41 protein-coding genes and 1 pseudogene are annotated in these 54372 nt (G+C 72.7%); 17 read left to right on the top strand and 25 right to left on the bottom strand.

Going from position 1 to position 54372, the window contains the following annotated elements:
• The 3 genes from P3G67_RS33170 to ptsP form a co-directional block, all read left to right on the top strand.
• A partial coding sequence (locus P3G67_RS33170) for a hypothetical protein (protein WP_276096812.1) occupies positions 1-295 on the top strand: 295 nt, incomplete at its 5' end.
• Positions 296-515: 220 nt separating this feature from the next.
• Complete coding sequence (locus tag P3G67_RS33175; RefSeq protein WP_276096813.1) at positions 516-965, top strand: PTS sugar transporter subunit IIA; 450 nt, start codon at positions 516-518, stop codon at positions 963-965.
• 97 nt (positions 966-1062) lie between these two features.
• Positions 1063-2733 (top strand): phosphoenolpyruvate--protein phosphotransferase, encoded by a 1671-nt coding sequence (gene ptsP / locus P3G67_RS33180; RefSeq protein ID WP_276096814.1) that lies wholly within the window; start codon positions 1063-1065, stop codon positions 2731-2733.
• A 94-nt stretch (positions 2734-2827) separates the two neighbouring features.
• Here ptsP and P3G67_RS33185 read toward each other — a convergent pair whose 3' ends face one another.
• Together P3G67_RS33185 and P3G67_RS33190 are read right to left on the bottom strand one after the other, a co-directional pair.
• Entirely contained in the window at positions 2828-3766 is a 939-nt protein-coding gene (locus P3G67_RS33185; RefSeq protein WP_276096815.1) for a hypothetical protein, read from the bottom strand.
• Between the two features lie 143 nt (positions 3767-3909).
• On the bottom strand, positions 3910-5925 hold the full coding sequence (locus P3G67_RS33190) for an acetoacetate--CoA ligase (RefSeq protein ID WP_276096816.1): 2016 nt from the start codon (positions 5923-5925) through the stop codon (positions 3910-3912).
• A 226-nt stretch (positions 5926-6151) separates the two neighbouring features.
• Between P3G67_RS33190 and P3G67_RS33195 the strand changes: the two genes are divergently transcribed.
• From P3G67_RS33195 to P3G67_RS33210, 4 genes are all read left to right on the top strand, one after another.
• Positions 6152-8506: a glycoside hydrolase family 31 protein gene (locus P3G67_RS33195; RefSeq protein WP_276096817.1), complete on the top strand. Its 2355-nt coding sequence runs from the start codon at positions 6152-6154 to the stop codon at positions 8504-8506.
• A 15-nt stretch (positions 8507-8521) separates the two neighbouring features.
• Complete coding sequence (locus P3G67_RS33200) at positions 8522-8968, top strand: Zn-ribbon domain-containing OB-fold protein (protein ID WP_276096818.1); 447 nt, start codon at positions 8522-8524, stop codon at positions 8966-8968.
• Complete coding sequence (locus P3G67_RS33205) at positions 8965-10152, top strand: lipid-transfer protein (RefSeq protein WP_276096819.1); 1188 nt, start codon at positions 8965-8967, stop codon at positions 10150-10152. The genes P3G67_RS33200 and P3G67_RS33205 overlap by 4 nt, the downstream gene beginning before the upstream one ends.
• 75 nt (positions 10153-10227) lie before the next feature.
• Positions 10228-11901: a GGDEF domain-containing protein gene (locus P3G67_RS33210; RefSeq protein WP_276096820.1), complete on the top strand. Its 1674-nt coding sequence runs from the start codon at positions 10228-10230 to the stop codon at positions 11899-11901.
• Positions 11902-11990: 89 nt separating this feature from the next.
• On the opposite strand, the gene P3G67_RS33215 is transcribed toward P3G67_RS33210, so the two are convergent.
• The 5 genes from P3G67_RS33215 to P3G67_RS33235 all read right to left on the bottom strand — a co-directional run bounded on the left by P3G67_RS33215 (position 11991) and on the right by P3G67_RS33235 (position 17350).
• On the bottom strand, positions 11991-12599 hold the full coding sequence (locus P3G67_RS33215; RefSeq protein WP_269856386.1) for a GTP-binding protein: 609 nt from the start codon (positions 12597-12599) through the stop codon (positions 11991-11993).
• A 96-nt stretch (positions 12600-12695) separates the two neighbouring features.
• Complete coding sequence (locus P3G67_RS33220; RefSeq protein ID WP_276096821.1) at positions 12696-13526, bottom strand: hypothetical protein; 831 nt, start codon at positions 13524-13526, stop codon at positions 12696-12698.
• A 429-nt stretch (positions 13527-13955) separates the two neighbouring features.
• On the bottom strand, positions 13956-14354 hold the full coding sequence (locus tag P3G67_RS33225) for a DUF742 domain-containing protein (protein WP_276096822.1): 399 nt from the start codon (positions 14352-14354) through the stop codon (positions 13956-13958).
• 9 nt (positions 14355-14363) lie between these two features.
• On the bottom strand, positions 14364-14768 hold the full coding sequence (locus P3G67_RS33230) for a roadblock/LC7 domain-containing protein (RefSeq protein WP_269856382.1): 405 nt from the start codon (positions 14766-14768) through the stop codon (positions 14364-14366).
• Positions 14765-17350: a nitrate- and nitrite sensing domain-containing protein gene (locus tag P3G67_RS33235; RefSeq protein WP_276096823.1), complete on the bottom strand. Its 2586-nt coding sequence runs from the start codon at positions 17348-17350 to the stop codon at positions 14765-14767. Before P3G67_RS33235 ends, P3G67_RS33230 begins: the two co-directional genes overlap by 4 nt.
• 328 nt (positions 17351-17678) lie before the next feature.
• Here P3G67_RS33235 and P3G67_RS33240 point away from each other — a divergent pair, with 328 nt between their 5' ends.
• Positions 17679-18116 carry a hypothetical protein gene (locus P3G67_RS33240; protein ID WP_313881796.1) on the top strand — a complete coding sequence of 146 codons (438 nt, stop codon included), beginning with the start codon at positions 17679-17681 and terminating at the stop codon, positions 18114-18116.
• 82 nt (positions 18117-18198) lie between these two features.
• On the opposite strand, the gene P3G67_RS33245 is transcribed toward P3G67_RS33240, so the two are convergent.
• The 6 genes from P3G67_RS33245 to P3G67_RS33270 all read right to left on the bottom strand — a co-directional run bounded on the left by P3G67_RS33245 (position 18199) and on the right by P3G67_RS33270 (position 27807).
• Positions 18199-22839: a hypothetical protein gene (locus P3G67_RS33245; RefSeq protein ID WP_276096824.1), complete on the bottom strand. Its 4641-nt coding sequence runs from the start codon at positions 22837-22839 to the stop codon at positions 18199-18201.
• A gap of 90 nt (positions 22840-22929) precedes the next feature.
• Entirely contained in the window at positions 22930-23811 is an 882-nt protein-coding gene (locus P3G67_RS33250; protein WP_276096825.1) for a hypothetical protein, read from the bottom strand.
• Positions 23811-25367: a hypothetical protein gene (locus tag P3G67_RS33255; RefSeq protein WP_276096826.1), complete on the bottom strand. Its 1557-nt coding sequence runs from the start codon at positions 25365-25367 to the stop codon at positions 23811-23813. Before P3G67_RS33255 ends, P3G67_RS33250 begins: the two co-directional genes overlap by 1 nt.
• A gap of 79 nt (positions 25368-25446) precedes the next feature.
• Positions 25447-26091 (bottom strand): pyroglutamyl-peptidase I, encoded by a 645-nt coding sequence (gene pcp / locus P3G67_RS33260; RefSeq protein WP_276096827.1) that lies wholly within the window; start codon positions 26089-26091, stop codon positions 25447-25449.
• A 34-nt stretch (positions 26092-26125) separates the two neighbouring features.
• Positions 26126-27094 (bottom strand): DUF979 domain-containing protein, encoded by a 969-nt coding sequence (locus P3G67_RS33265; protein ID WP_276096828.1) that lies wholly within the window; start codon positions 27092-27094, stop codon positions 26126-26128.
• The gene (locus P3G67_RS33270; protein ID WP_276096829.1) at positions 27091-27807 is read right to left on the bottom strand and encodes a DUF969 domain-containing protein; all 717 of its coding nucleotides are present in this window, start codon (positions 27805-27807) and stop codon (positions 27091-27093) included. Before P3G67_RS33270 ends, P3G67_RS33265 begins: the two co-directional genes overlap by 4 nt.
• 125 nt (positions 27808-27932) lie before the next feature.
• On the opposite strand from P3G67_RS33270, the gene P3G67_RS33275 reads away from it, so the two are divergent.
• Genes P3G67_RS33275 through P3G67_RS33290 form a run of 4 tightly spaced genes read left to right on the top strand, consistent with a single transcriptional unit; the run spans position 27933 to position 30962 of the window.
• The gene (locus P3G67_RS33275; RefSeq protein WP_276096830.1) at positions 27933-28628 is read left to right on the top strand and encodes a GntR family transcriptional regulator; all 696 of its coding nucleotides are present in this window, start codon (positions 27933-27935) and stop codon (positions 28626-28628) included.
• Positions 28625-29386: a LamB/YcsF family protein gene (locus tag P3G67_RS33280; protein ID WP_276096831.1), complete on the top strand. Its 762-nt coding sequence runs from the start codon at positions 28625-28627 to the stop codon at positions 29384-29386. Before P3G67_RS33275 ends, P3G67_RS33280 begins: the two co-directional genes overlap by 4 nt.
• The gene (locus P3G67_RS33285; RefSeq protein ID WP_276096832.1) at positions 29383-30009 is read left to right on the top strand and encodes a 5-oxoprolinase subunit B family protein; all 627 of its coding nucleotides are present in this window, start codon (positions 29383-29385) and stop codon (positions 30007-30009) included. The genes P3G67_RS33280 and P3G67_RS33285 overlap by 4 nt, the downstream gene beginning before the upstream one ends.
• Positions 30006-30962 (top strand): 5-oxoprolinase subunit C family protein, encoded by a 957-nt coding sequence (locus P3G67_RS33290; protein WP_276096833.1) that lies wholly within the window; start codon positions 30006-30008, stop codon positions 30960-30962. Before P3G67_RS33285 ends, P3G67_RS33290 begins: the two co-directional genes overlap by 4 nt.
• On the opposite strand, the pseudogene P3G67_RS33295 reads toward P3G67_RS33290, so the two are convergent.
• The 4 genes and pseudogenes from P3G67_RS33295 to P3G67_RS33310 all read right to left on the bottom strand — a co-directional run.
• Positions 30884-31720 (bottom strand): annotated as a pseudogene (locus P3G67_RS33295) (SGNH/GDSL hydrolase family protein); the annotation flags it as partial. The gene P3G67_RS33290 and the pseudogene P3G67_RS33295 sit on opposite strands and share 79 nt — an antisense overlap.
• Positions 31717-32907: a glycosyltransferase gene (locus P3G67_RS33300; RefSeq protein ID WP_276096834.1), complete on the bottom strand. Its 1191-nt coding sequence runs from the start codon at positions 32905-32907 to the stop codon at positions 31717-31719. The pseudogene P3G67_RS33295 and the gene P3G67_RS33300, both read right to left, overlap by 4 nt.
• Entirely contained in the window at positions 32904-34046 is a 1143-nt protein-coding gene (locus tag P3G67_RS33305) for a glycosyltransferase family 4 protein (protein ID WP_276096835.1), read from the bottom strand. The genes P3G67_RS33300 and P3G67_RS33305 overlap by 4 nt, the downstream gene beginning before the upstream one ends.
• Positions 34047-34209: 163 nt before the next feature.
• Positions 34210-35643 carry a HEAT repeat domain-containing protein gene (locus P3G67_RS33310; RefSeq protein WP_276096836.1) on the bottom strand — a complete coding sequence of 478 codons (1434 nt, stop codon included), beginning with the start codon at positions 35641-35643 and terminating at the stop codon, positions 34210-34212.
• Positions 35644-36006: 363 nt separating this feature from the next.
• Here P3G67_RS33310 and P3G67_RS33315 point away from each other — a divergent pair, with 363 nt between their 5' ends.
• On the top strand, positions 36007-37464 hold the full coding sequence (locus P3G67_RS33315; protein WP_276096837.1) for a PP2C family protein-serine/threonine phosphatase: 1458 nt from the start codon (positions 36007-36009) through the stop codon (positions 37462-37464).
• A 133-nt stretch (positions 37465-37597) separates the two neighbouring features.
• Here P3G67_RS33315 and P3G67_RS33320 read toward each other — a convergent pair whose 3' ends face one another.
• Entirely contained in the window at positions 37598-39082 is a 1485-nt protein-coding gene (locus P3G67_RS33320; protein WP_276096838.1) for a DNA-binding protein NsdB, read from the bottom strand.
• Positions 39083-39509: 427 nt separating this feature from the next.
• Between P3G67_RS33320 and P3G67_RS33325 the strand changes: the two genes are divergently transcribed.
• Both P3G67_RS33325 and P3G67_RS33330 read left to right on the top strand, forming a co-directional pair.
• On the top strand, positions 39510-40661 hold the full coding sequence (locus P3G67_RS33325) for an aminoglycoside phosphotransferase family protein (RefSeq protein WP_276096839.1): 1152 nt from the start codon (positions 39510-39512) through the stop codon (positions 40659-40661).
• A gap of 331 nt (positions 40662-40992) precedes the next feature.
• Positions 40993-42933, top strand: coding sequence for an N-acetylmuramoyl-L-alanine amidase (locus tag P3G67_RS33330; RefSeq protein WP_276096840.1), 1941 nt, complete (start codon positions 40993-40995; stop codon positions 42931-42933).
• Positions 42934-42989: 56 nt separating this feature from the next.
• Here P3G67_RS33330 and P3G67_RS33335 read toward each other — a convergent pair whose 3' ends face one another.
• Together P3G67_RS33335 and P3G67_RS33340 are read right to left on the bottom strand one after the other, a co-directional pair.
• On the bottom strand, positions 42990-43490 hold the full coding sequence (locus tag P3G67_RS33335) for a hypothetical protein (protein ID WP_269856363.1): 501 nt from the start codon (positions 43488-43490) through the stop codon (positions 42990-42992).
• A gap of 49 nt (positions 43491-43539) precedes the next feature.
• Positions 43540-45495, bottom strand: a complete 1956-nt coding sequence (locus P3G67_RS33340) for a phosphocholine-specific phospholipase C (RefSeq protein ID WP_276096841.1) — start codon at positions 45493-45495, stop codon at positions 43540-43542.
• 243 nt (positions 45496-45738) lie between these two features.
• Here P3G67_RS33340 and P3G67_RS33345 point away from each other — a divergent pair, with 243 nt between their 5' ends.
• Complete coding sequence (locus P3G67_RS33345; protein ID WP_276096842.1) at positions 45739-48006, top strand: HelD family protein; 2268 nt, start codon at positions 45739-45741, stop codon at positions 48004-48006.
• Here P3G67_RS33345 and P3G67_RS33350 read toward each other — a convergent pair.
• The 5 genes from P3G67_RS33350 to P3G67_RS33370 all read right to left on the bottom strand — a co-directional run bounded on the left by P3G67_RS33350 (position 47999) and on the right by P3G67_RS33370 (position 52293).
• Complete coding sequence (locus tag P3G67_RS33350) at positions 47999-48238, bottom strand: DUF397 domain-containing protein (protein WP_276096843.1); 240 nt, start codon at positions 48236-48238, stop codon at positions 47999-48001. The two genes, P3G67_RS33345 and P3G67_RS33350, sit on opposite strands and share 8 nt — an antisense overlap.
• Positions 48239-48331: 93 nt before the next feature.
• Positions 48332-49498 carry a thiolase domain-containing protein gene (locus P3G67_RS33355; protein WP_269856359.1) on the bottom strand — a complete coding sequence of 389 codons (1167 nt, stop codon included), beginning with the start codon at positions 49496-49498 and terminating at the stop codon, positions 48332-48334.
• A complete protein-coding gene (locus P3G67_RS33360) occupies positions 49495-50502 on the bottom strand; it encodes a thiolase domain-containing protein (RefSeq protein ID WP_276096844.1) in 1008 nt (335 codons plus the stop codon). Before P3G67_RS33360 ends, P3G67_RS33355 begins: the two co-directional genes overlap by 4 nt.
• Positions 50499-51461 (bottom strand): Zn-ribbon domain-containing OB-fold protein, encoded by a 963-nt coding sequence (locus P3G67_RS33365; protein ID WP_276096845.1) that lies wholly within the window; start codon positions 51459-51461, stop codon positions 50499-50501. The genes P3G67_RS33360 and P3G67_RS33365 overlap by 4 nt, the downstream gene beginning before the upstream one ends.
• A 28-nt stretch (positions 51462-51489) precedes the next feature.
• Entirely contained in the window at positions 51490-52293 is an 804-nt protein-coding gene (locus P3G67_RS33370; RefSeq protein WP_276096846.1) for a crotonase/enoyl-CoA hydratase family protein, read from the bottom strand.
• 161 nt (positions 52294-52454) lie between these two features.
• On the opposite strand from P3G67_RS33370, the gene P3G67_RS33375 reads away from it, so the two are divergent.
• Positions 52455-54068 (top strand): acyl-CoA synthetase, encoded by a 1614-nt coding sequence (locus P3G67_RS33375; RefSeq protein ID WP_276096847.1) that lies wholly within the window; start codon positions 52455-52457, stop codon positions 54066-54068.
• The last annotated feature ends 304 nt before the right edge of the window (positions 54069-54372 follow it).

Raw genomic sequence — 54372 nt, forward strand, 5'->3', positions numbered from 1 at the left:
ATCAACATATCTGGCGTTGACTTTTGGCACGCTGTTGAGTTCTCAAGGAACGGAAGCTTCCTTCGAGACCGTCTCACCGGTCCCTCCGGGCTTTCCCTTCGGTTTCTCCAGCTTATCAGATCTTTTCAGACCCGATTCCCGCTGGCGGGATTTCCTGCTTTTGCTTTGCGTTCCGGCCTTTCGGCTTTCGCGCTCTCCGACTTTAGCAGAAGCTTTCCGTCGGATTTTCCGCCCCCAGCAGGTGAGCCATCTGAACACACATGTGTCCGCGGCACTCGTGGAAGCGGAGGTGTAAACGTACTGGAGCCCCGCACCGGAAGCAAATCCCCTCCCGGGCCACCAATCCGCGCCCACCGCCGCGGACCTCGCGGCGGTGGGCCCCACCGCGAGGCCAACCCCCAGCTCACCGCCAATGGTCTAAACCGGTCGGGCATGACGTTAGGCTGCTCTAGCGGTACCGCCGTCCGGTACAGGATGGGACGGCGCCTATGAACTCCGCACATAGGAGGCTTCCCATGACGACTGTGACGTCCCCCCTCCCCGGAAGGGCCATCGGGCTCGCCGCGGTGCCGGATCCGGTGTTCTCCGGCGCGATGGTGGGTCCTGGGACCGCGATCGACCCGGTGCGCGAGCCGTCCGAGGCGCTGGCGCCGGTTGACGGTGTTGTCGTCTCCCTTCACCCGCACGCGTTCGTGGTCGTGGACGCGAACGGCCATGGCGTGCTGACCCACCTGGGCATCGACACTGTTCAGCTGAACGGTGAGGGCTTCGAGCTGCTCGTCAACAAGGGCGACACCGTTACCCGCGGGCAGGCCGTGGTGCGGTGGAACCCGGCGGCGGTCGAGGAGGCCGGTAAGTCGCCGGTCTGCCCGGTCGTGGCGCTGGAGGCCACCGCCGATTCGCTGGGCGACGTGCGGGAAGACGGCGATGTGAAGGCTGGCGACCAGCTCTTTTCCTGGAGCTGACCGACGCCCCGGGCGCGGCGCCGTCATATTCGACGCCGGGCGAACGCGGTAATCACGAGCGCGGCGGCCACCGCCGCATCAACCGGAGACGGGTGAGATGGAGACAACGCTGCGAGGCGTCGGTGTGAGCCACGGTGTGGCGATCGGCGAGGTACGCCACATGGGTACCGCGGTGCTCGAACCACCGGCGAAGCAGATCCCCACGAATGAGGCCCCCCGTGAGCAGGGCCGGGCGCGGCAGGCCGTGGAGGCCGTGGCCGCCGATCTGGTCGCACGCGGCAATCTGGCGGGCGGTGAGGCCCAGGCGGTGCTTGAGGCCCAGGCGCTGATGGCCCAGGACCCCGAGCTGATGTCCGACGTGGAGCGCCGGATCGCCGTGGGTAGCACCGCGGAGCGTGCCGTCTATGACGCCTTCGCCGCGTACCGGGCGCTGCTGGCCGGAGCCGGGGAGTACCTTGCGGGCCGGGTGGCCGACCTGGACGACGTCCGCAACCGCATCGTGGCCCGGCTGCTGGGCGTGCCGATGCCGGGCGTGCCGGACAGCGACGAGCCGTACGTACTGATCGCACGGGACCTCGCACCGGCGGACACCGCTCTGCTCGACCCGTCTCTGGTGCTCGGTTTCGTCACCGAGGAGGGCGGCCCGACCAGCCACAGCGCGATCCTGGCCCGCGCGATGGGCGTGCCGGCCGTGGTGGCGCTGCCGGGCGCGAGCGAGCTTGCCGAGGGCAGCGTGGTGGCCGTGGACGGCAGCACGGGTGAGGTCTTCGTCAGCCCGAGCGCCGAGAAGCGTGCCGCTCTGGAGGCGGCTGCCGCCGAGCGCAAGGCGGCGCTGGCCGCGGCGGTCGGTCCCGGTGCCACGTCGGACGGGCACAAGGTCCCGCTGCTGGCCAATGTCGGCGGTCCGGGCGATGTTCCGGCGGCGGTCGAGGCCGGTGCCGAGGGCGTGGGCCTGTTCCGTACCGAGTTCCTCTTCCTGGACGACAGCAAGAAGGCGCCCTCGGAGGAGAAGCAGGTCGAGGCGTACCGCAAGGTGCTGGAGGCCTTCCCGCAGGGCCGTGTGGTGGTGCGGGTGCTGGACGCGGGCGCGGACAAGCCGCTGGAGTTCCTGACCCCGTCGGACGAGCCCAACCCGGCGCTGGGGGTGCGGGGTCTTCGGACGCTGCTCGACCACCCCGAGGTGCTGCGCACCCAGCTGAGGGCGCTGGCCGAGGCCGCGGCGGGGCTGCCGGTCTACCTTGAGGTCATGGCCCCCATGGTGGCCGACCGTGCCGACGCCAAGGCGTTCGCCGACGCGTGCCGCGAGGCCGGGTTGCAGGCGAAGTTCGGCGCGATGGTCGAGATTCCCTCGGCGGCGCTGCGGGCCCGGTCCATTCTTCAGGAGGTGGAGTTCCTGTCGCTGGGTACCAATGACCTGGCGCAGTACACCTTCGCCGCGGACCGTCAGGTCGGTGCGGTGTCACGGTTGCAGGATCCGTGGCAGCCCGCGCTGCTCGACCTGGTGGCGCTGGCCGCTGAGTCGGCCAAGGCCGAGGGCAAGAGCTGTGGTGTGTGTGGTGAGGCGGCCTCCGATCCGCTGCTGGCTTGCGTGTTGACCGGTCTGGGTGTGACCAGCCTGTCCATGGGTGCCGCCGCCATCCCGTATGTGCGGGCGACGCTGGCCAAGTACACGCTGGCGCAGTGTGAGCGTGCGGCGGCCGCCGCGCGGGCGACGGACTCGGCCGAGGAGGCGCGTGTCGCCGCCCGGGCGGTGCTGTCCGGCGAGTGACCGCGGTCCCGGGCGCTCAACACGCCCGGGAGCCAGAGGAGTTGGGGGGCGTCCTGCCGTCACGGCGGGGCGCCCCCTTCGTGTTCCCGCCCCGTCACGCGTCGGACGGCGGCGGCAGCGGCGTTCCCGCGCAGTACGTCACTCCGGGTTCCGGCGGTACGGGTTCGCCGGTCTCGGCGTCCGTGCAGTAGGCGTTGAAGACCTCGGCCTCGGTGAGCGGATGCAGCCAGCCGTCGCGCAGGCTCCAGCCGCGTACCCGGTCCGGCTCGCCGGGCGTGCCGCGCCCGGTGCGCAGCACGACGCCGCCGGGGCTGCCGGTGGCGAGTCCGACGGCGAGCACGGTGCAGAAGACCAGCGCGTCGGTCTCACCGAGTTGGACCGTGCCGTCGTCCGCGCACCGCGCGTGCAACACCCCGGCCAGCGGCGGGCTTTCCTCGGTGACCATCGCGTCCGGTCCCGCATCGATCCGCACCACGGGCACGCTGCACACCAGGTGGTGCCGGCCGGGGCCGGCGGCTCGCAGTAGCCGGGACAGTGCCTCGGAGGCCCGGTCGAAGGCGGCGTTGTGCCCGCCGCCCGCGCAGGCGTCGCAACCGCTGGCCCTGGCGAGGAGTTCGGTGGCGTGCTCCCAGGTGGCGCGCCGGTCGGCGGCGCCGATGAGTTGGCTGACGAGATGGTCGACGGGTTGTCCCTGGTACGGGACCGTGGCGCCGCCCGCCGCCACCTCCGCGATGTACCGGGAGCGGGTGGCGGCGGTGTCCGGGTCCTGGCCGGTGTCGGCGCAGTAGGCCGCGAACTCGGCGGGGTCGAACAGGGCGACGCTGATGTGGATGCCCTGGGCGGCGAGTGAGCGCAGCAGGCCCTGCATCTGGCGCAGGTACTGGGCGTGGTCGTGGAAGGCGAAGGTGGAGTAGGACCGCATCGCTGTGAAGTCCTCGCGGTCCGCCAGCAACGCGACGGTGCTGGGCACTTCGCGGCGCAGGGTGCGGCGTGACACCCGCCGCGAGGTGCTGAGGTTCTCGGTGTGTGACATGGTTCCCCCTCCGTGCGGCTACCCCCGTAGCCACAGCAGCACGGCTGTGTAGGCCCGCTGACCTGTCACGGTCTTCGGACTCTTGCTCACTCACCGTAACCTGGAGCACTGACAGCGCGCGGAGAGAATGACCGGAGTTTTGTTCAACTCCTGATTCGCCGCTGCCGCGCCAACTCCTCGTAGAAGCTCAGTAGTTCGACGTTGTCGACGGAGCCGGGGTTGACCGCCTTCTCCAGCGGGGTGCCCTGCAACAGCCGTTTCACCGGTACCTCGATCCGCTTGCCGGTGAGGGTGTGCGGGATGCCGGGGACGGTGATGACCTCGTCGGGGACGTGCCGGGGGGAGAGTTCGGCGCGGATGGCCCGCTTGATGCGGTCGCGCAGGGCGTCGTCGAGCTCCGCGCCCTCGGCGAGCACGACGAACAGCGGCATCCAGTAGCCGCCGTCGGCCTGTTCGACGCCGATGACGAGGGATTCGCGGATCTCGGGGAGGCGTTCGACCACTTCGTAGATGTCGGCCGAACCCATGCGCACACCCTGGCGGTTGAGGGTGGAGTCGGAGCGGCCGTGGATGATGACGGTGCCGCGGGAGGTGATGGTGATCCAGTCGCCGTGCCGCCAGACGCCCGGGTACATCTCGAAGTAGCTCTCGCGGTACCGGATGTCGTCCGGGTCGTTCCAGAAGCGGACCGGCATGGATGGCAGCGGTGCGGTGACCACGAGTTCGCCGACCTCGTCGATGACCGGCTTGCCGTTCGGGTCCCAGGCCTGGAGGTCGGTGCCGAGGCAGGCGCCCTGCAACTCGCCGATGTAGACCGGCAGGGTGGGGATGCCGCCCGCGAAGCAGCTGCAGACATCGGTGCCGCCGCTGACCGAGGCGAGCCAGACGTCCTCCTTGACCTCGTCGTACACCCAGCGGAAGCCGTCCGGCGGCAGGGGCGAGCCGGTGGTGGCGATGCACTTGACGGCGGACAGGTCGTGGTCCCGGCCGGGCTGGACCCCCGCCTTGCGGCAGGCCATGACGTAGGCGGCCGAGGTGCCGAAGACGGTGGCTCCGGTGCGCTCGGCGACCCGCCACTGCGCGCCGGTGTCGGGGTGGCCCGGGCTGCCGTCGTAGAGGATGATCGCGGCGCCCGCGAGCAGTCCGCCGACCAGGAAGTTCCACATCATCCAGCCGGTGGAGGTGTACCAGAAGAAGCGGTCGTCGGGGCCGAGGTCCATGTGCAGCCCGGTCTGCTTGAGGTGCTCGACGAGGATGCCGCCCTGCGACTGGACGATGGCCTTGGGCAGTCCGGTGGTGCCGGAGGAGTACAGCACCCACAGCGGGTGGTCGAACGGCACCTGCTCGTACACTGGTTCCGCGTATCCGGAGACCAACGCGTCCCACTCCAGGGCGCCTTCGGGTGCCGGGGTGCCGAGCAGCGGGATGTGCACGACCGCGCGCAGCCCGGGCAGTTCGCGGCGCAGCTCGGCGACGGTGTCGGTGCGGTCGTGTTCCTTGCCGCCGTAGCGGTATCCGTCGACGGCGAACAGCACGACCGGCTCGACCTGTTGGAACCGGTCGAGGACTCCTCGGGCGCCGAAGTCGGGGGCGCAGGAGGTCCACACCGCGCCGACGGCGGCGGTGGCGAGTAGGGCGATGACGGCGTGCGGGGTGTTGGGCACGTAGCCGCTGACCCGGTCTCCGGGGCGCACTCCGAGGCGGCGCAGGTGGTCGGCGAGGGAGGCGACCTGGCGGCGCAGTTCGCTCCAGCTGGTCTCGCGGATCTCGTGCCGCTCGTCCAGGTACAGCAGCGCGGGTCCCTGGGCGCGGTCCTGGTCGTCGGCGGTGCGCAGTGCGTGTTCCGCGTAGTTGAGGGTGGCGCCGGGGAACCATCGGGCGCCGGGCATCCCGGCGTCGCCGAGCACGGTCTCGTAGGGGGTGGCGAAGCGCACCTGGAACCATTCCACCACGGCCTGCCAGAACCGTTCCGGCTCGCGTACCGACCAGGAGTGCAGGGCCTGGTAGGCGGCGAGCGGGTCGGCCGGGTCACCGGTGGGCGCGCCGTGCGTCTCGGCCGCCCATGCCTGGAAACGGGTCAGCCGGGTCGCGGCGATGCGTTCCGGGCCCGGCCGCCAGAGGGGACGCGGAGCAGGGGTGGGCTGCGGTGCGCTGGTCATGGTGACGACTCCCTGGGTGGCGCAGCTTTACGCCTGTGTGCGTTGTACCTCGCTCGAGCGGAATGTCCCCGGGCGGGGCTGGGCAGGACGATGCCATGTGATCGTCCGCCGCGCCAGGGGCTTCTCCCCGCTCGGCGCCGGAACGTGCCGATCCGGGTTCGCTGGCCAGGGTGAACAGTGGCTTAACGCGGGTGGGAACGCCGGGTGGGACTGGAAGGCTAGCGGCATGGACAGGCGTGATCTTGTGCGTTCGCTGCGGCTGGTGGGGTCGCGCAACGGCTGGCCGGCGGTGCGGGCCGCCTGGCGCAGACGCCGGATCGACGCGCGTGACCTGCCCGCGCGCGGTGCGGAGCGGGCCCGGGTGCCGGGGGCGGCGTACAGCGCGGAGCCGCTGCCGGGTGGTGGCGTGGTGCGGTTCGCCCAGTCCTCGCTGCGGGTGCGGGTGGCGGTGGGCGGTGCGGTGTTCTGCGGGTGGGACGGCGCGGCACCGGAGCCGTCGTACGCGCTGGCGGGTGAGTGTCCGGAGGCGGACACGCGTGCGGTGCTCGAACCGGACAAGGACGGCTGGCGGGTGGTCTCGGAGCGGATCACGGTGGTCGTCTTCCGGCACGGGGCGGTGGAGTTCCGTACCCCCGGCGGTGTCCCGCTGCGCCGGGAGCTGCCGCCGCGCTGGTGGGACGGGTCGGGCCGGGTGTCGCGGTGGGTGCAGCGGGCGCGGACTCCGGCGGACGCGGTGGTGTTCGGGCTGGGCGGGCGCGCCTCGGGGCCGCGCCTCGCGACGGGTGCCTACCGGTTGTGGAACACCGATCCGTGCGCTCCGTTCGGTCCCGGGGACGATCCGCTGTACATCACGATGCCGGTGCAGTTCGTGGTCGCGGACGGCGGCTGCCATCTGGTGTTCCACGACAACACCTGGGACGGGTGGGTGTGTCTGCGCGACGGTGAGGAGGGCGCGGGTTCCGGGCACGACCAGCCGGGCGGCTGCGAGGTGCGGTTCGAGGGCGGTCCGCTGCGGTACTGGGTGATGGCGGGCAGCCCGGGTCGGGTGCTGGGCACGTGGACGGCGCTGACCGGCCGGCCCGCGCTGCCGCCGCGTTGGGCGCTGGGCTACCAGCACGCCCGCTGGGGGTTCGGCAGCGCGCAGGAGGTGCGGCGGGTGGCGGCCGGGTACCGCGAGCGCGGGATGCCGGTCTCGGCGCTGCATCTGGACATCGACCACTTCGACGGGCACCGGGTCTTCACCGTCGATCGCGAGGCGTTTCCCGAACTGCCGTTGCTGGCCGAGGAGTTGCGCGAGGACGGCATCCAGCTGGTGTCCATCGTCGATCCCGCGGTGAAGGCCGAGCCGGGCTCGGCCGTGTACGACAGCGGGACGGCCGCGGACGCCTTCGTCCGGGACGCCCTGGGCCAGGTGGTGCGCGGGCTGGTGTGGCCGGGCGAGACGGTGTTCCCGGACTTCACCGAGCCGCGGGTGCGCCGTTGGTGGGGCGGGCTGTACGCGGAGCGCCTTGAGCAGGGCTTCGCGGGCTTCTGGCACGACATGAACGAGCCCACGTCGTTCACCGTGTTCGCCCGGTACGGCGAGTCGACGCTGCCGGATTCGGCCCGGCACGGCATGGAGGGGCGCGGCGGCGACCACCGCGAGGCGCACAACGTCTACGGTCTGGCCATGGCCCGCGCCGGATACGAGGCGCTGCGGGAACTGCGGCCGGACCGGCGGCCGTTCCTCTTCTCGCGCTCCGGGTGGGCCGGGATGCAGCGCTACGGCGGCACCTGGTCGGGGGACGTGGCGACCGGCTGGCCGGGGCTGCGGGCCTCGCTGGCACTGGTGTTGGGACTCGGGCTGTGCGGGGTGCCGTACTCCGGTCCGGACGTGGGCGGCTTCCACGCGATGCCGTCGCCGGAACTGTACGTGCGGTGGTGGCAGTTGTCGGCGTACCTGCCGTTCTTCCGCACCCACTCGGCGATCGAGGGCGGGCGGCGCGAGCCGTGGGAGTTCGGGCCGCAGGCCGAGGAGTGCGTACGGGTCGCGCTGGCGGAGCGGGTTCGGCTGCTGCCGTATCTGTACACGCTGGCCCATCTGGCGCAGCGCACGGGCGCGCCGTACGTACGGCCGCTGTGGTGGCACGACCCCGAGGACCGAAGACTGCGCGCCTGTGGTGACGCGTTCCTGCTGGGGGACGCGCTGCTGGTGGCGCCGGTGGTGGAGCAGGGCGCGACCACGCGGACGGTTCGGCTGCCGCCCGGCCGGTGGTACGACGCGGCCACCGGCGCCGTCCACCGCGGCCCCGGCCAGGTTCTGTTGGCCGCTCCGCTGGACCGCACGCCGGTGCTGGTGCGGGCCGGGGCGGTGCTGCCGGTCGCGGTGGAGGACGGGATCGGGTTGGAGGTGTGGGCTCCGGCGGCCGGGCAGAGCGGCGAGGGGGTGTTGATCAGCGACGAGGGGGACGGCTGGGATCAGCCCCGGGTGGAGCGGTTCGCCTCCCGGTGGCGGGACGGTGCGGTGGTGGTGGAGCGCGAGGGTGCGGACGAGGTCGGCCACCCGGTCAGGGTCCGGGGGTTGGCGCACAACCCGAGCTGACATACCGTCAGCTTTATGAAGCGTATCCCGGTCGTACCCGGCTGGTTCGGCGCGGACGGCGATCCGGACCGGTTCCGGCTGCTCGGCACCCGGTGCCGGAGCTGCGGGGCGGTGTTCTTCCCCAGGGCGGACGCCTTCTGCCGCAACCCGGCCTGCGACGGTACGGAGTTGGACGAGACGCCGCTGTCGCGCACCGGCACCGTGTGGTCCTACACCGACAGCCGCTACCGGCCGCCCGCACCGTACCTGTCCGATCCGGACCTGCCCTGGGAGCCGTTCACCGTGGTCGCCGTGAAGCTGGCGAAGGAACGCATGGTCGTGCTGGGTCAGGCCGCGCCGGGCGTCACGGCCGCCGGCCTCGCGGTCGGCATGGCGGTGGAGCTGGTTCCGGGCGTACTGCACCAGGACGCCGAGCAGGTCTGGACGACCTGGCACTGGCGGCCGTTGGGAGGCCCGGCATGACCGAGGACATAGCGGTGCTCGGCGCCGGGATGCACCCCTGGGGCAAGTGGGGACGCGACTTCGCGGAGTACGGGACCGTGGCCGCCCGAGCCGCGCTCGCCGACGCCCAACTCGACTGGTGCGACGTTCGGTTGGTGGTCGGCGCGGACACGGTGCGCTGCGGCTACCCCGGGCACGTGGCGGGCGCGACCTTCGCGCGGGCGCTCGGCTGGCAGGGCGCCCGGGTCAGCAGCGTCTACGCGGCCTGTGCCTCGGGCGCCCAGGCGATCAACACCGCACGCGCCCAGATCCTGGCGGGCATGGCCGATGTCGCGCTGGTGGTCGGCGCGGACGCGGCGCCCAAGGGCTTCTTCGCACCGGCGGGCGGGGACCGGCCGGACGATCCCGACTGGCTGCGGTTCCGGGTGCTGGGGGCCACCAACCCGGTGTACTTCGGGCTGTTCGCCCGCCGCCGGATGGCCCAACTCGGCGACACGCCGGAGGACTTCGCCCTGGTGAAGGTGAAGAACGCGGCGGCCGGGGCCGCGAACCCGAACGCCCGCTACCGCAAGGCCGTCACCGCCAAGGAGGTCGCCGCGTCCCCGGTGGTGGCCGATCCGCTGCGGCTGCTGGACATCTGCGCGACCTCGGACGGAGCCGCCGCGCTGGTGCTGTCCAGCATGGCGTTCGCCCGTCGGCGCGGGGTGGCGCCGGTACGGATCCGCGCGGTGTCCACGGTCACCCCGCGCTACCCCAGGACCGCGCTGGACCTGCCGGACTTCGCCACCGACTCGGCCGCGCTGGTGCCGCCGCCCGAGGTCGGATTCCGCGCCTCGATCGCGGCGGCGGCCTACGAGGAGGCCGGGACCGGGCCCGCGGACCTGGACCTGGCCGAGGTGTACGACCTGTCCACCGCCCTGGAGTTGGAGTGGTACGAGGATGTGGGGCTGTGCCCCGTCGGTGAGGGCGCGAAGCTGCTCCGGGAGGGGGCGACCGCACTCGGCGGCCGGATCCCGGTCAACCCCAGCGGCGGCCTCGCCTCCTTCGGCGAGGCGGTACCCGCGCAGGCGCTGGCCCAGGTCTGCGAGCTGACCTGGCAGTTGCGCGGCCAGGCAGGCGAACGGCAGGTCCCGGCGGCGCGCTGCGGACTCGCTGCGAACCAGGGTCTGTTCGGCCACGGTTCGGCGGTCATCGCGGTGCGGTAGGCGAGTGCCGAAAAGTTGCGTGAACGCGTCGTAAAGGCCGCCGAGTCGCGGCCGCGCCAGCGGCATGCTGAGTAGGTGCCTGCCTGGACCGATCGTCTGCGCTTCGCGTTTCAGCCCGTGGTCAACGTGGTGACCGGCTCGGTGGCGGCCCTGGAACTGCTCGCCCGACCCGAGGAGGGCGATCTGCTGCGCTCCGCGCGCCGCTCCCCCGAACTCGACGTGGAGATCGCCGCGCTCGCGGTACGGTCGGCCGCCCACCAGGAGGCCCTGCTGCCGCTGCACGTCAACCTGTTCGCGACCACTCTCGCCCAACTCCCCGAGCCGACGGCGCTGTTGGCCGCGGTACGGGAGGCGGGCCGCCGACCGTGGGAGATCACCGTCGACGTGGGACCGCCGTTCTCCGCGCTGTGGCAGGACCCGCTGGTCGAGGCGGTGCGCAGCCTGCGTGAGCGGGGTTACCGGATCTGTGTGGACGGGGTCGGCGACGGCGACCTGCCGCTGCGGCTGCTGGCCGAGCTGGCCCCCGACATCGTCAAGCTCGACGCCTCGCTGACCGCCCGGCTGCCCGGCGACGACCGTTACCGGGCGGTGGTCGACGCGCTGCGGCACTTCTGCGAGGGCATCGGCGGACGGCTGGCGGCCGAAGGGGTCGAGACGGAACGGCAGTTCACGGCGGTGCGCGAACTGGGCGTGCACCTGGCGCAGGGCAACCTGTTCGCGCCCGCCGCCCGCCGGCCCACGGCCGATGTCTACCGGCCGCCGGTGCCGCCGCCGGTCGCCGCCATCGCGGCCTCGGGGCCCGCCGGGCCATCGGTCGCGGCGTTCCTGCGGCCCGCCGCCCTGCTGCCGCTGTCGGTCTCCGCCGAGCGGGTGCGGGAACTGCTGACCGCGAGCGAGGAGACGTCGGGGGTGGTGCTGGTGGACGATGACGGCGTACCGGTGCGCGCCATCGACCGGGACCGCTTCCTGCTGTCGCTGTCCGGCCGCTACGGGCACGCGCTACACGCCGACCGGCCCGCGCTGCGGCTCGCCGACCACCCCCGCACCATCCCGCTGGACGCCACCGCGTGGCAGGTGCTGGACGTGGTGGCCGCCGACGCGCGGCGGCGTACCGGGGACGATGTGGCGGTGGTCGACCCGGCCGGGCGCTGCGTCGGGGTGGTACGGCTCGCCGACATCGTACGGTCACTGGCGGAGAGCCGGGTGGAGGAGGCGGTCGGCCTCAACCCGCTGACCAGGCTGCCCGGTTCCGATGTGGTCAACCGCGAACTGGAGCGGCGGATAGCGCAGAGCCTGGGGTTCGCGGTCAGCTGGCTGGACGTGGACGCGTTCAAGCAGATCAACGACGGCGCCGGGTTCGCCGCGGGCGACGAGCTGATCCGGGCGGTCGGCCACCATCTGGCGCTGTGCGCCCGGCAGTTCGCAGGCGCCCTGGTGGGGCACATCGGGGGTGATGACTTCCTGGTGCTGTGCGCACCGGAGGAGTTGGGCACCATCGCCGGCGCCGTGCTGGACCGCCCGTGGTCGGCCGGTGGGCTTGCGGTGACCCTGTCGCTGGCGACGCTGGTCTGCCCACCCGGGCGGATCCGGGACCACCACGAGGCGGCCGGGCAGTTGGCGCCGCTGAAGAAGGAGGCGAAGGCGCTGGACGGCACGAGTTGGGTGCGTGCGGAAGCGGGCAGCGCGGGACACCAGGTCCTGCGCGGGGACAGCCGTACGCATCCGGTCCGCCGCGCCGCCGCCAAGTGACCGCGTGAGCCGCGGGTCCCCGCTGGTTGCGGCCTGTCCGGCGCCGCCGTACCGCGGCCGTTGTCAGGCCGTCCCGCGTCGGCGGCGACTCACGTCGCGGCGGGCTGCCGCCGCGACGAGCGCTCCATCGCGTGCGAGACCACCGCGATCAGCACCTCCTTGGCGGACTCCCGGTCGCGGGCGTCGCACATCACCAGCGGCACGTGCGGGTCGAGGTCCAGCGCTTCGCGCACCGTCTCCAGCGCGTGCTGCTCGGCGCCGTCGAAGCAGTTGACGGCGACCGCGAACGAAATGCCGCGCCGCTCGAAGTAGTCGACCGCGGCGAAGCAGTCCTGGAGCCGCCGGGTGTCGGCGAGCACCACCGCGCCCAGCGCGCCCTGCGCCAACTCGTCCCAAAGGAACCAGAACCGGTCCTGCCCCGGTGTGCCGAACAGGTACAGCACCAGATCGTCGCGCAGCGTGATCCGGCCGAAGTCCATGGCCACCGTGGTGGTGTTCTTGCCCTCGACTCCCGTGGTGTCGTCGACCGGCCGTCCCGCCTCGGTCAACGCCTCCTCGGTGCGCAGCGGCCGGATTTCGCTGACCGCGCCGACCAGAGTGGTCTTGCCGACGCCGAAGCCTCCCGCCACCAGGATCTTGAGCGCGACGGGCTCGGTCGCGGAGGACTTTCGGCGGCGGTCAAAGCGCCCGAAGGCCATTGATCTCTTCTCCAGGTTGCCGTCCGTGCAAGTGTGTTGAAGACTCTAGCGGCCCACGGGAGTTCCGCGGTCGAAGCCCCCCTGCCAGCGCCGCGGTCAGCGCCGCGCCTGTGCCTGCCAGTGGCCGAACTGCTTGATCGGGTCCCCGTCGAGCTTCCAGGGGAAGGCGGTGACGGTGCCGCCGATCAGCTGGAACACCGGGCCCGCCTCGGGGACGCGCTTGGCGTGCACCAGCCCGTACGCCAGGGTGTTCAGGTCGGCCAGCGCGGCGGCGTGCCGCAGGAACCCGGGTCGGGGCCAGTCGGTGGCCGCCCGGTCCAGCGCGGCGGCGGCCGGCGGCTGGGTCCACAGCCGCGCGGCCATCAGCGCGTCCACGCCGCCCGCCGAGACGGCCCGCCAGTAGCGGTCGACCATCGCCACCAACTCCACGCCGACGGCAGGGGCGTTGGACGGCATTCCGGCGCGGGTGGCGTCGAGGAAGTCCAGCACCTGGGTGTGCGAGCCGCACTCCTCCGGCGAGAGGTAGCCGAGCATCTGGAGGTATGCCTCGCGGTGCCAGGCGTCGCGGACGGTGACCTCGCGCCACACCGGGAACACCTCCTGGGTGGGGCGACCCAGCAGCCGTAGCGCGCGCAGCAACGCGAGCCAGGGCCCCGGGTCCTCGGGTCTCAGCTCGGCGGCGCTGTAGCAGGCGTCGACGGTCTCCTGCGGATCCGCCAGCCCACCGTCCCTGCGGCCCTGTACGAGGTCGGCCCAGGCCCGGAACAGCAGCGCGTCGGCGCTGTTCGGCTGCCGCCGCACCCAGCTGCGGGTGAGGTTGGGAGGCGCCACGGAGGCGAGCACCATCATCCGGTGCGTACGTCGGTCCCAGTCGTCGCCCGGCTCCTCCAGCAAGTCCGCCACAAGGTCAACCCGAATATCGGTCATACCGGGCATTGCCGGGGATTCCAGCTGTTTGCGCACTTTGCCGAGTTTTGAGTCATCGAGCTCGGGCGCCAGACGAGGGGTCACGCTACGACGAGAACCAAATATCGGCATGGTTCCGGAGCATAGGGCGAACCCGGACCTCCGCACAGGGCATGACCTGGATCGTTATGCCAGCGGTTGCAAACACTTTTGGGGCTCCGCTCACCTGCGCGGGCGACCGAGTCTGTGAGCGCTCTCAGCACCACCTCTCGGCGGCCGCGGCGAAACCTTACGGCTGGCGAACGGCCCACAGCGCACAGCCAGTTGGCGTCGGCACGACGTCACGGCCACCGGGCTGCGGCTGACGAACCCCCTCAAGTCAGCGCGCTGGACGTGGAGTTCGGCACCGCGCGGCTGTGCGCGGTGCCGAACCGGGGCCGGTAGGCGCCGTCACAGCGCCCGAAGCCCGTTGATCACCTCGCGGAGCAGGCTCTCGTCCGGCAAGTCCGCAGGGGGTACCGGGCGGGTGACACGGACCAGTCCGGCTTCGAGCAGATCACCGATGAGCACCCGCACCACCCCCACCGGAAGGTCCAGCTCCGCCGCCAGTTCGGCGACGGAGGTGGGTTCGGTCCGGCACGTGGCGAGGATGTCGAGGTGCTCGGGCGACAGGGTGTGGTCGAGTTCGCCCGCCTGGTCAGCCTCGTCGGGGTGTTCGTCGGTGAACACCAGGGCGATCAGGTCGAGCCGGACCTCGGCGGCATGGCTGGTACGGCCCCGCGTCATGGCGTACGGCCGCACCACCGGCCCCGCCGCGTCGTCGTACCACCGGTCCGCTTCGGAACTCATGGCACTCCATCAACCCGTGACGCGCGGCGCGGTGCCCAGGTGCGCGCCGACGCGCTTGACCAGCAGCGCCATCTCGTACGCGACGAGGCCGACGTCGGAGTCGGCGTCGGCGAGCACGGCGAGGCAGCTGCCGTCACCGGCGGCGGTGACGAAGAGGAAGGCCTGGTCCAGCTCGACCATGGTCTGCCGCACCTGGCCCGCGTCGAAGTGCCGTCCGACGCCCTTGGCGAGGCTGTGGAAGCCGGAGGCCACGGCGGCCAGGTGCTCGGAGTCCTCGCGGGACAGGTCCTTGGAGGCGCCGGTCGCCAGTCCGTCCCCGGAGAGCACCAGCGCCTTGCGGATGCTGGACACGCGCCCGACCAGTTCGTCCAGGAGCCAGTTGAGATCGCCTGTCGGGCTTGTTGGTGCGGTCATCGACCGTCCCCCTCCGATGTCGTTCCTGCTTCGTTCCCGCTCCGGCCGTCGGTGCGGTCCGGAAGGCTGCTGTCGTCGGCTTCCGCGCGACCGCGCTGCCAGCCGCGCTGGAGCGAGGCCATTCGGGAGCGCACCTCGTCGGCATCGCGATCGTATGCCGCCCGCGCGGTGTCTTCGGTCTCCGCGGGTCGCTGCCGCGGTCCGGTGTCGTCCTCGCGCAGCTGCGGCGCCAGACTGGCCTGGCGCACCCGGCGCGGTAGAGCGGTGGGCGCGGGCATGTCGGCGGCGGGTTCCGGCCTGTTGGTGGCGGCCGGTTCGGGGCGGGGCCGGGCCGGGCCCAGGGTGCGGCCGCGGTCGGCGACGAGCACCGGGGTCCTACGGCGGCGCGGCAGCGGTGTCGGCTTGCCCTCGTCCGCCTCGTCACACTTGCGTTCGGCCGGGTCAGCGGCCTGCTGGTGCTGCTCGGCGACGTCCGCGCGTTCCACGGGGCGGGCCGCCGGAAGGTCGTCGTCGGTCACCGCGGCGGGGAGGATGCCCCACTCGCGGAACGCCTCCTCGTTGGGCTCACCGGGTACCGGCACGGCGATCTCGTCCGGGAGTTCGCCGTCGAACCGCGGCTGCGCGGGCGGCGCGGCGAGCCTGGCGATCGCGCCGGGCACGGGCTGCTCCCCGGTGCTGGCCGCGTCGTCGGCGTCGGTGAGCAGTGCGGTGGGGATGAGCACCACGGCCGTGGTGCCGCCGTACGGGGACTGCCGCAGGGAGACCCGCACGCCCTGGCGTTGGGCGAGGCGGCTGACCACGAACAGTCCGAGACGGTCGGTGTCGGACAGTTCGAACTCGGGCGTCTCGGCCAGTCGCAGATTGGCGTCGAGCAGCGCGTCGGGCGTCATGCCCAGGCCGCGGTCGTCGATCTCCAACACGAAGCCGTTGGCGACCCGCTCGCCGTGCACCTGGACGGTGGTGTGCGGGGGTGAGAACACCGTGGCGTTCTCCACCAGTTCGGCGAGCAGGTGGGTGAGGTCCGCGACCGCCGCGCCGACCACCGCGAGCCGGGGCAGCCGGCGCACCTCGACCCGCTCATAGTCCTCGACCTCGGCGACCGCGGCGCGCACCACGTCCATCAGCCGCACCGGCTTGCGCCACTGCCGGGACGGCGCGGAGCCGGAGAGGATCACCAGGCCCTCGGCGTGGCGGCGCATACGGGTGGTCATGTGGTCCAGCCTGAACAGGTCGGCGAGTTCCTCGGCGTCCTCGGTTCGCCGCTCCATGGTGTCCAGCAGGGCCAACTGCCGGTGCAGCAGCACCTGGTTGCGGCGGGCGAGGTTGACGAACACGTCGGAGACCCCGCGCCGCATGTCGGCCTGCCGTACGGCGGCTTCGACCGCGGCCCGCTGCAGGGTGTTCAGCGCCCGGCCGACCTGGCCCATCTCGTCGTCCGGGTAGTCGAGGCGAGGCGCCTCGGTCTCGACGTCGACCTCCTCGCCCGCGGCGAGCCGGCGCATCACGCGCGGCAGCCTGGTGCCGGAGGCCTCCTGCGCCTCCTTGCGCAGCGCGGACAGGTCACGGGCCAGGCCGCGGCCGATGCGCAGGGAGACGGCCACCGAGACGATGACGGCCAGCAGACCGAAGCCGCCCGCGATGCCCGCCCGGACCAGCACGCCCACCGCGTAGGGCTTGACGCGCTGCTTGTAGTGCTCCGTCGCCTGGCGGTCCAGCGTCGACAGGTCGCTGAGCACCGAGGAGGCGGTGGTCTGCCAGGTCTGCGGGCTGACCTTGTCCGGCGCCACCGCGGGGTCGGCGTTGAGGATCTGCTCCTCGGCGTTGTGCAGGGCGACGCCGGTGCTGCTGCGCCAGTAGTTGTCGAACAGGGCGCGGTCCGCGTCGGGCAGCAGCTGGGGGTACTTGGCGTACACCTCGCGCTGTTCGGCGACCGCGTCACCGAACCCGCGCTGCTCGGCGCGGCTCATCCGCCCGGCCACCTGCGCGGCGGAGAACAGCGCGTCCTCCCGGGAGATGGCGTCCCGCGCCTCGGACAGCTCTGTCAACACCCGTGACTGGCGGTCGAGTTGGACGTTCTGCAGCGCGTTAAGGCCGAGGAAGAAGTCGTAGTACGGCTCGACCACGTCGTTGTACGCGGTGAAGGCGTCGGCGCGGCTGATCCGCCCGTCGGAGATCTGACGGCGCAGGCCGTCGAGTTCGCCCGCCTGCTTGACGAGGGCGTCCAGGCGCTGCCGTGAGGCCGTGTCCAGCTTGCCGCGCAGTGTGGCGTCACCGGCGTTGGCGCGCATCTGGGAGACCGACTTGTCGGTGTCGGACTCGGCGGAGCGCAGGTTCTGCTCGGACTGCGAGTTGCGTGGGTCGGCGAGGTAGACCAGAGCGGCACGGCGTTCGGTGGACAGCTCCTCGATGGTGTTCTCGACCGGGTAACCGATCTTGTTGGTGACGTCCTTGACGGCCAGCAGGCCGAACACCCCTCGCCCGGTGATCAGGGCCGCGAACGCCCAGATGCCGATCAGGGACACCAGCGGCACCAGGAGCAGTGCCACGATCTTCCGACGGATCGATTTCCCGCGAAAGCGCATGGCCTCCCCAACGTCGACCCCTGGGCAGGGGTTAGTAGTCCGTTAAACGGCGCGAGCCTACTACTGTGCGATGACCAACTCGAAAACCAGTCTGCACATTTGAGTTCGGCAAACCAACCACAACGCCCTAGTTTGATCAGTTACCAGCGGTTTTGCTCTGACCGGTTCTCGCAGGTGAACTTCCTCGCTTTCCACGGGAACCACAGGGCCCCGCCGATCGTGCCTCAGTACGGAGAGACAGCCCCCCGAAATACGCCGAATACACCATGACGATCCGGGCAAGCAACAAGGGGTCGGGGGTGTGTGTCCCCGAGGGGAGCACAACGCCATGGACGCCCAATCACAGCGCAACGCCGCGGACACCGACCGCGGTTACGACGAGACGCCGCTCAGCGACGCCACCCTGTGGACCGAGGAGCCCGTCGGCAGGCCCCGCATGCCCGATCCGGTACGCGCCTCCGCGGTGCGCGCGGTGCTGATCGCCTCCGTGACCCTGATCGAGGCGATGGTCGCCATGCTCGGCGCGGCGGCGGGCACGTGGATCACGGCACCCGCCCTGCTGTGCACGGTGGTCAGCACCGTCGTCGCCACCTGGGCGGTGCTGGACGTATGGGTGACGCGCCAGGTGTGGAACCAGCGGCACGGGGTGCTGTCCAGCCCCAGCAGCGCGGCCCGGCCGCGCCGCCTGCGGCGCGGTTCGCCTGCCCGGCGGGGGGCAGGCAAGGTGCGGGGGCCCGCCGGGCGACGGGTTGCCGGACTGCGGTGAGCTCCGGCCGCCGGTCGACTCGGACGCGGTGGCGCGCCGCCACCGTGGCGAAAGACCGGCGGCGCACCACCACAAGCCTCGCTCAGACCGGCTGTTCCGCGGGGCGGCGGAACATCCGGGTGGCGGTGATCTCGCCGTGCACCGGTTCGCTGTCCGGGTCCTGCTGCGGCAGGCCGGGCCGCAGATGCTCCTCGACACTGATGTACTTCAGCCCCGCCCGCAGGTCCGCGTCATTGCGTAGCCGCACCACCAACGGGAACTCGGCCAGCGCGGTGGTGTCGAACAGGCCCGTGGTGTAGATCAGTTGGACGCCGAGCGCGTCAGCCACCGCCCGTTGCAGCTCCAGCAGATAGGTCGCGTTGGCCCGGCCGATCGGGTTGTCCAGGAACAGCGTGCCCGCGTGCCGCTGCCGGTCCCGTCCGCTGTCGTTGCTGCGCAGCGCCGCCATCGTGCAGTACAGCGCGATCGCCGCGGTCAGCAGCTGGCCACCGGAGAACACATCGCCCATCTGCCCGACCGGCACCCGCTCCGCGCGCAGCACCGCGTCCGGCTTGAGGATCTCCACCGCGACCCCGCGCGGCTCCAGCGCGGCCTGTACCCCGCGCAGCAGCAGGCTCATGCCGTCCCGCCGCAGGTCGGAGTTCTTCCGCACGGCCGCCCGGGTGGCCTCGTCGATCACCTCGCCCAGCCGCTCGGCCAGTTGGGCCTGGTCCGGGTCGTCGAAGCGGATCCGCAGGAACTCCTGGCCCGACCACTCCCCCAGCCCCTCCGGCAGCCGGGACAGCCGCTGGGCGGAGCGAAGGGTGGCCAGCGATGCCTCCACCAGACCGCGCAGCCGGTCCACGATGCTGTCGCGGTTGCGTTCCAACTGCTCCAGCTCATCGGTGAGCACCCGCAGCCGGGGCGCGAACGCGGCGGCCCAGGCGGCGGCGTGCTCGGGCAGCGCGCCGGCGGGCAGCTCACGGATCTGCTGCCGCGCGGGCGTGCGCACCTGCTCGTAGCGGGTCGCGTTGGCGTGCCGCACCAACTGGTCGCAGGCCTCACGCAGTTGCGCCTCGGCCGCCGACAGGTCGGCCGCGCAGCCGCGCAGCCCGCGGCGTGCCTCGGCGGCCGACTGCCGGGCCTGCTCAAGACCGCCGGAGTACGGCTCCGGCTCCTCCTCCGCGCCGCTGTCCTGGGCGGCGTTGTCCCGCAGCAGATCACGCAGCAGCGCGGCCAGTTCGTCGAAGCCGCCCGCCGCGTCCTCGGCGGCACGGTGTGCGCGCTGGAGTTCGGCGTGCCGCTCCCTGGCCGCTTCCAACGCCTCGGTGCGGTCGGCGAGTTCGCCGGTCACCGTGCGCAGCAGGGCCTGGGCGTGCTCCGCGCCCTCCGGGACCAGTTCGTCGGGCAGCTCGGTGTGCGCCTCGCCGTCGCCCGGCGCCAGCCGCTCGGCCTCGCCGCGCAACCGGCCCAAGTGCTCACTGGCGGCTCCGGCCCGCGACTCGATCCGCTGCACCAGCGCCTCGGCCCGGGCCGAGGCGGCCTGCCGGGAGGGGCCGTCGGCGCCGTCGGGGCCTTCGAGCAGCTGGGCGGCGCGGGTGCGGACCTTGTTGGTCAGCCGGTCCAACTCGGCGAGCGCCGCGCTCTCATCGCTCTCCGCGCGCGCCTGCTCCGCGCGCAGGTCGGCGCCGACGCCCACCTTCTCGTACACCTGGGACGCGGCGCGGTAGGCCTCGCGCAGCGCGGGCAGCGAGGCGTTCGGCGGTTCGCCCTCGCCGCTCTCCTGGTCGGGTACGCCCGCGATCTCGGCGCGCTCGGCGCGCAGTGCCCGTACGGTGCGGCGGGCGTCGTCGGCGGCGCGCTGAGCGGCGCGGCGGTCCTCGTCGGCGGAGCGGGCTCGGGCCAGGCAGGACTCGGCGCGTTCCTCGGCCTCGGCGGCCTCCTCGGCGAGTTCCCGCGCCCTGCGCTGCCACGCTGCCCGCTCCCGCAGCCGGAACGCCAGCCCGGCGAGCGCGTCGGCGCGGCGGCGGGCACGCTGCGCCGCCTCCTGGCGCTCGTCGCGCACCCGGGACGCCTCGGCTGCCGTCTCATCGGCCTCCGCGCGCCGTACCCGGGCCTCGGCCAGCTCCCGCTGGGCCGCGCCGGCGGCGGCACGGGCGGTCTCGACGGCGGCGGCGAGTTCGGTCAACCGTCCCGGCGGGCAGGAGGCGCGCCATGAGTCGAGCCGGGCGGCGAGTTCGCGGTCGTGCCCCAGTCGGGCGGCGAGTGCCCTGATCTCCTCGTCGCAGGCGGCGGCCCGCTGCCGCAGCGCCTGCCGCTCCCCGTCGGCTGCCTGCTCGTCGTGCATGGCCGGGTTCGGCGGTACGAGGAAGACGTCATCAGCCGCCTGCCCGGCCGGAGTTGGCGCGAGCAGCGCGGCGGCGGTGCCCACCGCAACGGTCGAGCGGGGCAGCAGCGCGGCCTCCGCCAGGATGCCGCGGGCCCGCTGATAGGTGTCGGGGTCGGTGACCACCACACCGTCGACCAGTTCCGGCCGGGTCGACAGCACCGCCGCGTGGTCGGCCGGGTCGACGGCCTGGGCCAGATAGCGCCAGCCGGGCAGCGCGGGCACGCCGTGCTCACCGAGGTACTCCACGGTGGCCAGCACATCGGGGGACGGCGGCAGCAGTCCCCCGTCGCCCAGCGCGGCCAGGATCCGGGAGTCCTCGGCGGCCGAGGTGCGCAGCTCGAACAGCTGCCGTTCGGCGGCGGCCACGCTGCCGCCGAGCAGTTCGCGCAGCGTCTCGGCGTTGCGGTCCAGTTCCTCGACGCTCAACGCCTGCCCGGCCGCGCCGCCTTGGGCGGTGTCTTCCGGGGTGCCGGCGCGCGGGGCGGGGATGCCGGCGGTTGCGGCGTGCGGCGCCTCAAGGCCGAGCAGTTCGGCGAGCCGGGGTTGCGCGGCCAGCGCGGCGGCCGTGCGCCGCTCGGCCCCGTGGCCGGACTCGGCCGCCTCCAGGGCGTCCGTGCCACGAGCGGCGGCGAGTTCGGCGCGGGCCTCCTCGGCGGCCGCCTCGCGGGCCCGGTCGGCGGCGCCACGCGCGGCGTCACGTGCCGTCTCCCAGGCGGCGACGGCGGTCTTCTCCGCGTCGCTGGCCTCCAGGGCGGCGCGCGCCGGATCGGCGTCCGGGGCCGCGTCGTTCAGCCATCCGGCGCGTACCGCTTCCGCGGTCTCCTGCTCGACCTCGGCCAGCCGCTGCTGGAGGTGGCCGATCTCACTGCGGGCGCGCTGTGCGCCGGTGGCGGCGGCGGTGGCGTCCCGGTGCGCGCTGTCGGCCTCGGCCTGGAGCGCGATGGAACGCTCCTCCTCCTCGTCGGCCTGGCGCTCGGCCCGGTCCGCGGCGGCGCGCAGCGCGCGCACCAGATCAGTGGCGGCCTTGGCGCGGGCGGCGAGCGCGGGGGCCGCGTCGCGTTCGGCCTCGCGGATGGCGGCGGCCACCCGGGCCGAGCGGTCGGCGGCGGCGCGGTGCCGCAGCACGATCTCCGCTGCCTGCCACGCGGCGTGCAGGGTCCGGGCGTCGACCAGCTCACGGCGCAGTGCCGCGGCGTCCTTCTCGGCGGCGGCCAGGCTCAACGAGGCGTGCCGGTAGGCGAGTTCGGCGCTGATCAGGGCGGTACGAGCGCGGGCGGCGTCCGCGTCGGTGACCGAGCGGGCGGCGTCGCCGACCTGCTGGTCGAGTGCGGCGGCACGGCCGCGCTCCTGGTGGGCGCGGGCGGACAGCCGCCGGGCCAGCTCCCGGGTGCGGCGCTCGCTCTGGCCGTGCACGCCGCGGGCCCGGTCGCGCTGCTCGGTGCCCGCCACGATGCGTTCGAGGTGGTCGAGGGATCCGGCGGTGAAGTCCCGTTCGGCGGTCAGCTCGGCACGTCGGCCGAGTTTGTTGGCGAAGCCGTGCACCAGGTCGGCCAGGCCGTCGGTGTCCCGGGTGTCGGTGACGGCGCGCAGCAGCAGGTCGGTGAAGTCGGAGTCCTTCTTGACCGCGAACAGGCCCGCGGCCTCGCCCTCGTCGGCGTTCATCTCCCGCTGGTAGCGGAAGAGTTCGGGGTCCAGGCCGAGGTCGCCGAGGTGCTCGTTCCAGCGGTCGTGGATCTCCTCCCACACCACGTCGAGGTGCGGATAGACCTTTCCGGCCTCGGTGAGGGCGTCACGGAACCCCTTCATGGTGCGTCGGCGGCCACGCGCCCCGGACACCCCTTCGGCGGGCGGGCGCACCGAGGCGGCCTCGGCGACCGGCAGCGAGTCCAGGCTGAGGCCGGGGCCCGGCCGGAACGAGTACCAGGCCTCGGCGAACTTGCGCGGGTCGGAGGAGACCTGGCGACCGCGCCATTCGCTGACCTTGCCCACCACCACGAGTTCACCGGTGATGGTGTGCTGCCACTCCAGCGCGACGTGCCCGCAGTCGTCGGCGAGCAGGAACTTGCGCAGCACACCGGAGCTGGCGCCGCCGAGGGTGTTGCGGTGGCCGGGCAGCATCACGGAGAAGATCAGCTTCAGCAGTACCGACTTGCCGCCGCCGTTCTCCAGGAACAGCACGCCCGCGGGCGCGGGCCGGCGCGGCGGCCCGGCGGGCTCGTCCTCGAAGAACTGGCCCTGCGCGGGCGCGGGCTGCGGAACCGGGTCGCCGACGCCCCGCAGGTCCAGCACGGTGTCGGCGTAGCGCGCACCGGCCGGTCCGATGGAGTAGAGGCGGACCCGGGACAGCTCGTACATGGCGGGACTCTCGGTATGTGGGTTGGTTCGGACGGGGTCCGGGGCGGGCCCCGGTGGTGGTCTGGGGGCCGGCCCCCAGCGTGGATCTCCTTACGAGCCGTGAAACGGCAGGCCCGCTTCGGCGACCAGCTCGAACTCGTCGCCCTCGCCCGGCGGCAGCAGACTCGCCGTGCCGTCGCCGACCGGGACCACGCCGAGGTCCAGCAGTTCGGCCATGGCGGCGCTGCCCGCAAGATCTCGGACCTGCAACTGGTAGCGGGCGGTGGTGCGGTACGTGCCACCCGACTCGTCACCGGTGCGCTGGAGGAAGCCGGAGTCCACCAGGAACGCCACCGCCTTGCCGACGATGCCGGTGGTCGAACCGGCCAGCCTGCGCGCGTCCTTGGTGGCGCCGGTGGCGCTGCGCCGCGCGTAGACCCGCCAGGCCGCCTCCAGGCCGGGCGCGTCGCTGGCCGGGTCGCTGTTCTCGCCCCGCTCCTCGGCGCGTTCTTCCAGGCGGCGGCAGGCCTGGCGGACGAAGGCGTCCACTCCGTTGACCGTGATCCGGCCGATGTAGCCGTCGTCCGCCAGGTCGGCCGGGCGCGGGAACGCCAGGGCGGCGACCGCCAGATGCGCCAGGCCGTGCAGGAAGCGGTCGCTGGAGTCGGAGGCGGCGCGCCGCGAGTAGTCGCCCATGCGCACCGCGAACACCGAGTCCTCGCCCGCGGCCACCGCCATTCCGGCGCGCGGTGAGACCTCCAGCACCACCAGTCCCAGTCCGGCGGCGACCGCGTCGGCGAGCCGGGCGAACGCCGGATCCTCCCGGTGCCGCCGGATCAGCTCGGCGTACTCGGCGTCGCGGGCGGGCAGCAGCTTGGGCTGTAGCCCGAAGGCGACCAGCCGGGCGGCGTCGGCGGCGTCGGCCGGGGTGACCGCCGCCGGGCGGACGTCCTCCGGTTCCGGTGCGGGGGCCAGGTTCTCGCCGTCGTCCATCACTCGCGGTGTCCTTCGTCCTTGCCTGCGGTGTTCTCCACCGTCCGGTCCAGTGCCATGCCCGCCGCGTCCAGCAGCGCGGCGCCGACGATCAGATCGGCGCCGCCGAACTCCGGATCGTCCAGCTCCGCACCGTCGTCCACGGCGAACAGCAGCCGCTGCTCGCCCTGCCGGTAGGCGGTGCCGACCGGCGGGCTGGCCGCGTGCACCGCCAACAGCGCGACCAGGTACGGCAGTTCGGGGTCGCGGCGGCGGGCCTCGGCGAGCAGGCCGGAGAGTCTGCGGGGCGCGTCGTGCGGCAGGTCGAGCAGTTCCAGCGCGGCTTCCAGCTGCGCCTCGCTGAACCGGCTGTCCTCCGGGGTGGCGATCAGGTCCGGCTCGGGCATCTCGGCGCCGAGGTGTTCGCGCTCCAGCGGCGGGGTGAGCAGTGTCTCGATCAGGTCGCCCACGCGCACCGCCGGCGGGGTGCGCAGTCCGGTGCCGTGCGCGAAGAACGCGTCGGTGACCCGGCTGGCGCGCTCCACGGGCAGCGGCAGCAGCGGCGCCAGCAGTTGCCCGTACAGGTCGAGTCCGGCGCGGGCGACCGGTGTGGCGAAGGCCTGCCGGTCCTGCTCGGCACGGAACAGCGGGCCCGCTTCCAGCAGCCGGGACTGCAACTGGGTGTGGCGGCGGATGCAGTCCTTGACGATGTCCACGAGTTCGGCGGCGCGCCGCTTGTGCTCCGGTTCGGTGGCCTCGTCGCGGGCCTTGCGGATGTTGGTGAGGATCGCGTTCTCGTGCCGGTAGCGGTCGGCGACGTGGTCCAGCGCCTCGTTGATCATGTCAGGCACCGCGCGCAGCCAGTCCACCGCGCGGACGTCCCGCCGGGTCGCCTCCAGGGCGCGGCGCAGCGTCTCGGCGTACTGCACGGTGCGGTAGCGGGCCTGCTCGGCGGCGAGTTGGGCGTCGGCCAGCCGCCCTCGGCTGATCAGCACCTCCAGCTTGACCTCTGCGGCGATCTGGGCGCTGGTGACATCGGTGTCCAGGGCGCCGACGAGGACGTTGACCGCTTCGTCGGTGGTGCGCAGATAGACGGTGCCGCCGGGGCCCGGGACCTCTTCGATCAGCTTGAAGTCGTAGTCGCGGCGCACATAGGCGCCGTCGGCGCCGAACGTGCCGTAGACGGCGCGGAAGCCTCGGTCGACGCTGCCGACGTTGATCAGGTTCTCCAGCACCCAGCGGGCGACCCGTTCGTGCTCCTCCGCGGGGCGCCCCGGGGCCTGGGCGGCGACCCGCGGCTGGAGCCGGGCGACTATCTGGTCGTGGTCGGCGCCGGTGTCGAAGTCCATGGTGAGCGTGACCAGGTCGATGGCGGCGAGCGCCACTTCGGCCATGGCGTACGTGGAGTACTCGCCCGCCAGGTTGGCCTTGCGGGCGTCCAGGTCGTGCAGCGGAGCCGTGCAGGCCAGCGCCTTGAGCCGACGGGCCAGGCCCTCGTCGGCGGCGGGTCCCGGCGCGACGGGGCGCGAGGAGCCGGTGTTCGGGTGCGGCACGGTTTCCGCAGTGGACGCAGTCACGACGGACAGATTAGGTGGTCACACTGACAACGCACGAAACGGCGCGGATTGCGGGGGTCTGTCCAGCCCGGCTCCGGTGTCAGTGCGTCGCGCCGCCCACCGCCGCGATGTCCTCGCGCCGGGAGACGGCGGCCGCCACCACGGCCCGTAGTCCTTCGACGGCCAGCGTAACGGACATCGAGGGCAGCGCCCGATCGAGGACCTGCTCGGGTGCGTACGGGATGTGCACGAACCCCCCACGCAGCGCCGGGCGTTCGGTGGCGATGAGGTGCATCAGTCCGTAGAAGACGTGATTGCACACATATGTCCCAGCAGTCTGGGAGACAGAGGCGGGCACTCCCGCCGCACGGGCTGCGGCGACGCACGCCTTGACCGGCAGGGTGGCGAAGTACCCGACGGGGCCCCAGCCGACGACCGGGGCGTCGATGGGCTGCCGCCCCGCGTTGTCCGGGATGGCGGCGTCGTTGACGTTCACCGCCACCCGCTCCACGGTCAGACCGGCCCGGCCGCCCGCCTGGCCGACGCACACCACGACCTCGGGGTCGGCGCGTTCGACCGCCGCCCGCAGCGCGTCCAGCGAGGACCCGAAGGCGCAGGGCAGTTGGACCGCCGTGATGTCGCAGCCGTCCGGCGGTGCCGCGGCCAGCCGCCAGACCGCCTGCCAGGACGGGTTGACGCGCTCGCCGTCGAACGGCTCGAATCCGGTGAGGAGTACGCGGGTCACAACGCTCCTTCGGGGCTTCGCCGGTCCTCGGCGCTCAGAACGCGAAGACCGAGATGATGACGATGTTGCAGGCCAACAGCGCGACCGCGGTGGGGATCTGGGCCTTGATCGGGCCGTACTGGTCCTTCAGCTCCAGCAGCGTGGCGGGCACCAGGTTGAAGTTGGCGGCCATCGGCGTGCACAGCGTGCCGCAGAAGCCCGCGAGCATGCCGGCCGCCAGTACCACCGCCGGCCTGCCGTGGGCCTGCTGGATCAGCAGCGGCCAGCCGACGGCCGCGGTGAGCACCGGGAACGCCGCGAAGCCGTTGCCCATGACCACCGTGAACACGGCCATCCCGACGCAGTAGACGACGACCGCCACATAGGTCTGCCCGTGCGGCAGCACGTGTTCGGTGAGCTTGCCCACGGAGTCGCCCACCCCGGCGGCCTGGAAGATCGTGCCGAGGGTGGCGAGCAGTTGGGGCAGCAGCATGACGTAGCCCATCGTCTCCAGCAGTCCGCGCCCGGCCCGCAGTGGGGCGGCGGGCCGCCGTTCGCGGACCACCAGCATGGCGACGACCAGCGCCACGACGGTGCCGATGCCCAACCCGAGGATCGTCTCACTGCCCGCCTGCAGCACCGGCCTTCGCCCGATGTGCCAGCCCTTGACCACCACCGCGCACACCATCGCCACAGCGGGGATAGTCAGTGCCGGGACGAACAGCCGGTTGCCGAGCCGGGCCGCCGAGGCCGCACGCCGCTCGGCCGGGGCGGCCGGCACCGTACCGCGTCCGGTGAAGCCGAATCCGGCCAGGCAGACCATGACCAGCACGGCGGCACCGAGCGGTTCGGCGGGCGCGGTCTTGTCCGCCACCCAGGTGCTGTACACGAACGCGGCGCCCACCAGGCCCCAGAAGGCCGCGGTGCCGAACCGCCTGGGGTTGCTCCGGTCCATGGCCATCTGCCCGGCCATGGCCAGGAAGACGGCGCCCACCAGCCAGTAGAACCATTCCGCCTGGATCATGTGGCGGCCTCCTCGACGTCCGCGCGGGGCAACGCGCCCTCGGACGCGGCCAGTTCGCGCTCCAGCGTGCGGTCCAGGCGCAGCAGGCGGGCGCCGTGGATCAGGCAGGCGCAGGCGGCGGTCGGTATCGCCCACAGCGCCAGGTCCAGCGGCTCCAGATGGGTCTTGTACGTGGCGTTGACGAACCCGGTGATCAGCAGGATCGAGCCGACCGCCAGGAAGCAGTCCTCGCCGAAGAACAGGCCGACGTTGTCGGCGCTCGCGGCGAAGGACCGGATCCGCTCCCGGGTCCGCTCCGGCAGCGCCCCGTACCGGCGCTCCGCGGCCCCCTCCGCCATGGGCGCGACCATCGGCCGTACCGCCTGCGCGGGGCCGCCGAGGCTTACCAGCCCGACGGCCGCAGTGAGTTGACGCAGGATCAGGTACAGCGCGAGGAAGCGCCCGGTGGTCAGCGCGGCGAACCTGGTGACGAGCGCACGCGCCTGCTCTCTGAGCCCGTACCGTTCCAGCAGGCCGATCACCGGCAGGGTGATCACGAAGATGGTCACCGAGCGGCTGGCGGCGAAGCCGGTGCCGAAGTCGGCCAGCACCGCACGCGGACTGAGGCCGCCGAACAGGCCGGTGACGATGCCCGCCACACCAACGACGAGCAGGGGGTTGCGTTTCGTGGCGAATCCGACGACCACCACGAGCACGCCGAGCAGAGCGAGCATCCGTCCGCCTTCCGCGCTCGGTCCCCCCCGGCTGTGGGGAGGTAGCGAGGAGGCTAGAAGGTTGTTGAACAATTCCACAAGAGTCATGCACGATATGGGTCCAGTGATTCCGCGGAAGGGACACCATGGACAGCTCACCCCCTGATCTGCTCGGGGAGTTCGCCGCCGACCGTCTGCTCCTGGGCCGGTCCAGTACCGTGCGGCGGGTCACCGACGTACTGCGCGACCGGATCGCGGCGGGCGCCCTGCGCTCCGGCACCCGGCTGTCCGAGGAGGCGCTCGGCGGCGCCCTCGGGGTCTCCCGCAACACCCTGCGCGAGGCCTTCCGGGTGCTGGCCCATGAACGCCTGGTGGTCCACGAGATGAACCGGGGCGTCTTCGTGCGCAGCCTCGGCCCCGCCGACGTCGCCGACATCTACCTGACCCGGCGCGCTCTGGAGACCGAGGGGGTACGGTCGGCGAACGGATCCGGCCGACTGGCGCCGGTCGCCGAGGCGGTGGCCGCGGGCGAGTCGGCCGCACGGAACGGCGACTGGTCCGCGGTCGCCGACGCCGACCTGCGCTTCCACCGCGCCGTCGGCGCACTCACCGGCAGCGAGCGGATCGACGCCTACCTCGCCGGCCTGCTCGCCGAACTCCGGCTGGCGTTCGCCGTGATGTCCGATCCACGCGCGCTCCACGAACCGTTCCTGCGCCGCAACCGGCAGATCGCCGACCTGCTCGCGGCCGACCGGAGCCACGACGCCGAAGCGGAACTGGTCCGCTACCTGGACGACGCACGCGAGCTGATCGTGGCCCGGATGCGCCAGGACGCCGAATGACCGCCCCCGTCATCGACCTCAACGCCGACCTGGGCGAGGGCTTCGGACGCTGGCCGCTGACCGACGACGAAGCGCTGCTGTCCGCCGTCACCAGCGCCAACGTCGCCTGCGGCTACCACGCGGGCGACCCGGCCACCATGCGCAGGGTGTGCGCGCTGGCCGCCGAGCGCGGGGTGCGGATCGGCGCCCAGGTCTCCTACCGGGACCTGGCCGGTTTCGGGCGGCGCGCGATGGACGTCCCACCGGACGAACTGGCGGCCGAAGTGGCCTACCAGATAGGCGCGCTGGAGGTCTTCGCGCGGGCCGCCGGCGCGCGCGTGGCATACGTCAAGCCGCACGGCGCCCTGTACAACCGCACGGTGTCCGACGCCGAGCAGGCCGCCGCCGTGGTCGAGGGTGTCATGCTCGCCGGCGGCTTCCCGGTGCTCGGGCTGCCCGGCTCCCAACTGCTGGCCGCGGCACACCAGGCGGGGTTGACCGCCGTCCCCGAGGCGTTCGCCGACCGCGCCTACACCGGCCGTGGCACGCTGGTGCCGCGCCGCGAGCCCGGTGCCGTGCTGCTGGACCCCGACGCCATCGTCGAGCGGTCGCTGGGCATCGCCCGCCACGGTTCGGTGCGCTCGGTCAGCGGTGCGCCGGTCACGGTGCGGGCGCGCTCGCTCTGCCTGCACGGTGACACACCGGGGGCCGCCGCGCTGGCCTCCCGGGTCAGGGGTGAACTTCTGGCGGCGGGCGTGGAGTTGGGAGCCTTCGCATGACCGCGCCGCGCCCAATGCTGGTAGGCGCGCACGCCCTGCTGCTCGAACTGCCCACCGAGGAGGCGACCGAGGCGCTCCACGCCGAGCTGCTGCGCCGCCGGGCGGCCGGGGAGCTGCCACCGGTCCGCGAGATCGTCCCCGGCGCCCGAACCGTACTGCTGGACGGGCTGGCCGAACCCGAGGCGCTGGCCGACGAGTTGACGCGCTCGGCCGTGCCACCGCTGCCACCGCGCGAGGGTGCGGCGGTGGAGATACCGGTCCGCTACGACGGGCCCGACCTGGCCGAGGTGGCCGCGCTGTGGCAGGTGCCACCCGACGCGCTGCCGAGGGTGCTCGACGGGATCGAGTTCCGGGTGGCGTTCACCGGATTCGCCCCGGGATTCGGATACCTGAGCGGGCTGCCCGCCCGCTACCACACCCCGCGCCGGGCCACCCCGCGCATTAGCGTCCCCGCCGGTTCCGTCGGCCTGGCCGGACCGTACGCGGGCGTCTATCCCCGCAGTTCCCCCGGCGGCTGGCAGATCGTCGGCACCACCGACGCCACGCTGTGGGACCCGGCCCGCGAGCCCGCGGCCCTGCTCGCCCCCGGTGCCCAGGTGCGCTTCACCCGGGTCGGACCATGACCGCGCGGTACCTGGAAGTGGTCCGTGCCGGGGCGCTGACGACCGTCCAGGACCTCGGACGCTCCGGACACGCCCACCTCGGTGTGGCCCGGGCGGGCGCCCTCGACGAGCCCGCGCACCGGCTCGCCAACCGGCTGGTGGGAAACCCGGAGCACGCCGCGACCCTGGAGACCACGGTCAACGGCTGTGCGGTACGGGCCGGTTGCCCACTTCTCGCGGCGGTCACCGGCGCGCCCTGCCCGGTACGGGTGGACGGCCGCCCGGCGGCCTGGGGCGCACCGGTGTACGTGCCCTCGGGGGCGGTGCTGGAACTCGGCCGGGTCACCGCGGGGTTGCGCGCCTATCTGGCGCTCGCCGGCGGGGTGCGCAGCACACCGGTGCTCGGCAGCCGGTCCACCGATCTGCTCTCCGGACTGGGCCCGGGTCCGCTACGGGACGGAGAGCGGCTACCGGTCGGCGAGCCGTACGGCACACCGGCGGCGGTGGATGGCGCGCCATGCCCCGGGCCGCCTACGGAGCTTGTGGTTCCGCTGATTCCCGGGCCGCGCGCGGACTGGTTCGCGCCGAACGCGCTACGGATCCTCGCGGCCGGCGGGTACACCGTCAGCCCGGCGAGCAACCGCATCGGCCTGCGCACGGAGGGGCCCGCGCTGCCGCGCGCCAGGGACGGTGAACTCCCCAGCGAGGGGATGGTGTTGGGCGCCGTGCAGGTGCCGCCGGACGGCCGCCCGGTGATCTTCCTCGCCGACCATCCGACGACCGGCGGCTATCCGGTCATCGGTGTCGCCTCGCAGGACTCCCTGGCCCCGGCCGCGCAGGCGGCCCCGGGAACGCCGGTGCGCTTCGTGCCGGTGAGCCGGTCCGGTGCCAGGGCGGCCACCGCGGCGACCGCGGCGACCGCGGCGCGATGCGCGGCCTCGTCCAGCGCGGCGGGGGACCCCGCGGCACGGTGACGGCACTCGGCCGCGGCCAGCCGCAGCAGGTCGGGCAGCAGGTCCGCGCACCGGTCCAGCACCCAGCCGGTGCCCCGGGTGGCCATCCACCACGCGCTGGCGGTCCGGCCGGGCGGCGGGCCGTCGGGGGTGGTGCGCGGCGGCTCCCCGACCGCCAGGCCGCGCTCGTCCAGCAGCGCGTGGAACTCGTACGCCAGCAGCCGGTGGCCCAGTTCGCTGGGGTGCAGCCGGTCCACGCTCCAGGAGGCCCGGTGGGCGACCCACGGATGCTCCGAGGTGTGCAGATGCACCGCCCCGTACCGCCGGGACAGCGCGTGCACGACATGGTTGACCGCCCGCATCCGCCGCCCCAACGGCCGGGCCAGCGGCCACGGCAGCCCCAGCATCCGGCCCGGATCGGGCAGGCACGCGGTCAGCACGGTCACCCCGTCGGCCGCCAACGCGCCCAGTGCCGCGTCCAGTTGGGCGGCGACCGCGCCGATGTCGAACGAACCGCGCAGCGTGTCGTTGGCGCCCGCCACCACCGCGGCGAGGTGCGGCCGGAACGCCCGGGCTGCGGCCAGCTGGCTGTTCGCCACATCGGCGGTCAGGGCGCCGCTGCGCGCGCAGTTGAGGAACCCGGTCCCGTCCGGGGTCGCGCCGATCCCCTCGGCCAGCAGCGCGGCCCAGCCGCGCCAGCCTCCCGGCACCGGGTCCCCGAGACCCTCGGTGAGCGAATCACCCAGCGCCGCGAACCGTATGCCCTCGCTCCCGGTCATCGCACGTCCTCCCGTTCCCCCCGCGCGGGTACGGCGTCGCGCGGCGCCTCATACGCGGCGTCGTGCGCGGCCAGGAAGGCCGTGATCGCGGCGGGCCAGCCGAAGCACTCCGCGCGAGCCCTGGCCGCCGCCCTGCGCCGCGCCTCGGGCACCGCCAGCAGCTCGTCCACCGCGTCGGCGAAGGCCGCGCCGTCGTCCCGCGCCGCCCGGCCCGCCTCCCCGACCACCGAGGGCAGCGCGGAGGACTCGCTGACCACCACCGGTGTGCCGCAGGCCAGCGCCTCCAACGCGGCCAGCCCGAAGGTCTCCACCGGGCCGGGCGCCAGCACCACGTCCGCGCTGGCCATCAGCCCGTACAGCACGTCCTTGCTCGCCACGTGTCCCAGGAACCGCACCGGAAGCTCCTCGCGGCGGGCACGCTGCTCCAACTGGGCGCGCAGCGGGCCGTCCCCGGCGATCGTCAGCACCGCGTGCGTCCCGCGCGCCCGCAGCGCGGCGAGCGCGTCCAGCGCCCGGCCGGGCCGCTTCTCCACCGACAGCCGCACGCACATCGCCAACAGCACCTGCTCCGGCCAGGCGTAGTGGCAGCGGGTCCGCTCACCGCCCGCCGCTGGGTGGCAGGCGGCCAGGTCCACGCCCAGCGGCGCGTGCACCACGTTGCGGGCACCGATCCGCTGGAACTCGGCCGCCGCCCACGCCGTGGTGCACACCACCCGCGAGAACGCGTGCGCGGTACGGGAGTTGAGCCGGTCGGCGGCGGCCTGGGCGACCCCCTCCGGCAGGCCCCACATGCGCAGCACCCCGTCGGCGCTCTCGTGCGAGACCATCACCGCGGGCACCCGGCGCCGCCTGGCCCAGGCGCCGGTCCAGCGCAGCGTCGTACGGTCGGAGACCTCAAGCCGGTCCGGGCGCAGCGCGGCCAGCCGCCGAGCCACCGCCCGGCGGTCGACCAGCACCCGGTAGCCGCCGGAGCCGGGCACCACCGGCCCGGGCAGCGTGATCACCCGGCCCTGCTCGGTCATCTCGTCGCGGTGGTCGGGCCCCGGCACGATCAGCACCGGCTCGTGCCCCGCCGCCAGGTACCCGGCGCCCAGGTGCCGCAAGGCGGTGCGCAGGCCGCCGGAGACCGGGGTGACGAAGTTGGCCAGCCGGACGATGCGCAGCCCGCGCCGCGCGTCGCCGGTCATGCCGCCACCGCCGAGGTGGCGAGACGTTCGGCGAGCACCTGCTCGTAGTGGCCGATCAGCAGGTCGCCGACGGCCGCCCAGGAACGCCCCGCCACCGCCTCCCGTCCGGCAAGGCCGTACGCGGCGCGCAGCCGCGGAGTGCCGGCGAGCCGCCGTACCGCGTCCCGCAGCGCCTCCGGGTCGTCGGGCGGCACCAGCAGGCCGGTGCGGCCCGGGCTGACCAGGTCCAGCGGACCTCCCGCCGCCGGGGCGACCACCGGTATCCCGCTGGCCATGGCCTCCTGCACGGTCTGGCAGAACGTCTCCATCGGGCCGGTGTGCGCGAAGACGTCCAACGAGGCGTAGATCCGGGCGAGTTCACGTCCGGTGCGACGGCCGAGGAAGACCGCCGACGGCAGCGCGGAGCGCAGGTTCGCCGCGCTCGGTCCGTCGCCGACGACGACCAGCCGCACCCCCGGCAGTTCGGCCGCCCCGGCGAGCAGTTCGACCCGCTTCTCCGGCGCCAGCCGACCGACGTAGCCGACCAGCACCTCACCGCCCGGCGCCAGCTCCCGGCGCAGCGCGGGGTCGCGGTGCGCCGGGTGGAAGCGGACCGCGTCCACCCCGCGCGGCCACAGGTGGACCCGGGGGATGCCGTGCCGCTCCAGGTCGGCGGCCGAGGCGGTGGACGGCGCCAGGGTGCGGTCGGCGGCGGTGTGCAGGCTGCGCAGCCGGTGCCAGGCCGCGGTCTCGCCGATGCCGAGGTAGGCGCGGGCGTAACCGCCGAGATCGGTCTGGTAGACCGCGACACAGGGCAGCCCCAGCCGGGCGGCTCCGGCCACACCGTGCGCCCCGATGACGAAGGGGCTGGCCAGATGGACGAGTTGGGCGCGGTGCGCGGCGATCGCGGCCGCCACGCGGCGGCCGGGCAGGGCGACCCGCACCTGGCGGTAGCCGGGCAGCGGCAGCGACGGTACGCGGATCACCGGGCAGGGCGCGGCGGCGTCCGCCTCGGCCGCCCGGTCTCGGCCGGGCGCGGTGGGGGCGATGACGAGTGGGGCATGACCGCGGGCGACGAGGTGCTCCGCGGTCCGTAGCGCGCAGTGTGCGACGCCGTTGACATCGGGCGGGAAGGATTCGGTGACGAGGGCGACTCGCATACTGCGGTTGTCGGCGCCCGGGAAGATGCGGCGGCCACGTCGATCTTTCCCCGCGGAAAACGTTCCGTGAGCTTCTGGCCTCCGACCCGCGTCCTGAACACCGGGGGCCCGAGGCGGCTCCCCGCAGGCAAGCGCCCCGGGCCCCAAAAGCCCCGTAACCGACCTAAGCGGAACGCCGCCGTGCGGTGGCCGCCGTGGTACTCAACCTGCCGCGCACAGCGGACTGCACGTCCGCCTCCTCCGCCGGATCCGCCGCCAGGCGCCGCAGCTGGGCGAGTACCCGGACATCCCCGGTCGCGGCGTGCCGCGCCGCCAGTTCGCGGGTGGACTCCTCGCAGTCCCACAGGCACTCGATGGCGAAGCCGTCCGCGAACGACGGATCGATGACCGCCAGCGTCCGGGCCGCACAGCCGCGCAGATGCGAGGACGCGGTCTCCCGGTAGACGTGCCGCACCACAGGCGCCGCGCAGCCGATGGACAGCCGCCCGGCGCCCTCCACCAGGACGGCCAGCCCCTCCGCGTCGGCGCCGCGGACCCGTACCGTGCGGCGCAGTGCGGCGAGCACCCGTGCGGCGTCCTCGGCGCCGCCGAGCATGGCGAGCATCTGGGCCGCGGCGGTGCCCAGTTCGTCCTCGCGGGCGGCCCAGCGGCGGGCCTGTTCGACACCGGCGACGCTGCGCATACGGGCGAAGGACTCCAGCGCGGCGCGCGAGACGACCAGTGAGGGGTCGGCGGCGGCCGCTTCTATCAGCCCGAGGACATCCGGATCCTGCCGGTCGGCGAGATGCCGCAGCGCGGCGGCGCGGGCCCCCTGCGGTCCGAGGCGGGCGGCGTGCAGCAGCTCCGCGCGGTCCTCGGGCCCGGCGACGGCGGCCAGGCAGCGGGCGGCGGGGGCGTCCCGGTGCTGCACCGGGTGGGCCTCCAGTCCCTGCTCGGCCCACTCCAGCACGTCCCGCACACTCCAACCGGGCGCCGGACCGGCCGGGCGCAGCTGCCGCTGCCAGCGGTCGAAGGAGCCCTGCTCCTCGGCCGCGCGCACCCGCGCACCGTGCACCCGGTCGTCCGCCCACAGCCGCCAGGGCCGGGGCTCGTACGCCTCGCGCAGCGCACGGGCGAGCGCCGCGTCACCCTCCGCACCGCGCGGGAAGCGGCCGAGGATCGCCGGCGCCAGGGCGGTCAGCCCCGCGTCGTCGTCCCGTAGCGCCAACTCGTCCAGTGCCCAGTGCCAGTTGCTGCCCCGGGCCGCGTACTCGCGCAGCAGCCGCAGCGCGTCCCGGCGGCCGTACCCGGCGAGGTGTCCGAGCACCGACAGGGCGAGCCCGGTGCGCTGCTCCTCCGTGTCCAGGACGTCGTCCGGGTGGAACAGGTGCTGCTCGATCCCTTCGAGCCCGCCCTCCAGCTCCGAGTAGAGCCGCGCGTAGTACAGCGAGCGCGACTCCACCTGCCAGTCGCGGCGGGGGTCGCTCAGCACACACTGCTCCAGCGCGGCGAGGGCCTCGCCGCGCTGCTCCGCGAGGGCATGCAGCGTCCCGTCTCCGCGCCCCCGCTGGAGGAGGCCGAGAAGGGTGCCGCTGGGCGCTATGTCGGGGTCGAACATGAGGTCAGCATCCGGTACGGAGGGTTACGGTGGCAACGGGATTTCCCTGTTGGTGCCCGGCATCCTTACCGGCGGACGCAGACGTCATGCCTGGAACGCGGTACGGATTGCGCACGGGTACGAGCGCCGCAGCTTACCCGCAGTGCGCCGTCCCGAGCCTCCCGGTGCACCGCGCTGACCAGGAACGACCTGATCGCCTCTGGGATATGCCACAAGCACCACCGGATCGGGTATTGCGGAAACCCTTACGGACGATCGCTCACTGTGCAACAGTCGTCACTGACTCTTAGGGCCGACCACAAGCACTCACGCCGCCTCGCGCCCGCAGCTGACGTCTGTATCTGAGTACGTTCGGAGACAGTCATGCCGTCCCACCTGCATGCGGACCACGCCGCAGCACCCCCGCCGGATCCCGGCACGCTCGACGCGCTCATCTCCCAGGCGCGCCAGTTGCGCGGCCAGGTGGACGCCGTGCGCGGCGAGCCGGGGCTTGACGACGATGACGCGCACAGCCGCTGGCAGCGCGCGCTGTGCGACCTCGCCATGCACCATCTGGACGACCTCGGCGAACACCTGGGCCAGCTCAAGGAAGGGCTGCGGGAGGATGGTGGCGGCGCGGCCGGGGCCGCATACGCGACGGCCGCGCCGCCCGTCCCCGGTGAGCAACCACCGCCCGCCGCCCGGCAGGTGCGCGCGCTCGGCCGGGCGGGCAGCGCCGAATGGGACCTGTTGACCGACCAGGTGACCTGGTCCGACGAGCTGTACGCCATCTTCGGCAGGACGAAGGCGGACGGTCCGCTCACCCTGGACGAACTCCCGTCCTGGCTGTTCGCGGAGGACCAGCAGGCACTCACCACGATGGTCACCGGCTGTCTGGTGGACGCCAAGCCGATCAACGGCGAGTTCCGCATCGTGCGCCCGGACGGCTCGGTGCGCACGGTGCACATGGTGGGCGAGCCGGTGCTCGACGCCGACGGCTCCACAGCCTCGATGTGGGCCGTGCTACGGGACGTCAGCGAACTGCGCCGCAGCCAGCGGGCGTTGCGCGAGACCCGTGACTCGCTGCGACGTCAGCGCGAGGTGGCGCGGACCGAGCACCGGCTGGCGGTCGAACTGCAGGAAGCCGTGCTTCCGCCGTGGCGCGGCTCCCTGCGGTTCCCGTCCGACGGCGACACCCACGCCCTGGACCTGGCCGCGCACTACCTGCCGTCCGGCAGCAGCGCGCTGATCGGCGGCGACTGGTACGACGCGATGGAACTCGGTGACGGCGCCACCCTGTTGACGGTCGGTGATCTCATCGGCCATGGGGTGGCGGCGACTTCGGGCATGGCGATGCTGCTCGGCGCGGTCCGTGGCCTGGCGCTCGTCGGCCTGGAGCCGGGCGAGTTGCTGGCCCGACTGAACGAGGTGGTGGACCGCTCGGCGCAGCCCGCCCTGGGCAGCGCGCTGTGCTGCCGCTACGACGGCCAGCGGCGCACCCTGACCTGGGCCCAGGCCGGGCACCCCGCCCCACTGCTGTTCCGCGGCGGGACGGGGCGCGGTCTGACGGCGCCGGAGGGCATGCTGTTGGGCGCCGCCCCCAACGCCTCCTACGGTCAACGCACCGAATATCTGCTACCGGGCGACCTGTTGGTGCTGCACACCGACGGACTCGCGCCCCGCGGCATGCCGGAGGACACCGCCGCAGCCCAACTGCTCAACCTCGGCCACCGGTTCGCCGAAGCCCGCAGCGCGCAGGAGTGCGTGCGTGCGGTCGTCGAACAGCTGGGCAGCCCGGAGCGCGAGCATGACGCCTGTGTGCTGGTTGCCCGAATCTCGTAGTCGTCATCTTGTGGTCGGGGCGCGCCGAGCGCCCCACAGCCCGACCTGGATCCCTTGACGCGTCGGTGGTTCGGCGTTGCCGCCCCTGTCGGCGAGGGTCGGCGATCCGCCGTACGCCTGCGCCAGGAAGGCCCTACACGCTGGCGGTGCCGTCCTTGCTCCCGGGCTTCTTCGGCAGCACGGTACGGATCTCGTCGCGCAGGTCCTGGATCGTCGGGTACGTGGCGTACCGCCCGGTCAGCCGGTACATCTCCCGCAACCGGTCCCAGGTGCGGTGGGACGAGGTCTGGCCGATGCTCAGCAGCGCCAGCCTGGCGTACCGGTCGGCCTGCTCCGGCTCGTCGGCGATGAAGCACGCCGAAGCCATGGAGATGTAGTCGAAGATCCGCGACCGCTCGTGCCCCGACCTGCGCAACTCCAGCGCCTGCCGGGCGTGCTGCTGCGCGGGCGCCGCGGCCGACGGATCGTGCTCGGCCAGCGTACGGAACGCCAGTGCCTGCATGCCGTGCAGATCGGCCTCGTCGAAGTTCTGCATCCAGCACGGCGGCGGCACATCGCCCTTGTCGGAGACGAAGAGGTCCTCCGCCTGCCCCAGGGTGCGCCGCATCGCCTGGCCGCGCCCCTTGGCCGCCAGCGCCCAGGCCTCGATGGTCTGGAGCATGGCGCGGGTGCGCGGCAGGGCCTGTTCGCCCGAGCCGGACTGGGCCAGCTTCATCAGGTCCAACGCATCGTCCGGACGACCCAGATGGACCATCTGGCGAGCGGCGCGGGACATCGCCTCACCGGCCCTGGGCCGGTCGCCGCCCTCGCGTGCCGCGTGCGCGGCGATCACGAAGTACTTCTGGGCGGTGGGCTCCAGGCCCACGTCGTGTGACATCCACCCGGCGAGGCACGCCAGGTTGGCCGCCACCCCCCACAACCGCCTTTGCAGATGGGCCGGATGGCGGTAGGAGAGCATGCCCCCCACCTCGTTGAGCTGCCCGACGACCGCCTTGCGCTGGAGTCCACCGCCGCGTGAGGCGTCCCAGGCGCGGAACACCTCCACGGAGTGCTCCAGCGCCTCGATCTCATCGGAGCCCACGGGTGCCGCCTCATAGCGGTCATAGCCCGCCGTGGTGGCCTTGGCGGCGTGCAGGGGGTCGTCGACGACGGGGGCATCGGCTGACAGGGCAGGGTCGGTGTGCAGCCACTCGTACATGGCGCTGCTGAGTGCGGAGCCTGCGGCGAGCGCGGCGCCCGCGCCCACCAGACCGCGTCGGTTGAGCATAAGGTCCATTCCCGTGAATTCGGTGAGGACCGCGGCGGTTCGCTCCGGTGGCCACGGCAGGCTTTCGACGGCCTGCTTCCTTCCCGTACGCCGATGCCGGTCGAACCCGAGATCCTCGATGGTCACGACACGGCCGAGGCGCTCGGTGAACAAGGCGGCCAGCACTTTGGGCACCGGATCGCGCGGCGTCTCACCGGTCTCGATCCAGCGGCGCACACGGGAGGTGTCGGTCGACAGTTGCGGGTGGCCCATCGCGGCCGCCTGCCTGTTGACCATCCTCGCGAGCTCGCCCTTGGACCAGCCGGTGAGTCCGAACAGATCCGCGAGCCGGGTGTTGGCTTCCTTGGTCACGTCAAGCCCCCAGGTTCCTCGGCACAGTTGACAGTAGTGGCCGAAGAGACGGCTCGGCAGTATTCGCCAGGGTCCGCCAGGGTTCGCTACGTGGTTCACCACCCGCGGATGGGTGTGATGTAGGAACGCGCCTCCCCGGCCCATCCGGAGCACGGGTGCTCGGGTGCCGGTGCCCTGTCAATGCGCTGTCGACGTCCTGTCGATGTGCTGGGCGCCGGCGACCGGGTCCCCCGAAGGGACCGTCCCGATCGCCTCGATCCGGGACACCCGGTTCCGGAAGCCGAGTCGGCGCCCGGCAGCCGCATTCCCCCAGGGTGCGGAGGCCGGTGGGGAACCCGCCGGACCGGCCCCCGGCCGAACCGATGAGTGCCGCCCCCAACGAGCCAGAAGCATTCCCCAGGCACACGAAGGGATCTGTTACCACCCCATGTACTCAGCATCGTCCTCCGTGTCCGCCCCACCCCGGCCGCTCGCCCCGCGTGGGCCAGGCCTCGTGGCGCGCCCCCGGGCCGCCTCCACCGAGCCGTTCCTGGACCCCTCGTATGCGGCCGCGGCGGGCCGTGGCGCCGGGCGGCCACACGGCTTTCCGGCCGGGGCCTCCCATCCGCTCAGCGGGAGGCTCGATGTGACCGGCCCCCAGGGCGCTCCGCTGCGGGCGGCGATCGCATCCGTCCAGCGGATCTGCCCGGAGTTCACCCCGGCGCAGGTGATGCGGCGCACCAGCCGCTCGGTGCTCCTGGTGGGCACGGCGGGGCGCAGCCCGGCCGTCGCCAAGTGCCTGCTGGACCACTCGCCGGTATGGGAGAAGCAGTTCAGGCAGGAGATAGCGGCGTACCGGACGTTCGTCCGGCACCGCCCCCCGGCCCGGGTTCCGCGCCTGGTCGCCGCGGACCCGGAGAGCTGCGCCCTGGTGATGGAGCGGATGCCCGGCCGGGTCGCTGCGATCCAGCGGCATCCGGTGGAGGCTCCGCCGCGCGCCGACATACGAGCCGCGCTGGGCGCCATCTGCCGGATCAACCAGTGGCAGCCGCCCGCCGACACCTTCAAGCGCCCCCTTGAGTACGGCACCCGGCTCTCCCGCTTCCATGAGCTGGGCCTGCTCACCGATCGCGACCTGGGCGACCTGCAGAAGCTGATGCGCGGCCTGGCCCGGGACTTCGGCGGCCACGGTCCCTGGCAGTTCTGCCACGGCGATGCCCTGCTCTCCAACGTGCTGCTCTCGCCGACCGGCCCGGTCCTGGTGGACTGGGAGCACGCGGGCTGGTACCTGCCGGGGTACGACCTGGCGGTGCTGTGGTCGGTGCTCGGCGACGACCCGGTGACGCGGCGTCATATCAGCCAGCTCGCCCAGTCGCCCGGACCCGCCTGGCGGGACGCCTTCCTGGTGAACCTGATGCTGGTGCTGACCAGGGAGATCCGCACCTACGAGACGGCGCTACAACGCTCCATGCACGGCACCGGCCCGGCCACCCCGGGCGCGGCCGAGGCTGGTGAGGAGCAACGGCTCCTGCTGCGCCGCCTCCATGACGACTGCGGGATGGCACGGCGCGCGGTACGGGCGGCCGTGGGCACCCGCTGAGCCGTCCAACAGCACGCCGCGCCAACGCACCACGCTGTCCCTTCCGCCTCCCCCGGACAGCGTCATCCGGACGGCGCAATCGCGGCCCCCGAAGGGCTGGTCTACCGAGGCCGTGCGGACGTGAATGCCCGTGCCGGGGAACCCCCGGCACGGGCATTGACGTGCCCGATTGCCGTCGTGGGCCTGCGGCAACGCCGACGGCATGGATGTTTGACTGACCATCAGACAGCCGGTACGCCTGGGACTCCGCCCACGTGGAACGCGCCAGACCAGGGAGGCTGCTTTGCGAGGCTCCGCACCCCCACACCCCGGACGCCGCGGCAGGAGACCCGTGCTGCGTGTCGTGGCCACCGCCGCCGCACTGCTCCCGGTGTTCTGCGTGGCACCACGGGTCGACGCCACCCCGCCGTCGCACCCCGAGCCGCTCCAGCAGGCCTTCGCCCAGGCGGCGCGGCAGTACCACGTACCGCAGAGTGTGCTGCTGGGCGTCTCCTACCTGGAGTCACGCTGGGACGGCCATGCCGGACGGCCCAGCGCCAGCGGCGGCTACGGCCCCATGCACCTGACCGACGCCCGTACCGCGATCGCCCAGTCCCGCTACCGCACCGACGGTGACGCGGCCGGCGACACCCGTGGTGACCCCGCCCGCTCCCGGCTGAGCCCGGGTGCCGTCACGGTGCCCCAGGACCGGGTGCTGCCTCCGTCACTGCGCACCGCCGACCAGGCGGCCCAGCTGACCGGACTGACCAACGAGCGGCTGCGCACCGACCCGGCCGCCAACATCGCGGGCGGCGCCGCGCTGCTGGCCGCCTACCAGCGGGCGCTGGGCAAGCCGTTGAGCGCCGACCCCGCCGCCTGGTTCGGCGCGGTGGCCCGCTACTCGGGCGCCGATGACACGGCCACCGCGGTGAACTTCGCGGCCGACGTCTACCAGACCATCCACGACGGCGCTTCCCGCACCACGGACAGCGGTCAGCGCCTCACGCTGGCCGCCCAGCCGAAGGTCAAGCCCGACCCGGCGCAGGTCAACCGACTGGGCCTGCGCACAGCGGACGCCAGGAACACCGAGTGCCCGCAGTTGGTCGCGTGCGAGTGGATCCCGGCGCCGTACGCCAAGTACGGCCCGGACGCCAACGACTACGGAAACCACGATGTGACCAACCGGCCGCAGGACTCCTCGGTGGACTACATCGTCATCCATGACACCGAGGGCACCTGGGACACCACGCTCAAGCTGGTGTCGGATCCGCACTACCTGGGCTGGCACTACACCGTCCGCTCCTCCGACGGCCATGTCGCGGAGCACATGAGCACCAAGGACGTGGGCTGGCACGCGGGCAACTGGTACGTCAACTCCAAGTCCGTCGGCGTGGAGCACGAGGGGTTCCTGGCCGATCCCGACGCCTGGTACACCGAGGCGATGTACCGCACCTCGGCTCGCCTGGTGCGGTACCTGGCGCACAAGTACCGGGTTCCGCTGGACCGCCAGCACATCCTGGGCCATGACAACGTGCCGGGCACCGAGCCGTCCACCGTGGCGAACATGCACACCGATCCGGGGCCGTACTGGGACTGGGCGCACTACTTCGAGTTGATGGGGGTGCCGTTCCAGCCGTCGCCCGGTGCGAACGGCGGGCTGGTGACGATCGACCCGTCCTACGAGGGCAACCAGCCGTTCTTCACGGACTGCGGCGGAAGGGACTTCCCCTGCGCACCCCATGGTTCCGGGGCGGTACGGCTGTACAGCGCGCCCAGCGAGGCCGCGCCGCTGGTCAGGGATGTGGGCCTGCATCCGAACGGGGACTCCACGACCGGGGTGAACGACACGGGGGCGCGCGCCGCGACCGGTCAGCAGTTCGCGGTGGCCGACCAGCGCGGCGACTGGACGGCGATCTGGTACCTGGGCCAGAAGGCGTGGTTCCACAACCCGCCGAGCGCCCCCGCGGCGCTCAACCGGCGCGGCTGGGTGGTCACCCCGAAGCCCGGCCGCCTCTCGGTACCGGTGTACGGCCGGGCCTACCCGGAGCCGTCCGCGTACCCGCGGGGCATCGCCGTGCAGCAGCTGGTGCCGCTGCAGTACTCGCTGCCCGCCGGTCAGCGCTATGTGATCGGTGACTGGATGCGTGGCGAGTACTTCTTCTCGTCGTCCTTCGACCGGTCCAAGCAGACCTGGGTGCGCGGCAAGCTGATCTACTACGAGATCCAGTTCGGGCACCGGGTCGCCTACGTCCGGGCGGACGATGTGGCGATCCGACCGTCCACGGGAGCCTGATCCGGCGCGTGGACGCGAAGCGGGCGCCCCCCGGCCGGGGGGCGCCCGCTTCGCGTTCAGCCCTGCTGGAACATCTCCGCGGGCAGCGGCTTGAGCAGCTGGTAGAGGTCGTCGGTGATCGGCCGGTCCCAGGTGGCGATGGTGACCTGCACGCCGTCGCTGCGGTCGAACTGCGCGCAGGCGATCCGGCTCTCGCTGACCTTGATGCGGCGGACGATCAGCAGGCTGTCGCCGTGCATCACGGGGATGTCCTCGCGCTCCACCTCGTGCACCGGCTCCTCGTTGCCGAGTGCCGCGAGCAGCTGCGCCACCTCGAACGGCACCTGTCCCTCGGCCAGCTCGCGGGCGGGCGAGCCCTCCGGCAGGTTGCCGATCAGCATGGCCGGGCCGCGACCGCCGAACAGGTCGTAGCGCAGGAAGATGCCCTGGCAGCTGCCGTCCGGTCCGGGCAGCAGCCCCGCACCGAGGTTGCCCGGCCAGTCGCCCGGGTCCATGGCCAGGACGTCGAAGTCAGGGCCGGTGGGCGTGGCGGCGCTGCGTCGGCGGAGGAAGGACATGGGCACATGGTACGTGCCCATGGTCCACCCGCGAGCCCGGGGCCGAGCCCTACACCGAGGGATACGTACGCCCGGCGAACCGCCGCTCGAACCCGTCGCCGGTGTCGGCGCTGACCGTGTAGTCGTAGCCGCCGTCCGGGGCGACGCCCAGACTGACCGTCCGCGATGCGCCCGGCTGCACCGTGGCGGTGCCGCCGGACCCGCCGTCGCCCGCCGCGTTGCCGCCGATGGTGAAGATGACGGCGGCGTGACCGGCGTTGGTGAGGGTGAGCGTGAGCTGCTGCGGGGCCGACGGGGAGATGGACACCGCGGCCTCCGGGTGGCCCTTGGTGGTGGAGGACCAGGTCCGTACATCGCCCTTGAAGCCGCGCAGATAGCCGTCCGGGCCGTGCGCGTCGATGTCGTAGGGGCCGCCGCCGTAGGTCAGCGCGCTGAAGTAGTCCTGGAAGCCGCCGCCTACGGGCGCGGTGTACCGCCAGGAGCCGTAGCCGCGGTGGTTGACCGTGTAGATCGAGAATCCCGCGCCCAGCGTGCCGGTGTTGGCCACCTTGATCCACAGGCGGCCGGTGCCGGTGTCGGTCCAGGAGGTGGTGTCGAAGCCGTAACCGACCGGGCGGGCCGGGCGGGTTCCCGGCTCCTGTACCGGTTGGGGCGCGCTGGTCGGCGGCTTGGCAGCGGGCAGCGACTGCTCCTGGTCGCACTGGGCGACCAGCGCCTTGGTGTCGGGCAGGGTGGGGAAACCGGTGTTCGCGGTGGTGAAGTCGAAGGCGCTCATCAGGTCACCGCAGACGGTGCGCCGCCAGGTGGAGATGTTGGGCTCCTTCACCCCGGTCCAGTTCTCCAGGAAGCGCAGCACGGAAGTGTGGTCGGCCACCTCGGAGTTGACGTAGCCGCCCTGGCTCCACGGCGAGATCACGATCATCGGCACCCGCGGCCCGAGCCCGATGGGCGCGCCGTTGATGAACTCGTCGGCGGTACCGGCCGGGGCGACCGGAGGGGCGACATGGTCGAAGAACCCGTCGTTCTCGTCGAAGTTGAGGAAGACCACGGTCTTCGCCCACACCTCGGGGTGGGCGGCGAGCGCCTGGAGTACGAACGAGGAGGTGAAGTCGGCGCCGTAGGCGGGTGGATAGGCGGGGTGCTCACTCTGGTCGGTAGGTGCGACCACCCAACTGACGGCGGGCAGCGTCCCGTTGGCCACGTCCTGTGCGAAGGCGTCGGCGCCGCGCCGCTGCATGCCGTTGACGTAGAGCGGGGAGTCGGTGGAGGCGTTCTGGAACTGGGTGAACCAGGCCAAGGGGTTGTCGTCGTAGTTGTCCTGCTGCTGGTAGACCCGCCAGCTGATCCCGGCCGCCTCCAGCCGCTCGGCGTAGGTGGTCCAGCTGTAGCCCGCCTCGGAGTTGTCGGTGACGGGGCCGCCCGCGGTGCCGTTGGGGTCGATCCAACCGGTCCACTGGTAGAGGCGGTTGGGGTTGGTCGGCCCCTGGACGGAGCAGAAGTACTGGTCGCAGATGGTGAACGCCTCGGCCAGCGCGACCTGGAACGGGATGTCGGCTCTGGTGTAGTAGCCCATGGTGTAGGCGCTCTTGGCCGGGATCCAGTTGTTGTACGTGCCGTTGTTCCAGGCGGAGTGGGTGCCGGACCAGCTGTGGTCGAGGTCGACCACACGCTGTGCGTCGGTGGTCGAGGTGTCCAGATGCCAGGGCGGCAGCACGCTGCCGCCGGACGGTCCGCTGGTCGTCTGGTGCAGTACGTCGGAGCCGTTGGGGAAGCGCAGCAGTGACCGGTCGCCGAAGCCCCGAACGCCCTTGAGGGTACCGAAGTAGTGATCGAAGGAACGGTTCTCCTGCATCAGCACCACGACATGCGCGACGTCGTCCAGGGTGCCGCCGGTTGGCGAGGCGGCCATGGCCTGTTGGACGGCGGTCGGCAGTGCACCGAGGGCGACGGCGGCAGACGTTCCTGCCGCCGCACCGAGGAATCCACGACGTGACAGCGGTGTCAACGCGTCTCCTGGGTCGGCGGGATCGGGACGCGCAGATTCAAGGCGCGTGGCACGACGGGCGCGCCAACGTGAGCACATGGCGCCGTGGACACTTCCTGCACACCAGATGTCCCGCACCCCAAGCCGCGGCAAAGTAACCGCCGCCCTGGTGACAGGTGAGGCCGGAGATCGATACACTCAACGGCCTTAATTGCGCAGGCAATTAGCCAATAAATATCCCTACACTGAAAGTGTAGCCCAACCATGGTGAACCGTCAACATGGCGCCTCCCCCGCCGAGGCGCTCCAAGCCGCCGCCCTGCGCGCCGAACGGGCATACGTGGCCGCGCTGTACGCCCGACTCGACGCCGACCGCGCGCGGGCCGAGGACACCCTGCGCCGACTGGAGAGCCGCGGCTCGGCCGGCGGCACCCGGCAGGCCCGGACCGAACGCGACATCTCCGCCGCCGAGTTGGCGCGTACCATCGCGCGGCTCAACGGTGTGGACAGCGGTCTGTGCTTCGGCCGCGTCGACACTGAGGACGGAACCACCCTCTACATCGGCCGGGCCGGACTGCGCGACGCGACCTACCAACCCCTGCTGGTCGACTGGCGGGCACCGGCCGCGCACCCCTTCTACGCCGCCTCGCCGGGTGATCCGCACGCCCTGGTGCGCCGCCGCCATCTGCACACCAGGGGACGGGAGATCACCGGCCTTGACGACGAGGTCTTCGACCTCGACCTGATCGGGGAGGACGCTCGCGCACTGGTGGGCGAGGCGGCGCTACTGGCGTCGTTGCGCCGCGGCCGTACCGGACGGATGTCGGACGTGGTGGCCACCATCCAGGCCGAGCAGGACCGGGTGATCCGCTCCGGGCTGCCCGGCATCCTGGTGGTCCAGGGCGGCCCCGGCACCGGGAAGACGGTGGCCTCGCTGCACCGCGCGGCATACCTGCTCTATGCCCACCGGAAGACGCTGGAGCGGCGCGGGGTGCTGGTGATCGGACCGAACGACACCTTCCTGCGGTACATCGGCCAGGTGCTGCCGTCGCTGGGCGAGACCGAGGTCGCGACCACGGCGCTGGGCGGGTTGTTCCCCGGCGTGCACGCCACCGAGGCGGACAGCGCCGAGACAGCCGTCGTCAAGGGTTCGCCGCGGATGGTCGAGGTGATCGAGGCTGCGGTGCGCAACCTCCAGCGGGACCCGGGCGGTGACGTCCGGGTGCCAGTGGAGGGTGTCGAACTACGGCTGACCAGGGGCCAGTGCCTGCGGGCCCGCGACCGCGCGCGGGCGCTGGGGATGCCGCACAACATGGCGCGCAATCGGTTCGTCACCGATCTGCTCGACGCGCTGGTCCGCGACCAGGCCGCGCGGCTCGAACGCCCGCTGGACGACGAGGAGTTGCGGCACGGCCCGGCCGAACTGTGGCGGCAACCATCCGTACGGGCGGCCATCGACGCCCTGTGGCCCGAGCTGGCCCCGACCGGCCTCATTCGTGAGCTGCTCGGCGACGCCGACCAGCTGCGTGCGGCGACCACCGGCCTGACGGAGGCCGAACGCGCCACGCTGTTCCGGCCGTTGGACGCGCCCTGGACCGTCGAGGACGTACCGTTGCTGGACGAGGCGGCCGAGTTGCTCGGCGCCGATGACTCCGCCGAACGCGCCCGGGCGAGGACCGCCGAGGCACGGCGTGCCGACGAGGAGGAGTACGCGCTGGGTGTGCTCCGGATCACCGGCCTGGAAGACCAGCTCGACCCGGCCGTGCTCGCCGCCTTCCACCGGGACCCCGCCCCTTACCGCACCACGGCGGAGCGCGCCCAGGCGGACCGGAGTTGGGCGTACGGGCACGTCATCGTGGACGAGGCACAGGAGTTGTCGCCGATGGCCTGGCGGATGGTGATGCGGCGGATACCCTCCCGTTCGATGACGGTGGTCGGCGATGTGGCGCAGACGGGCTCCGCCGCCGGGGCCCGGTCCTGGGGCGAGATGCTCGACCCGTACGCCAAGGGCCGTTGGCGGCAGGTGGAGTTGACCGTCAACTACCGCACTCCGTCAGAGGTGATGGCGGTGGCCGCCGACATCCTGGCGGCGGTCGCGCCTGGGCAGCGGGCGCCGGAGTCGGTGCGTGGCGAGGGCACCGGCCCGCGGGCGGTCGCGGCGCCGGACGGGGCTCTGGCGGCCGCGGTGGCCGACGCCGTGGCGGCCGAACTCGCCGCGTTGGAGGCGGATGGCGGTGGCCGACTCGCGGTGATCGCCGCGGACCGCCGACTCCCTTCGCTCACCGCGGCTTTGCCCCGGGCCGCGACCGGAACGCACCGTGCGGCGCTGGACTCCGACGTGGTGCTGCTGACCACTCGTCAGGCCAAGGGGCTGGAGTTCGACCGGGTGGTACTGGCCGATCCGGCAGGGATCCTCGCGCAGTCCCCCAAGGGCGGACACGATCTGTACGTTGCCGTCACCCGGGTCACCCGGCAGCTCACCGTCGTCCATGAGGGCGAGCTGCCGGAGGTGTTGTCCGGGCTCGTCAGGTGAGGTCGAACTCGCCGTCCCGGGCGCCGAGCACAAAGGCGTTCCACTCCGCCGGGGTGAAGATCAGCGAAGGGCCGTCGGGGTTGCGACCGTCGCGCATGGCGATGTAGCCCTCCACGAAGGCGATCTGGACATCGCCCTTCCCCTGGTTGCTGGCCTGCCACACCGCACCCGTCAAGTCGAGCTGCGGTTTCTTCCCGTTGGCCAAGGGCTGTCCGGTCTTGCTGTCAGCCACGTCCGCTCCCTTCCGGCTTTGTCTTCCGCGGCCCAGCCTAGCGAGGGCGGGCGGTGCCCGACAGCCCGTTCACCGAGGCCGGACGCCCTCCGGTCACGCATCGGGCCGCTCGGACCCCACCAGCCACATCGAGAAGAACTGCGAACCGCCACCGTAGGCGTGGCCGAGCGCCAACCGGGCACCGTCCACCTGGCGTTCGCCCGCCTGCCCGCGTACCTGCAACGCGGCCTCGGCGAAGCGGATCATGCCGGAGGCACCGATGGGATTGGTGGACAGCACACCACCCGATGGGTTGACAGGAAGATCGCCGTCGAGCTCGGTCACCCCTGACTCGGTGAGCTTCCAGCCCTCCCCCTCGGCCGCGAATCCCAGGTTCTCCAGCCACATCGGCTCGTACCAGGAGAACGGCACGTACATCTCCACCACGTCGATCTCCCGGCGGGGTTCGGCGATCCCGGCCTGCCGGTAGACGTCCGCGGCGCAGTCCTGCCCGGCTCGCGGGGACACGTAGTCCTTGCCAGCGAACATGGTCGGCTCGCTGCGCATCGCGCCACCGCGCACCCACGCGGGCGGTCGCGGTGCGCGCCGGGCACCGGCGGTGTCGCTGAGCACCAGCGCGCAGGCGCCGTCGGAGGACGGGCAGGTCTCCAGATAGCGGATGGGGTCCCACAGCATGGGCGAGGACCGGACCTTCTCCAGCGTGATCTCCGGGTCGCGAACGTGCGCGTACGGGTTCCGCAGCGCGTTGCGGCGGTCCTTGTAGGCGACCAGCGAGCCCACGGTGTCCGGCGCGCCGCTGCGCCGTATGTACGCCCTGACGTGCGGTGCGAAGAAGCCGCCCGCGCCCGCGAGCAGCGGTTGCTGGAAGGGGATCGGCAGCGACAGCCCCCACATGGCGTTGGATTCCGACTGTTTTTCGAAGGCGAGGGTGAGCACCGTGCGGTGGACCCGGGCGGCGATGAGGTTGGCGGCCACCAGTGCCGTGGAGCCGCCGACCGAGCCCGCGGTGTGCACCCGGAGCATGGGCTTGCCCACCGCGCCCAGGGCGTCGGCCAAGTACAGCTCGGGCATCATCACGCCCTCGAAGAAGTCCGGCGCCTTGCCGATGACGACGGCGTCGACATCCGCCCAGCCCAACTCCGCGTCGGCCAGGGCTGCTTGGGCGGCCTCTCGAACCAGCCCGGCGATCGACACGTCGTGCCGGGCGGCGACGTGCTTGGTCTGGCCGATCCCGACGACGGCCACCGGTTCCCTGCTCATGAGGCCTCCAGTACGGCCACCAGGTTCTGCTGTAGGCACGGGCCGGAGGTGGCGTGCGCCAACGCCCGCTGGGACTGGCCGCGGTGGATGCGCGCGGCGGCCTCGCCGAGCCGGATCAGTCCGGCGGCCATCACCGGGTTGGCGACCAGCGCGCCGCCCGAGGGGTTGACGGCGACGGAGTCGCCCAGCCGCAACGCCCGGCGCAGTACGACCTCCTGGGAGCTGAACGGGGCATGCAGCTCCGCGGTGTCCACGGGGGCGTCGAAGGCCCCTGCCCGCTCCGCGGCCTGCCGGGTGGACGGCGAGTCGGAGAGGTCGCGCACCCCGAGGGAGTGCGCCTCGATGCGGTGGTCCATGCCGCGGATCCAGGCGGGCCTGGGGCACAGCCGGCGGGCGGTGTCACCGGCGGCCAGCACCACGGCCGCCGCGCCGTCGTGGATCGGCGGGCAGTCCCGGCGCCGCAACGGCCGTACGACGTAGTCGTCGGCGCCGGTGCGGGCGCCGTAACGTGCGGCGATCGCGGCCAGTCGGCGTTCGTCGGTCAGGCCCACGTCGATCAGCGACTGCGCCTGGAGCGCGGCGAGCGAGACCGAGTCGGGCCACAGCGGTGCGACGTAGTAGGGGTCCAACTGCCGGGTCAGTACGTCGCGCAGTTCGCCGGGTGACGACTTGCCGTAGGCGTAGACCAGCGCGGTCTCCGCCTCGCCGGTGAGGATCTTCACCCATGCCTCGTACAGCGCCCACGCGCCGTCCATCTCGACGTGGGACTCGGCGATCGGAGGCCAGGCACCGACCCCGTCCAGCGCCATGGTGAACGAGAAGGCGCGCCCGGCGAGATAGTCACTCGACCCCGAACAGGTGAAGTCGATCTGGTCGGTTGTCAGTCCCACCTGGCCGAGCACCGCGTGCAGTACCGGCATCAGCATCTCCACCTCGGAGAACTCCGAGCTGTCGCGCCGGTGTTCGCTCTGCCCGAAGGCGACGATCGCCACGTCTCGGGTCACAGCAGCTCCTTGTAGCTGTCGTACTCGGCGTCGGGCTCACCGGTCGGGCGGTAGTGGTCGGGGTACCGGCCGCCCTCGGTCCACACCGCCTCCACCCGCAGTCCCATCCGCACCCGGTCGTACGGGATGCCGCCGATCCGGCCGTGCAGCGCGAGGTCGGCGCCGTCGAGGGCGATGTGCGCGTAGACGTAGGGGACTTCGATGTCCAGGTTCTTCGCCTTGATGTTGACCACGCAGTATGTGGTGACCGTGCCGCGCGGCCCCACCTCGACCTGCTCGGCGGTGGCCACCCCACAGGTCGGGCACGCGCCGCGCGGCGGTACGTAGACCTTGCGGCAGGCCGGGCAGCGCTCGCCGATGGTGCGCCGCTCGGCGAGCGCGGCGAGATAGCGGGACTGGGCCTGTCCGGGCGAGTACGTGTAGTCGAGTCGCGCGGGGGCGACGATGCCGCTGACCGGATCGGCGAACCGGCCGTCGAACGCGCGGGGCTCACGCCCGGCCGCTCCGCCCTCGTCGGGTTCGAAGCAGGCGATGTCCGTGATGGCGCCGGTACGGTCGGCGGCCCAGCGGATCCGCACCCGCATACCGGTGTGCACGCCCTCGGCGTCGGGGGCGTCCATGGCGTGCAGCATGGCGGTGTCGGCGCCGTCCAGCCTGACCAGTACCCAGGCGAACGGGCGGTCCAGCGGCTGCTGTTGGCGCGGTTCGGGGTTCCATGCCCAGCTGGTGACGGTGCCGGTGGGGGCGACCTCGACCAGCTCGCGCAGTTCCTCGGCGGTGACCGGGTCGTACTCGACCGGCGGCACCAGCACCCTTCCGTCGTGGCAGCGCACGCCGAGCACGGTGCGCTCGCGCAGTCCGGTGAGGAAGGCGCTCTGCACAGGCCCGAGGGAGCGGGTGAACGGGAACTCCACGACCAGCGGCGCCTGGAGCGCCCGCGGTGCGGGGGCTGGGGTCATGGGCGTCTCTCCTTGGGTCGCGCCACCGTCAGGCGCGCCGGTAGTGGGCGGGGCGCTTCTCGGCGAAGGCACGGGCGCCTTCCTTGGCGTCCGAGGTGGCGAAGATCGGCCAGCCGCGCTCCAGTTCGCTGGCGAGTCCCTCCGTCTCGGTCAGCTCGGCCGTCTCGTAAACCGAGGCCTTGACCGCCTCGACGGCCAGTGGGCCGTTGGCGTTGATCAACTCGGCGATCTCCAGCGCCTTCTCGCGCGCCCTGCCGTCCGGGACCACCTGACCGATCAGGCCGATGCGCTCGGCCTCCCGCGCGGAGTACGGGCGGCCGGTGAGCAGCATCTCCAGCGCGTGGGTGCGGGGGATCTGCCGGGCCAGCCGGACGGTTGAGCCACCGATGGGGAACAGCGCGCGGCGCACCTCGAACAGCCCGAAGACCGCGCCCTCTGCGGCCACCCGGATGTCGGTGCCCTGGAGCAGTTCGGTGCCGCCCGCCACGCAGTGCCCCTCGACGGCGGCGATGACGGGTTTGCGGGGGCGGTGGTGGCGCAGCATCGCCTTCCAGTGCAGGTCGGGGTCGGCGGTGAGGCGGTCGCGGTACTGCTGGCCGTCCATCCGCCCGTCGGCGGACAGCGCCTTGAGGTCCATGCCGGAGCAGAACGTGCCGCCCGCGCCGGTGAGCACCACCGACCGGATCGCGTCGTCCTCGTCGGCCTCCACCCAGCCGTCCCACAGTCCGACGAGCATCGGCAGCGAGAGGGCGTTCTTCGCTTCCGGCCGGTTCAGGGTGAGTACGAGTGTCGCGCCGGCGCGCTCCACGGTGAGGTGCTCGGTGCCGCCCATGGCATCTCCTCCAGTCGTGGCACTCAGTAGAACAGGTTGCAGTAGGACCTTCAACAGGTTCCTGACTAGTAGTCAGATTTCTCGGCCGGTGGGTCTTCACACCTCCCGCGGTCGGCGCTCTAATGGGGCCGCCAAGCCAGTGGTGCCGGTCAGGAGGAGCCGTGGAGTACAACCTCGCCGACCTCTTCGAATCCGTCGTCGACGCCGTACCGGACCGCGAGGCGCTGGTGTACGTCGACCACCCCGGCAGCGGCGCGGAGCGGCGGCTGACGTACGCCGAACTGGACGCCGCGGCCAACCGCGTCGCCCACCACCTCGCGGCGTCCGGTGTCGCCCCCGGCCAGCACGTCGGCCTGCACCTGTACAACGGCGTCGAGTACCTGCAGACCGCACTGGCCTGCATGAAGATCCGCGCCGTCCCGGTCAACGTCAACTACCGCTATGTCGCCGACGAGTTGGCGTACCTGTACCAGGACGCGGACCTGGTGGCGCTGGTCCACGACGCGGACTTCGACGACCGGGTGGCCGCGGCGGCCGCGACATGCCCGACGCTGCGGCATCTGGTCCGGGTCGGCTCCGGAACGGCGTCCGCACTCTCGTACCGGGAGGCGGAGGCGTCCGGATCACCCGAGCGGGACTTCGGGCCGCGCTCCGGGGACGACCAGATCATCATCTACACCGGTGGCACCACCGGCATGCCCAAGGGCGTGATGTGGCGGGCGGAGGACCTCTTCTTCTCCGGCCTCGGCGGCGGCGCGCCGACCGGCGAACCGGTGCGACGGCCCGAGGAGTTGGCCGAACGGGTGGCGGCCGGCGGCGAGGGGCTGGTCTTCTTCCCCACCGCGCCGCTGATGCACGGCACGTCGACGCTCACCGCGTTCATCGGCTTCTTCTTCGGCCAGAAGGTAGTGATCCACCGCAAGTTCGCTCCGGAGGAGGTCCTGCGGACCATCGAACGGGAAAGGGTGACCAGCGTCTCACTGGTCGGCGACGCGATGCTGCGCCCGCTGACCGACGCGCTCGCCGGACCGTTGAAGGGCACCGACTGCTCGTCGCTGATCACCCTGTCCAGTTCCGGGGCGATCCTGTCCGACACCGTGCGGACGCAGTTCCAGGCGCTCGTCCCGAACGTGCTGATCCTCAACAACTTCGGATCCTCCGAATCCGGCTTCAACGGCACCGCGACGGACGACGCGGGCCCGCGCCGGGGCTTCCGGTTACACGTCAACTCCCGTACCAGGGTGGTGGATCCGGTCACCCACCTGCCCGTCGCCCCGGGCGCTACCGGGCGCCTGGCGCAACGCGGTCACGTACCGCTCGGCTACTACAACGACCCCGAGAAGACCGCACGGACCTTCTTCCGCGACACGACCGGGGAACGCTGGGTACTGCTCGGCGACCTGGCCACGGTGGACGACGACGGTGTCGTGACGGTACTGGGCCGCGGGTCGCAGTGCATCAACACCGGCGGGGAGAAGGTGTTTCCGGAGGAGGTCGAGGAGGCGGTCAAGTCCCATCCGGGCGTCTACGACGTCCTCGTGGCCGGCGTCCCCGACCCCCGCTGGGGCAGCCATGTGGCGGCCGTAGTCCAACTACGCGACACCACCGCGACATTGACCCTCACCGAACTACAGGACCACTGCAGGACCCGCCTGGCGGGCTACAAGGTCCCGCGCACACTCGTCATAACCCCCCAGATCCACCGCTCCCCCAGCGGCAAGGCGGACTACCGCTGGGCGGCAACCGTCGCGACGGCCGCCGCCAACCCCACCTGACACCCGCCCAGCCGAAGGCACCCATCTCGCCGCTGCACACAGCCGGTTGGCCGTCGGATACACACCGAGGCGCCTCCCCACGCCGCCTCCCCCGCTCGCAGCTGATCGGTGAGGAACACGCCCCCAAGGAGCGGCGAGCCACAAACGATCGCACCCCCGCGACCCAAACGACCACCGGACCGCAAGACGACAGACAACGTGAGGGGGCGGGGGCGAAGGGGTGGGGGTCCTGGACGCTGACGTGTATTTGCGGGCCGAACTTCCGGCCCACCCAACACAGGGGGCAACCGGCCCGTAAATATAC

The sequence above is a fragment of the Streptomyces silvisoli genome, from assembly GCF_029269905.1.
GTDB lineage: Bacteria > Actinomycetota > Actinomycetes > Streptomycetales > Streptomycetaceae > Streptantibioticus_A > Streptantibioticus_A silvisoli_A.

Coding starts and splice junctions, on each gene's coding strand:
- P3G67_RS33175 (WP_276096813.1), top strand. CDS start 516: ATGACGACTGTGACGTCCCCCCTCCCCGGAAGGGCCATCGGGCTCGCC.
- ptsP (WP_276096814.1), top strand. CDS start 1,063: ATGGAGACAACGCTGCGAGGCGTCGGTGTGAGCCACGGTGTGGCGATC.
- P3G67_RS33185 (WP_276096815.1), bottom strand. CDS start 3,766: ATGTCACACACCGAGAACCTCAGCACCTCGCGGCGGGTGTCACGCCGC.
- P3G67_RS33190 (WP_276096816.1), bottom strand. CDS start 5,925: ATGACCAGCGCACCGCAGCCCACCCCTGCTCCGCGTCCCCTCTGGCGG.
- P3G67_RS33195 (WP_276096817.1), top strand. CDS start 6,152: ATGGACAGGCGTGATCTTGTGCGTTCGCTGCGGCTGGTGGGGTCGCGC.
- P3G67_RS33200 (WP_276096818.1), top strand. CDS start 8,522: ATGAAGCGTATCCCGGTCGTACCCGGCTGGTTCGGCGCGGACGGCGAT.
- P3G67_RS33205 (WP_276096819.1), top strand. CDS start 8,965: ATGACCGAGGACATAGCGGTGCTCGGCGCCGGGATGCACCCCTGGGGC.
- P3G67_RS33215 (WP_269856386.1), bottom strand. CDS start 12,599: ATGGCCTTCGGGCGCTTTGACCGCCGCCGAAAGTCCTCCGCGACCGAG.
- P3G67_RS33220 (WP_276096821.1), bottom strand. CDS start 13,526: ATGACCGATATTCGGGTTGACCTTGTGGCGGACTTGCTGGAGGAGCCG.
- P3G67_RS33225 (WP_276096822.1), bottom strand. CDS start 14,354: ATGAGTTCCGAAGCGGACCGGTGGTACGACGACGCGGCGGGGCCGGTG.
- P3G67_RS33230 (WP_269856382.1), bottom strand. CDS start 14,768: ATGACCGCACCAACAAGCCCGACAGGCGATCTCAACTGGCTCCTGGAC.
- P3G67_RS33235 (WP_276096823.1), bottom strand. CDS start 17,350: ATGCGCTTTCGCGGGAAATCGATCCGTCGGAAGATCGTGGCACTGCTC.
- P3G67_RS33240 (WP_313881796.1), top strand. CDS start 17,679: ATGGACGCCCAATCACAGCGCAACGCCGCGGACACCGACCGCGGTTAC.
- P3G67_RS33245 (WP_276096824.1), bottom strand. CDS start 22,839: ATGTACGAGCTGTCCCGGGTCCGCCTCTACTCCATCGGACCGGCCGGT.
- P3G67_RS33250 (WP_276096825.1), bottom strand. CDS start 23,811: ATGGACGACGGCGAGAACCTGGCCCCCGCACCGGAACCGGAGGACGTC.
- P3G67_RS33265 (WP_276096828.1), bottom strand. CDS start 27,094: ATGATCCAGGCGGAATGGTTCTACTGGCTGGTGGGCGCCGTCTTCCTG.
- P3G67_RS33270 (WP_276096829.1), bottom strand. CDS start 27,807: ATGCTCGCTCTGCTCGGCGTGCTCGTGGTGGTCGTCGGATTCGCCACG.
- P3G67_RS33275 (WP_276096830.1), top strand. CDS start 27,933: ATGGACAGCTCACCCCCTGATCTGCTCGGGGAGTTCGCCGCCGACCGT.
- P3G67_RS33280 (WP_276096831.1), top strand. CDS start 28,625: ATGACCGCCCCCGTCATCGACCTCAACGCCGACCTGGGCGAGGGCTTC.
- P3G67_RS33285 (WP_276096832.1), top strand. CDS start 29,383: ATGACCGCGCCGCGCCCAATGCTGGTAGGCGCGCACGCCCTGCTGCTC.
- P3G67_RS33290 (WP_276096833.1), top strand. CDS start 30,006: ATGACCGCGCGGTACCTGGAAGTGGTCCGTGCCGGGGCGCTGACGACC.
- P3G67_RS33300 (WP_276096834.1), bottom strand. CDS start 32,907: ATGACCGGCGACGCGCGGCGCGGGCTGCGCATCGTCCGGCTGGCCAAC.
- P3G67_RS33305 (WP_276096835.1), bottom strand. CDS start 34,046: ATGCGAGTCGCCCTCGTCACCGAATCCTTCCCGCCCGATGTCAACGGC.
- P3G67_RS33310 (WP_276096836.1), bottom strand. CDS start 35,643: ATGTTCGACCCCGACATAGCGCCCAGCGGCACCCTTCTCGGCCTCCTC.
- P3G67_RS33315 (WP_276096837.1), top strand. CDS start 36,007: ATGCCGTCCCACCTGCATGCGGACCACGCCGCAGCACCCCCGCCGGAT.
- P3G67_RS33325 (WP_276096839.1), top strand. CDS start 39,510: ATGTACTCAGCATCGTCCTCCGTGTCCGCCCCACCCCGGCCGCTCGCC.
- P3G67_RS33335 (WP_269856363.1), bottom strand. CDS start 43,490: ATGTCCTTCCTCCGCCGACGCAGCGCCGCCACGCCCACCGGCCCTGAC.
- P3G67_RS33345 (WP_276096842.1), top strand. CDS start 45,739: ATGGTGAACCGTCAACATGGCGCCTCCCCCGCCGAGGCGCTCCAAGCC.
- P3G67_RS33355 (WP_269856359.1), bottom strand. CDS start 49,498: ATGAGCAGGGAACCGGTGGCCGTCGTCGGGATCGGCCAGACCAAGCAC.
- P3G67_RS33365 (WP_276096845.1), bottom strand. CDS start 51,461: ATGACCCCAGCCCCCGCACCGCGGGCGCTCCAGGCGCCGCTGGTCGTG.
- P3G67_RS33370 (WP_276096846.1), bottom strand. CDS start 52,293: ATGGGCGGCACCGAGCACCTCACCGTGGAGCGCGCCGGCGCGACACTC.